General features: G+C 75.8%; 53 protein-coding genes, 3 pseudogenes and 1 riboswitch (1 of these 57 cut by a window edge). Of the genes and pseudogenes, 30 read left to right on the top strand and 26 right to left on the bottom strand.

The window, feature by feature from the left end:
• Positions 1 to 143 precede the first annotated feature (143 nt).
• Both ACU616_RS09055 and ACU616_RS09050 read left to right on the top strand, forming a co-directional pair.
• Positions 144 to 1,286, top strand: coding sequence for a sensor histidine kinase (locus tag ACU616_RS09055; RefSeq protein ID WP_446758142.1), 1,143 nt, complete (start codon positions 144 to 146; stop codon positions 1,284 to 1,286).
• Positions 1,283 to 1,942: a response regulator transcription factor gene (locus tag ACU616_RS09050; protein ID WP_446758141.1), complete on the top strand. Its 660-nt coding sequence runs from the start codon at positions 1,283 to 1,285 to the stop codon at positions 1,940 to 1,942. Before ACU616_RS09055 ends, ACU616_RS09050 begins: the two co-directional genes overlap by 4 nt.
• Positions 1,943 to 1,949: 7 nt before the next feature.
• On the opposite strand, the gene ACU616_RS09045 is transcribed toward ACU616_RS09050, so the two are convergent.
• The 6 genes and pseudogenes from ACU616_RS09045 to ACU616_RS09020 form a co-directional block, all read right to left on the bottom strand.
• Positions 1,950 to 2,882 carry an oxidoreductase gene (locus ACU616_RS09045; RefSeq protein ID WP_446758140.1) on the bottom strand — a complete coding sequence of 311 codons (933 nt, stop codon included), beginning with the start codon at positions 2,880 to 2,882 and terminating at the stop codon, positions 1,950 to 1,952.
• A 13-nt stretch (positions 2,883 to 2,895) separates the two neighbouring features.
• Positions 2,896 to 3,282 carry a type II toxin-antitoxin system VapC family toxin gene (locus tag ACU616_RS09040; RefSeq protein ID WP_446758139.1) on the bottom strand — a complete coding sequence of 129 codons (387 nt, stop codon included), beginning with the start codon at positions 3,280 to 3,282 and terminating at the stop codon, positions 2,896 to 2,898.
• Complete coding sequence (locus tag ACU616_RS09035) at positions 3,275 to 3,502, bottom strand: type II toxin-antitoxin system CcdA family antitoxin (RefSeq protein ID WP_446758138.1); 228 nt, start codon at positions 3,500 to 3,502, stop codon at positions 3,275 to 3,277. The genes ACU616_RS09040 and ACU616_RS09035 overlap by 8 nt, the downstream gene beginning before the upstream one ends.
• 35 nt (positions 3,503 to 3,537) lie before the next feature.
• A pseudogene (locus ACU616_RS09030) lies at positions 3,538 to 4,104 on the bottom strand (peroxiredoxin family protein); the annotation flags it as partial.
• 146 nt (positions 4,105 to 4,250) lie between these two features.
• On the bottom strand, positions 4,251 to 4,811 hold the full coding sequence (locus ACU616_RS09025) for a hypothetical protein (protein ID WP_446758137.1): 561 nt from the start codon (positions 4,809 to 4,811) through the stop codon (positions 4,251 to 4,253).
• A 41-nt stretch (positions 4,812 to 4,852) separates the two neighbouring features.
• Complete coding sequence (locus ACU616_RS09020) at positions 4,853 to 5,986, bottom strand: serine hydrolase domain-containing protein (protein WP_446758136.1); 1,134 nt, start codon at positions 5,984 to 5,986, stop codon at positions 4,853 to 4,855.
• Positions 5,987 to 6,133: 147 nt separating this feature from the next.
• Here ACU616_RS09020 and ACU616_RS09015 point away from each other — a divergent pair, with 147 nt between their 5' ends.
• From ACU616_RS09015 to ACU616_RS09005, 3 genes are all read left to right on the top strand, one after another.
• Entirely contained in the window at positions 6,134 to 6,964 is an 831-nt protein-coding gene (locus ACU616_RS09015; protein ID WP_446758135.1) for an SDR family oxidoreductase, read from the top strand.
• Between the two features lie 293 nt (positions 6,965 to 7,257).
• Positions 7,258 to 7,383 (top strand): hypothetical protein, encoded by a 126-nt coding sequence (locus tag ACU616_RS09010; RefSeq protein ID WP_446758134.1) that lies wholly within the window; start codon positions 7,258 to 7,260, stop codon positions 7,381 to 7,383.
• Between the two features lie 177 nt (positions 7,384 to 7,560).
• Positions 7,561 to 8,769 (top strand): EAL domain-containing protein, encoded by a 1,209-nt coding sequence (locus ACU616_RS09005; protein ID WP_446758133.1) that lies wholly within the window; start codon positions 7,561 to 7,563, stop codon positions 8,767 to 8,769.
• Positions 8,770 to 8,879: 110 nt separating this feature from the next.
• Here ACU616_RS09005 and ACU616_RS09000 read toward each other — a convergent pair whose 3' ends face one another.
• From ACU616_RS09000 to ACU616_RS08990, 3 genes are all read right to left on the bottom strand, one after another.
• Positions 8,880 to 9,956: an alkene reductase gene (locus ACU616_RS09000; protein ID WP_446758132.1), complete on the bottom strand. Its 1,077-nt coding sequence runs from the start codon at positions 9,954 to 9,956 to the stop codon at positions 8,880 to 8,882.
• 402 nt (positions 9,957 to 10,358) lie between these two features.
• A complete protein-coding gene (locus ACU616_RS08995) occupies positions 10,359 to 11,009 on the bottom strand; it encodes a LuxR C-terminal-related transcriptional regulator (RefSeq protein WP_446758131.1) in 651 nt (216 codons plus the stop codon).
• Positions 11,010 to 11,472: 463 nt separating this feature from the next.
• Positions 11,473 to 12,153 carry a LuxR C-terminal-related transcriptional regulator gene (locus ACU616_RS08990; protein ID WP_446758130.1) on the bottom strand — a complete coding sequence of 227 codons (681 nt, stop codon included), beginning with the start codon at positions 12,151 to 12,153 and terminating at the stop codon, positions 11,473 to 11,475.
• Positions 12,154 to 12,576: 423 nt separating this feature from the next.
• Here ACU616_RS08990 and ACU616_RS08985 point away from each other — a divergent pair, with 423 nt between their 5' ends.
• From ACU616_RS08985 to ACU616_RS08925, 13 genes are all read left to right on the top strand, one after another.
• Positions 12,577 to 12,903, top strand: coding sequence for a TcmI family type II polyketide cyclase (locus ACU616_RS08985; RefSeq protein WP_446758129.1), 327 nt, complete (start codon positions 12,577 to 12,579; stop codon positions 12,901 to 12,903).
• A 62-nt stretch (positions 12,904 to 12,965) separates the two neighbouring features.
• Positions 12,966 to 14,717 carry an acetyl-CoA carboxylase carboxyltransferase subunit alpha gene (locus ACU616_RS08980; protein ID WP_446758128.1) on the top strand — a complete coding sequence of 584 codons (1,752 nt, stop codon included), beginning with the start codon at positions 12,966 to 12,968 and terminating at the stop codon, positions 14,715 to 14,717.
• Positions 14,718 to 14,719: 2 nt separating this feature from the next.
• Positions 14,720 to 15,250, top strand: a complete 531-nt coding sequence (gene accB / locus ACU616_RS08975; RefSeq protein ID WP_446758127.1) for an acetyl-CoA carboxylase biotin carboxyl carrier protein — start codon at positions 14,720 to 14,722, stop codon at positions 15,248 to 15,250.
• Positions 15,247 to 16,764: an acetyl-CoA carboxylase biotin carboxylase subunit gene (locus ACU616_RS08970; RefSeq protein ID WP_446758126.1), complete on the top strand. Its 1,518-nt coding sequence runs from the start codon at positions 15,247 to 15,249 to the stop codon at positions 16,762 to 16,764. Before accB ends, ACU616_RS08970 begins: the two co-directional genes overlap by 4 nt.
• The gene (locus ACU616_RS08965) at positions 16,731 to 16,994 is read left to right on the top strand and encodes an acyl carrier protein (protein ID WP_446758125.1); all 264 of its coding nucleotides are present in this window, start codon (positions 16,731 to 16,733) and stop codon (positions 16,992 to 16,994) included. Before ACU616_RS08970 ends, ACU616_RS08965 begins: the two co-directional genes overlap by 34 nt.
• Before the next feature lie 107 nt (positions 16,995 to 17,101).
• Positions 17,102 to 17,599, top strand: coding sequence for an SRPBCC family protein (locus tag ACU616_RS08960; RefSeq protein ID WP_446758124.1), 498 nt, complete (start codon positions 17,102 to 17,104; stop codon positions 17,597 to 17,599).
• Complete coding sequence (locus tag ACU616_RS08955; RefSeq protein WP_446758123.1) at positions 17,596 to 18,564, top strand: ACP S-malonyltransferase; 969 nt, start codon at positions 17,596 to 17,598, stop codon at positions 18,562 to 18,564. The genes ACU616_RS08960 and ACU616_RS08955 overlap by 4 nt, the downstream gene beginning before the upstream one ends.
• On the top strand, positions 18,561 to 18,983 hold the full coding sequence (locus ACU616_RS08950; protein ID WP_446758122.1) for a cupin domain-containing protein: 423 nt from the start codon (positions 18,561 to 18,563) through the stop codon (positions 18,981 to 18,983). The genes ACU616_RS08955 and ACU616_RS08950 overlap by 4 nt, the downstream gene beginning before the upstream one ends.
• On the top strand, positions 18,980 to 20,275 hold the full coding sequence (locus ACU616_RS08945; protein ID WP_446758121.1) for a beta-ketoacyl-[acyl-carrier-protein] synthase family protein: 1,296 nt from the start codon (positions 18,980 to 18,982) through the stop codon (positions 20,273 to 20,275). Before ACU616_RS08950 ends, ACU616_RS08945 begins: the two co-directional genes overlap by 4 nt.
• A complete protein-coding gene (locus ACU616_RS08940) occupies positions 20,272 to 21,624 on the top strand; it encodes a beta-ketoacyl synthase N-terminal-like domain-containing protein (protein WP_446758120.1) in 1,353 nt (450 codons plus the stop codon). Before ACU616_RS08945 ends, ACU616_RS08940 begins: the two co-directional genes overlap by 4 nt.
• On the top strand, positions 21,621 to 21,959 hold the full coding sequence (locus tag ACU616_RS08935) for an antibiotic biosynthesis monooxygenase family protein (protein WP_446758119.1): 339 nt from the start codon (positions 21,621 to 21,623) through the stop codon (positions 21,957 to 21,959). The genes ACU616_RS08940 and ACU616_RS08935 overlap by 4 nt, the downstream gene beginning before the upstream one ends.
• A complete protein-coding gene (locus ACU616_RS08930) occupies positions 21,956 to 24,820 on the top strand; it encodes an FAD-dependent monooxygenase (protein WP_446758118.1) in 2,865 nt (954 codons plus the stop codon). Before ACU616_RS08935 ends, ACU616_RS08930 begins: the two co-directional genes overlap by 4 nt.
• 36 nt (positions 24,821 to 24,856) lie before the next feature.
• On the top strand, positions 24,857 to 26,137 hold the full coding sequence (locus tag ACU616_RS08925; protein ID WP_446758117.1) for a cytochrome P450 family protein: 1,281 nt from the start codon (positions 24,857 to 24,859) through the stop codon (positions 26,135 to 26,137).
• Here ACU616_RS08925 and ACU616_RS08920 read toward each other — a convergent pair.
• Complete coding sequence (locus tag ACU616_RS08920; protein WP_446758116.1) at positions 26,103 to 26,324, bottom strand: hypothetical protein; 222 nt, start codon at positions 26,322 to 26,324, stop codon at positions 26,103 to 26,105. The two genes, ACU616_RS08925 and ACU616_RS08920, sit on opposite strands and share 35 nt — an antisense overlap.
• Before the next feature lie 10 nt (positions 26,325 to 26,334).
• Between ACU616_RS08920 and ACU616_RS08915 the strand changes: the two genes are divergently transcribed.
• The 4 genes from ACU616_RS08915 to ACU616_RS08900 all read left to right on the top strand — a co-directional run bounded on the left by ACU616_RS08915 (position 26,335) and on the right by ACU616_RS08900 (position 30,117).
• Positions 26,335 to 26,988, top strand: coding sequence for a TcmI family type II polyketide cyclase (locus ACU616_RS08915; protein ID WP_446758115.1), 654 nt, complete (start codon positions 26,335 to 26,337; stop codon positions 26,986 to 26,988).
• A 31-nt stretch (positions 26,989 to 27,019) separates the two neighbouring features.
• Entirely contained in the window at positions 27,020 to 27,445 is a 426-nt protein-coding gene (locus tag ACU616_RS08910) for a VOC family protein (protein WP_446758114.1), read from the top strand.
• Between the two features lie 232 nt (positions 27,446 to 27,677).
• Positions 27,678 to 27,835, top strand: a riboswitch (cyclic di-AMP (ydaO/yuaA leader).
• A 248-nt stretch (positions 27,836 to 28,083) separates the two neighbouring features.
• A complete protein-coding gene (locus tag ACU616_RS08905) occupies positions 28,084 to 28,692 on the top strand; it encodes an aggregation-promoting factor C-terminal-like domain-containing protein (protein ID WP_446758113.1) in 609 nt (202 codons plus the stop codon).
• 186 nt (positions 28,693 to 28,878) lie between these two features.
• Complete coding sequence (locus ACU616_RS08900) at positions 28,879 to 30,117, top strand: EAL domain-containing protein (protein ID WP_446758112.1); 1,239 nt, start codon at positions 28,879 to 28,881, stop codon at positions 30,115 to 30,117.
• Positions 30,118 to 30,368: 251 nt separating this feature from the next.
• On the opposite strand, the gene ACU616_RS08895 is transcribed toward ACU616_RS08900, so the two are convergent.
• Positions 30,369 to 30,935 carry a GNAT family N-acetyltransferase gene (locus ACU616_RS08895; RefSeq protein WP_446758111.1) on the bottom strand — a complete coding sequence of 189 codons (567 nt, stop codon included), beginning with the start codon at positions 30,933 to 30,935 and terminating at the stop codon, positions 30,369 to 30,371.
• A gap of 50 nt (positions 30,936 to 30,985) precedes the next feature.
• Between ACU616_RS08895 and ACU616_RS08890 the strand changes: the two genes are divergently transcribed.
• Positions 30,986 to 32,074, top strand: coding sequence for a winged helix DNA-binding domain-containing protein (locus ACU616_RS08890; protein ID WP_446758110.1), 1,089 nt, complete (start codon positions 30,986 to 30,988; stop codon positions 32,072 to 32,074).
• 92 nt (positions 32,075 to 32,166) lie between these two features.
• Positions 32,167 to 32,595, top strand: coding sequence for a DUF1707 SHOCT-like domain-containing protein (locus ACU616_RS08885; RefSeq protein WP_446758109.1), 429 nt, complete (start codon positions 32,167 to 32,169; stop codon positions 32,593 to 32,595).
• Positions 32,596 to 32,703: 108 nt separating this feature from the next.
• Here the strand turns inward: ACU616_RS08885 and ACU616_RS08880 are convergent.
• Positions 32,704 to 33,417 (bottom strand): annotated as a pseudogene (locus ACU616_RS08880) (GGDEF domain-containing protein); the annotation flags it as partial.
• Between the two features lie 422 nt (positions 33,418 to 33,839).
• On the opposite strand from ACU616_RS08880, the gene ACU616_RS08875 reads away from it, so the two are divergent.
• The 3 genes from ACU616_RS08875 to ACU616_RS08865 all read left to right on the top strand — a co-directional run bounded on the left by ACU616_RS08875 (position 33,840) and on the right by ACU616_RS08865 (position 38,050).
• A complete protein-coding gene (locus ACU616_RS08875) occupies positions 33,840 to 34,034 on the top strand; it encodes a hypothetical protein (protein ID WP_446758108.1) in 195 nt (64 codons plus the stop codon).
• A gap of 78 nt (positions 34,035 to 34,112) precedes the next feature.
• On the top strand, positions 34,113 to 36,185 hold the full coding sequence (locus tag ACU616_RS08870; protein WP_446758107.1) for a hydantoinase/oxoprolinase family protein: 2,073 nt from the start codon (positions 34,113 to 34,115) through the stop codon (positions 36,183 to 36,185).
• Positions 36,182 to 38,050 carry a hydantoinase B/oxoprolinase family protein gene (locus ACU616_RS08865; RefSeq protein ID WP_446758106.1) on the top strand — a complete coding sequence of 623 codons (1,869 nt, stop codon included), beginning with the start codon at positions 36,182 to 36,184 and terminating at the stop codon, positions 38,048 to 38,050. Before ACU616_RS08870 ends, ACU616_RS08865 begins: the two co-directional genes overlap by 4 nt.
• A gap of 103 nt (positions 38,051 to 38,153) precedes the next feature.
• Here the strand turns inward: ACU616_RS08865 and ACU616_RS08860 are convergent, their stop codons facing one another.
• The 3 genes from ACU616_RS08860 to ACU616_RS08850 form a co-directional block, all read right to left on the bottom strand.
• A complete protein-coding gene (locus ACU616_RS08860; RefSeq protein ID WP_446758105.1) occupies positions 38,154 to 38,921 on the bottom strand; it encodes a GOLPH3/VPS74 family protein in 768 nt (255 codons plus the stop codon).
• Positions 38,922 to 38,932: 11 nt separating this feature from the next.
• A complete protein-coding gene (locus ACU616_RS08855; protein ID WP_446758104.1) occupies positions 38,933 to 39,127 on the bottom strand; it encodes a hypothetical protein in 195 nt (64 codons plus the stop codon).
• A 153-nt stretch (positions 39,128 to 39,280) separates the two neighbouring features.
• The gene (locus tag ACU616_RS08850; protein WP_446758103.1) at positions 39,281 to 39,763 is read right to left on the bottom strand and encodes a DnaJ family domain-containing protein; all 483 of its coding nucleotides are present in this window, start codon (positions 39,761 to 39,763) and stop codon (positions 39,281 to 39,283) included.
• 34 nt (positions 39,764 to 39,797) lie between these two features.
• On the opposite strand from ACU616_RS08850, the gene ACU616_RS08845 reads away from it, so the two are divergent.
• Positions 39,798 to 40,337 (top strand): NUDIX domain-containing protein, encoded by a 540-nt coding sequence (locus ACU616_RS08845; protein WP_446758102.1) that lies wholly within the window; start codon positions 39,798 to 39,800, stop codon positions 40,335 to 40,337.
• A 28-nt stretch (positions 40,338 to 40,365) separates the two neighbouring features.
• Here ACU616_RS08845 and ACU616_RS08840 read toward each other — a convergent pair whose 3' ends face one another.
• The gene (locus ACU616_RS08840; RefSeq protein ID WP_446758101.1) at positions 40,366 to 40,938 is read right to left on the bottom strand and encodes an NADPH-dependent FMN reductase; all 573 of its coding nucleotides are present in this window, start codon (positions 40,936 to 40,938) and stop codon (positions 40,366 to 40,368) included.
• 233 nt (positions 40,939 to 41,171) lie between these two features.
• Here ACU616_RS08840 and ACU616_RS08835 point away from each other — a divergent pair, with 233 nt between their 5' ends.
• Positions 41,172 to 42,185 (top strand): ATP-dependent DNA ligase, encoded by a 1,014-nt coding sequence (locus tag ACU616_RS08835; protein WP_446758100.1) that lies wholly within the window; start codon positions 41,172 to 41,174, stop codon positions 42,183 to 42,185.
• On the opposite strand, the gene ACU616_RS08830 is transcribed toward ACU616_RS08835, so the two are convergent.
• The 5 genes from ACU616_RS08830 to ACU616_RS08810 form a co-directional block, all read right to left on the bottom strand.
• Entirely contained in the window at positions 42,182 to 42,685 is a 504-nt protein-coding gene (locus ACU616_RS08830) for a MarR family winged helix-turn-helix transcriptional regulator (protein ID WP_446758099.1), read from the bottom strand. The two genes, ACU616_RS08835 and ACU616_RS08830, sit on opposite strands and share 4 nt — an antisense overlap.
• 33 nt (positions 42,686 to 42,718) lie before the next feature.
• Complete coding sequence (locus ACU616_RS08825; protein ID WP_446758098.1) at positions 42,719 to 43,726, bottom strand: anti-sigma factor RsbA family regulatory protein; 1,008 nt, start codon at positions 43,724 to 43,726, stop codon at positions 42,719 to 42,721.
• 192 nt (positions 43,727 to 43,918) lie between these two features.
• Positions 43,919 to 44,833 carry an IS982 family transposase gene (locus tag ACU616_RS08820; RefSeq protein ID WP_446758097.1) on the bottom strand — a complete coding sequence of 305 codons (915 nt, stop codon included), beginning with the start codon at positions 44,831 to 44,833 and terminating at the stop codon, positions 43,919 to 43,921.
• A 99-nt stretch (positions 44,834 to 44,932) separates the two neighbouring features.
• Entirely contained in the window at positions 44,933 to 50,032 is a 5,100-nt protein-coding gene (locus ACU616_RS08815; protein WP_446758096.1) for a SpoIIE family protein phosphatase, read from the bottom strand.
• 65 nt (positions 50,033 to 50,097) lie between these two features.
• Positions 50,098 to 51,057 carry an alpha/beta fold hydrolase gene (locus ACU616_RS08810; protein ID WP_446758095.1) on the bottom strand — a complete coding sequence of 320 codons (960 nt, stop codon included), beginning with the start codon at positions 51,055 to 51,057 and terminating at the stop codon, positions 50,098 to 50,100.
• Here ACU616_RS08810 and ACU616_RS08805 point away from each other — a divergent pair.
• A pseudogene (locus ACU616_RS08805) lies at positions 50,965 to 51,387 on the top strand (hydroxyisourate hydrolase); the annotation flags it as partial. The gene ACU616_RS08810 and the pseudogene ACU616_RS08805 overlap by 93 nt on opposite strands.
• A 136-nt stretch (positions 51,388 to 51,523) precedes the next feature.
• Here ACU616_RS08805 and ACU616_RS08800 read toward each other — a convergent pair.
• The 5 genes from ACU616_RS08800 to msrA all read right to left on the bottom strand — a co-directional run.
• Positions 51,524 to 52,003: a hypothetical protein gene (locus ACU616_RS08800; protein ID WP_446758094.1), complete on the bottom strand. Its 480-nt coding sequence runs from the start codon at positions 52,001 to 52,003 to the stop codon at positions 51,524 to 51,526.
• A 249-nt stretch (positions 52,004 to 52,252) separates the two neighbouring features.
• A complete protein-coding gene (locus ACU616_RS08795; protein ID WP_446758093.1) occupies positions 52,253 to 53,845 on the bottom strand; it encodes a methyl-accepting chemotaxis protein in 1,593 nt (530 codons plus the stop codon).
• A 115-nt stretch (positions 53,846 to 53,960) separates the two neighbouring features.
• Complete coding sequence (locus tag ACU616_RS08790; RefSeq protein ID WP_446758092.1) at positions 53,961 to 55,079, bottom strand: class I SAM-dependent methyltransferase; 1,119 nt, start codon at positions 55,077 to 55,079, stop codon at positions 53,961 to 53,963.
• The gene (locus tag ACU616_RS08785) at positions 55,076 to 55,993 is read right to left on the bottom strand and encodes a haloalkane dehalogenase (protein WP_446758091.1); all 918 of its coding nucleotides are present in this window, start codon (positions 55,991 to 55,993) and stop codon (positions 55,076 to 55,078) included. The genes ACU616_RS08790 and ACU616_RS08785 overlap by 4 nt, the downstream gene beginning before the upstream one ends.
• A 110-nt stretch (positions 55,994 to 56,103) precedes the next feature.
• On the bottom strand, positions 56,104 to 56,376 hold the end of the coding sequence (gene msrA / locus ACU616_RS08780) for a peptide-methionine (S)-S-oxide reductase MsrA (RefSeq protein ID WP_446758090.1). 381 nt of this gene lie beyond the right edge of the window; the window shows 273 of its 654 coding nt (coding positions 382–654); the start codon falls outside the window, past its right edge; its stop codon occupies positions 56,104 to 56,106.

Raw genomic sequence — 56,376 nt, 5'->3', positions numbered from 1 at the left:
ACCGCGGCGGGCCCCGCGTCCGCGTCAGCCGTGAGCCTCGAACCCGCAGCTCGAACGGCTACGGCTCGTCATCCGAAAGAGGACGTCGGCGGTCATCCCGCGGCCGACCCGCAGGCCGTGATCACCGACCTAGGCTGCTGCGCATGGGGCTCCGCGCGCGTCTGTGGCCGGGCCTGTCCACGCGCAGCGTCTGGCTCGAGGTGCTGATCGCCGTCCTCGGCGGGCTCAGCGTCAGGGCGGTCGAGTGGACGCCCGGTCCCGACCCTGTGCCCCTCTCCCTCGCCACCGCGGCGTCGCTCGTCGTCAGCGTGCTGCTGCTGCTCCTGCGCCGGCGCGCGCCGCTCGTCCCCTTCCTCGCAGCCGCCGCGGTGGGCGCGGTCGCCCCGGCCGTCGGCGGTGCCATCCCGCTGGGTGCCTACGCGGTGGGCCGCTACGCCGGCGGATGGCCCGCCCGGCTCGTCGCCGGCGTCGCCGGGTCGGTCGCGGTCAGCCAGTTCTGGACCGGCCCCTCGCTCGGCGAGGTCGTCGGCGGGCTGGCGGGCGTCGCGTTCGTCGTCCTGCTGCCCGGCGCGGTCGGCGCCTGGGTGCGGGCCCGCGCCGACCTGATGACGGCGCTCACCGAGCGCGCCGAGCGGGCCGAGGCCGAGCGGGAGCTGCTCGCCCGCGAGGCCATCGCCGCCGAGCGCGCCCGCATCGCCCGCGAGATGCACGACGCCGTCGGCCACCGGGTGAGCCTCATGGTGCTGCAGGCCGGCGCGATCGAGATGGCCGCCACCGACCGGGAGCGCGTCGAGCAACTCGCCTGCTCCGTGCAGCTGGCCGGGCGGCAGGCCCTCGACGAGCTGCGGCAGGCGGTCGGGGTGCTCCGCGCCGGGGAGGACGACGACGCCCCCCTCACCCCGCAGCCGGGACTCGACGACCTGGAGCGGCTGGTCCAGGAGTGCCGCGCCGCCGGGATGACCGTCGCGCTGGACCTCCCGCCGGCCGACGCCGCCCCGGTCGAGCCCGCCGTCTCCCGGGCGGCCTACCGCATCGTGCAGGAGGCGCTGACCAACGCCGGCAAACACGCGCCCGGCGCCCCTGTGCACGTGGCCGTCGTCCGCGAGCCGGCCCGGCTCGCCGTCCGCGTGGTCAACGGGACGCCGCTCGAGGCCGCCCGCCCCGGCTCCGGCGGCGGCTTCGGCCTCGTGGGGCTCAGCGAGCGCGTGCGCACGCTGGACGGCCGGCTCCGCACCGAGCGCCGGCTGGACGGCGGCTTCCTGGTCGAGGCGGTGATCCCGGCGTGACGATCTCGGTCCTGCTCGTGGACGACGAGGAGCTGGTGCGGTTCGGGCTGCGGACCGTGCTGGAGGCCGCCGGCGACTTCACCGTCGTCGGGGAGGCCGGCGACGGGTTCGCCGCGGTGCGCGCGGTGCAGGAGCTGCGGCCCGACGTCGTCCTCATGGACATCCGGATGCCGCGCAAGGACGGGCTGGCGGCGACGCGCGAGATCCTCGCGCTGCCCGACCCGCCGCAGGTCGCCGTCCTCACGACCTTCCACGCCGACGAGTACGTGTACGCGGCGCTGGCCGCCGGGGCCGCGGGCTTCCTGCTCAAGGACACCCCGCCGCGGGAGATCGCCGCCGCCGTCCGCGCGGTGGCCGACGGCACTGCGACGCTGTCGCCGAAGGTCACCGCCGCGCTGATCGAGTCCTACGTCGACCGGCGGGCGGCGCCGCGCCGGGCCCAGGCGCTGCGCCGGATCCGGGAGCTGTCCGACCGCGAGCGCGAGGTGCTGCAGCTGCTGGGCAGCGGCGGGTCCAACGCCGAGCTGGCGAAGCGGCTCTACGTGAGCGAGGCGACGGTGAAGACCTACGTCTCGCGGCTGCTGGCCAAGCTGGACCTGGCCAACCGCACGCAGGCCGCCATCCTCGCCCACGAGGCCGGCCTGCTGGAGGACTGAGCCGCGGTCACGGGACCGGCGCGACCTCCAGCGGGATGCCGGTCTCGCGCTCGCTGACCTGCCACAGGACGCCGATCTGCTCCTGCAGGCCGCGCCGGCGCAGGACCGGGCGCCGCACGGCCGGGCCGTGCGAGCCGTACCGCGGCGCGTAGAGCTCCCCGCCCCGGGCACGGGGGTCGGTCGCGGCGCGCAGCTGCGGCCGGACGCCCTCGAACGGCGACATCCCCGACCGCGCCGTCACCAGCTCGAACACCGGACCGAGCCGGCCGGCGCCGCCCTCGCGCACCGCGCGCGCCTGCAGGTCGGTGTTCGTCAGCCCCGGGTGCGCGAGGAGGCTCGCAGCGTGGGCCCCGGCCGCCGCGAACCGCTGCTGCAGCCCCAGCCCGAAGTGCAGGTTGGCCATCTTCGACCGCGCGTACGCGCTCCACGCCCCGTATCCCCGCTGGAGGTGGACGTCGGCGGGGTCCAGCCGCCGGGCCCGGTGCCGGGCCGTGCTCGTCACCGTCACCACCCGCGCGGCCGGCGACCGCAGCAGCGCGGGCAGCAGGCCCGCGGTCAGCGCCCAGTGCCCCAGGTGGTTGACGCCGAACTGCTCCTCGAAGCCGTCGGCGGTGGTCCGCCGCGGCACCGCCATCACCCCGGCGTTGTCCACCAGCAGGTCCACGCGCTCGTGCCGGTCGAGCACCGAGGCCGCGGCGGCCGCGACCGAGGAGAGGTCGCCGAGGTCCAGCGGCACCGTCTCCAGCGACGCCGCCGGGGAGCTCGCCCGGATCCGCGTCTCCGCAGCGGCCGTCTTCACCGGGTCACGGGCGGCGAGGACGACGTGCGCGCCCGCACGGGCCAGCACGAGCGCCGTCTGCAGGCCGAGCCCACCGTTCGCGCCGGTCACCACCGCCGTCCGTCCCGTCAGGTCGGGGACGTCGCGCTCGGTCCAGACCATGCCCCGGCTCCCTCTACGCCACGACGACGTCGACCATCGGCACGGCCCTCAGCCGACGATCGGTCGTCACGAGCACCGCCGTCCGGACAGCTGCCAGCTCCACGTACAGCGCGTCCACCAGACGCAGCTGGTGGCGTCGAGCCCAGGCGCCGAGGACGAGAGTCTGCACGGGATGGCGGTGGATCGGGGCCTCCACGACGCGACCGAGCAGCCGCGTCACCGTGTCGTCGTCCAGGTCCCCGGCACGGTTCAGCCGCCCGAGTGCGGACAGCACTTCCGCGTCGACGTGCCCGGGCGCGTGGAGCGACTGACCGGCGAGCCGTGAGCGGACAGCGACACCCAGGGGGTTGCCCAGGAGCAGGTCCACGAACGCTGATGCGTCGAGGACCACCTCAGCCATGTCGGGTGGCCGGCTCTTCCCGCGTTGCGTCCAGGGCGGCGAGCGCGTCGTCATGCGACACCAGCAATGGCGCAGGGTCGAGCGTCGCCAACCAGGCGTCCGTCGTCCGTGCGGCGAGGTGCTGCCTGATCGCGTCCTGCGTCAGCGACGACAGGTTGATCCCGGCCGTCCGCACCGCCGCCGCGAGGTCGTCGGGGAGATAGATGTTCACCCGGGGCATACACACAAGGTACACACTGAGTCGAGCCCCGGCCCCTACTGCCGGTCCGGTGGGTGCTCGGCGCGCCACTCGTCGAAGGCCGCGAGGAACGTCTCGGCCATGTGCTGCTCGGTGAGCAACTGGTCGCGGTCGCGCTCGTCGACCATCCGCTCGGCCGGCGCGCCGGTGTTGAACGTGATGGCGCGGAAGTAGGGGATGAACGACGACGGCTGGAACGCCCGCTTCGACGGCCGCGATCCGGTGTCCGGGGGATCCCACGGTGCGGGCGGCGGCACCCGGTCGAGCCCGAGCCCCTCGACGGCGGTGAGGATCGGTTCGTCGTCCGGACGGTCGGTGAAGTCCCGGGACAGCTCGCGGAACACCTCCCTGCCGTCCGGGGACACCACGACGACGACGGGGCGGAAGATCGACGCGTCCTCGTCCCAGGCGCCCAGCGGCTTCGCGAGGCGCGAGCCGTCCGGGTCGCTGACCCAGCGGAAGGGCAGGTGCCACGTGCGGTCCATCGCCAGCTGGACCTCCGGCGGGTCGGTGGAGGCGAGCACCACCTCCGCGCCGGCGTCGGCGAGACGGGACAGCGATCGGGCCGGACGGACCGCCTGGGCGCAGCAGTACGGCTACCAGTCGCCGCGCAGCCCGATCAGCACGAGGGCGGCGCGCTCGTCGGAGCGCAGGGCCAGCAGGTCGGCGGGGTCCATCCGCCGAGCCTAGGAGGGCCCGTCCCTGCCCGCCCGGTCGGCGAGGGGCGACCTCAGCTGCCGGCGCGCGCCTCCGCCCGCATCGCGACGGCGGTGAGCAGCTCCCAGCGGATGGCGGAGCTGCCCGGCCGGACGGCGAGCCAGTAGAGGCCGAAGCGCCGCCGGGTCCCCGGATCTGTGGCGACGATCCGCGTCTCGCAGCTCAGCCGCGTGCCGCCGAGGGTCGGCGTCAGCCGGAACTCCATGCCGACCCTCACCCAGCCCGGCTCCTTCCACTCCCGGACCCCGATCGCGTCCAGCACGGGCGGCCGCACCCCTCCGGTCAGCTTCCACGGCTGCAGCACGCCGCCGAACAGCACGTGCGAGGGCGGGTCGGAGGCCAGTTCCGGGATCGGCACCACGTCCAGGAAGGTCCGGTCGAGCCCGCCGCGCCGGCGTCCCCGGCCCGCCAGCAGCACCGGCAGGGCCCGCGCCCCGCTGAGCAGCAGCGTGACCGGCAGGGACGAGACCCGCAGCCGGTGCAGCTCCTCCCACACCACGGACGGCGGCGCGTCGATCACCCGCGACTGCCGGGTGACGTGGTCGGCCACCGGCACGACGTCGTCGAGGTCCATGCCGCACCTCCCCCGGACCCCGGACCCGGCTTCTCCGACCCTCAGCCCAGTGCCGCGTACACCGCCCGGACGTAGGCCTCGCTGCGGTCGGAGCCCAGGACGCCCGGCGCCATCCGGTTCATCAGGTAGGAGATCGTCAGCCGGCGGTCGAGGTCCATGACGATCATCGACCCGCCCCAGCCGCCCCAAAAGAAGGTCCGCCCCGGGGGCACGTACGGGACGACCGGGGACCCGAGGCAGTAGCCGATCCCGAACCGCAGCGGCACCCCGAGCACCAGGTCCACGCCGTCGGACTGCTGGTCGAAGACGAGGTCGATGGTCTCCGGTGACAGCAGCCGCACGCCGCCGGCCGTGCCGCCGAGCGACAGCACCCGCAGGACCTGCAGCAGCCCGCGCGCGTTCGTGTGCCCGTTGAGCGCCCCCAGGTCCGCCCGGCGCCACTCCGGGGTGTTCGCGGCCTCCGCCGAGGAGACCGGCCCGGTGAAGGTCTTCACCACCACCGCCTCGGGGTCCGGCGGCTGCGGGTCGTCGTCGGACCGCGGCGGCGGGACGACGGGCGCGATCCTGGGCCAGTCCGCCTCGCGCGCCCCGACCTGGTAGTCCGCACCCAGTGGCCGGGCGATCTCGGTCGCCACGAACTGCCGGAACGTCGTGTTGGTGATCCGCCGGACCACCTCGCCGACCAGGTGCCCCTGGTTGTTCGCGTGGTAGCCCGACGCCGTCCCCGGCTCCCACCACGGCGCCTGCGCGGCCAGCCGCTCGGTCGCCGACGGCCAGTCGTACATGTCCCGGATCGAGAACGGCCGCTCCCAGCCGGAGACGCCCGACGTGTGCGACAGCAGGTGCCGCACCTCGACGTCCTTCTTCCCCCTCGCCGCGAACTCCGGCCAGTAGTCGGCGACCGGCGCGTACACGTCGAGCTCGCCGCGCTCCACCAGGAGCAGCGCGGCGAGCGCCAGGACGGTCTTCGTCGTCGACCAGCCGTTGACGATCGTGTCCTCGGTCCACGGGGTGGTCCGGTCGAGGTCGCGGTACCCGCCCCACAGGTCGACGACGGTCTCCCCGTCGAGGTCGACCGCGACCGACGCGCCCAGCTCGTCCCCGTCCAGCTGCCGCTCCAGCGCCTCGCGCACCCCGGAGAACCGGTCGTCGCAGCTGCCGTGCACCTCGGCCACGGAACCTCCTCGTCCCGGCACGACCCCGGTGTCGCGCTCCAGGGGATGAGACCACGACGTGACGCCCGCACGGTGGCGGAACAGATCCCCGGACGTCGTCCTTGGTCGCGTCAGTGGACCGCTCCGTCCCGGACGAGGAGAGCACCCGTGCCCAAGACCTGGTTCATCACCGGCGCGTCGCGCGGCTTCGGCCGCGAGTGGACGATCGCCGCCCTGGAGCGCGGCGACACCGTGGCCGCCACCGCCCGGGACCCGCAGACCCTCGACGACCTGGTCGCGCGCTTCGGCGACGCGGTCCTGCCGATCCGGCTCGACGTGACCGACCGGGACGCCGTGTTCGCCGCCGTCGCCCGGGCGCACGAGCACTTCGGCGGCCTCGACGTCGTCGTCAACAACGCCGGCTACGGCCAGTTCGGCATGGTCGAGGAGGTCTCCGAGGCCGAGGCGCGGGCGCAGTTCGACACCAACGTGTTCGGCGCGCTGTTCGTCACCCAGGCCGCGCTGCCGTACCTGCGCGCGCAGGGCTCCGGCCACGTCCTGCAGGTGAGCAGCATCGGCGGGATCAGCGCGTTCCCGAACATCGGCGTCTACAACGCCTCGAAGTGGGCGCTGGAGGCCCTCAGCCAGTCCCTCGCCGCCGAGGTCGCCGGTTTCGGCGTCAAGGTGACGATCATCGAGCCGGGCGCGTACTCCACCGACTGGGGCGGCGCCTCGGCGAAGCACGCGGCCCCCGACCCGGCCTACGACACCTTCCGCGAGCAGGCCGCCGAGCAGCGGAGGGCCCGCGCGGGCAACCCGGGCGACCCCGTGGCCACCCGCGAGGCGGTCCTCCGGATCGTCGACGCCGAGGACCCGCCGCTGCGCGTCTTCTTCGGCGACGGCCCGCTCGCCATCGCCACCCGCGACTACGAGTCCCGCCTGGCCACCTGGCGGGAGTGGGAGCCGGTCTCCGTCGCCGCCCACGGCAGCCCGGCCTGACCCGCTCCCCCGGGCACCGGGCGCTCAGGCGTCGAGACCCCAGGACACGATCGTGTGCGGCAGGACGTCGTCGACCACGAACGCCGCCCGCGGGTTGGCCCGCGCGCTGCGGTACTTGCGCGTCGAGGCGAAGTCACGCCCGGTGACGTCGATCGTGCCCCGCTCGGCGTCGTCGCTCCACCATCACCGGCAGCGTCCGTCGGCTGGAGTCCGCCGGACTCGTCGTCCGCCGGCCGCCCCCCACCGACGGCCGGGTCACCATCATCGAGCTCTCCGACCGGGCACGGTCCCTGGTGCCCGCCCTCGAGGCGGCCTGGTGCGAGCTGGCCGAGCGGACGCTGGCCGCGGCGTCCACCGACGCCGACCGGCTCACCGCCCTGCTGGGCGGCCTCGCCGCGGGCCTGCAGCCGGACCGGTGACCGACGCCGGCTGCCGCCCGCGTCGCCCGTCCACCGCGCGGGAGACCGCCACTTCGCAGCGGTGAGTGACAGACAGGTCACCCCTTGTGGATGATGACGGGCGCACTCGTCGGCGGTGGTGCCTCCGGCGGCTTACGGTGCCGGTCTGACGGACAGGGACGTCCAGGGGGAGGGCGCGTGGAGCACGGGGGCTCGGAGGCGGAGCAGCAGGTCGCCCGGCTGCTGCGGACGGCACGCCGCAAGCTCGACCTCAGCGTCGCGTTCCTCAGCCGGATCGACGAGACCACCCGCACGGTGCAGGTCGTCGACTCCGTGCTCCCGGACGTCTACGCCGGCTACTCCGGCCCGCGCGACAGCGGCTTCTGCCTTGCCGTCGTCGAGGGACGCCTGCCCCAGGTCATGCCCGACGCCCGCGCCGTCCCCGAGGCCGTGCGGCTGCACCCGGCCGACCTGCCGCAGGTCCGCGGGCACGTCAGCGTCCCCGTGGTCCTCAGCGACGGCGCCGTCTACGGCACCTTCTGCGCCTTCGGCCTCACCACCGACCCCGAGGTCTCCCCGCGCGACCTGGCCCTCATGGAGGTGCTCGCCGACGCCGCGGCGCTGGTGATCGAACCCGAGGTCCGGCTCGAGCAGCGGCGGGCCGCGGTCAGCGACCGCCTCGCGCCGGTGGTGTCCGCCGGCGGCCCGGACGTCGTCCTGCAGCCCATCGTCAGCCTCCGCTCCGGCGCCCGCGTCGGCGCCGAGGCGCTCAGCCGCTTCCCCGCCGAGTGGGGCCGCACGCCCGACGTCGTCTTCGACGAGGCCCACGGCATCGGGCAGGGGCACCGCCTGGAGCTGCTCGCCCTCCGCCGCGCCGCGGCGCTGCTGGACGAGGTGTCCGGCTACGTGTCGATGAACGTCTCACCGCAGACCGTGGTGACGCCGGCGTGCGGCGACCTGCTCGCCGGCCTGCCGCTCCACCGCGTCGTCCTCGAGCTCTCCGAGCACGACCCGGTCGGCGACTACGCCGCCCTCGGGGCGGCGCTGGCTCCCCTGCGGGCCCGCGGGATGCGGCTGGCCATCGACGACGTGGGCGCCGGCTTCTCCTCGCTGCGGCACATCGTGGTCACCGCCCCCGACGTGATCAAGATGGACCGCAGCATCGTCAGCGGCGTCGACTCCGACCCGATCCTCGCCAAGCTCGCCCGGTCGCTGGTCGACTTCGCGCACAGCGTCGACGTCTCCGTCGTCGCCGAGGGCGTGGAGACGGAGGCCGAGCACGCCGTCCTGCAGACCCTCGGCGTGGACGGCGGCCAGGGGTGGTTCTTCGGCCGGCCGGCACCCGCCGACACGCTGGTCGACGAGGGCACGGTCCTGGCACCCGGGGTCACCCGCCTGTCCGCCTGAGGACGCCGCAGGGCCCGGCGGCAGTGCGCCGCCGGGCCCTGCCGGACGTGGGGAAGCCCCCTCCGGGGCACCACCCCGAGCGTGCGAGGGGCGGAGTGGAGGGGTCTCGTCTAGCTGGCGCGCAGCGTCGGGTAGTCGGTGTAGCCCTCGGCGCCCGGCGCGTAGAACAGGTGCGCCTTCGGCTCGTTCTCCGGGTGCTGCCCGGCCCAGCGCTCGATCAGGTCGGGGTTGGCGATGACCGCCCGGCCGACGGCCACGACGTCGGCGTGCGCGGAGTCGACGAGCGCCACGGCCTCCTCGCGGGTGGTCACCGAGCCGAAGCCGCTGTTGATCATCAGCGGGCCGTCGAAGCGCCGCCGCAGCTCCTGCACCAGGTCGCCGGCCGGCTCGCGGTGGAGCACCGAGAGGTAGGCCAGCCCGAGCGGGCGCAGCTGGTCAACGAGCGCGCCGTAGGTGGCGAGGACGTCGGCGCGGTCGGTCTCGTAGGCGTCCTGGATGTCGTGCTCCGGCGAGATCCGCAGGCCGACGCGGCCGGCGCCGATGGCCTCGGCCACCGCCGTCACGACCTCGACGGCGAAGCGGGCGCGGTTCTCCGGTGAGCCGCCGTACTCGTCGTCGCGGACATTCGACGCCGGCGACAGGAACTCGTGCAGCAGGTAGCCGTTCGCGCCGTGGATCTCCACGCCGTCCAGGCCGGCCTCGACGGCGCGCTCGGAGGCGCGGACGAAGTCCTGCACGGTCGCGCGCACCTCGTCGGTGGTCAGCGCGTGCGGCACCGGGTAGGGCTGCTTGCCCTTCTCGGTGTGTCCGGCGCCGTCGATGGCGATGGCGCTCGGGGCGACGACGCGGTGGCCGCCGTTGACGTCGGGGTGGGTAACCCGGCCGCCGTGCATGACCTGCACGACGATCTTGCCGCCGCGGGCGTGGACGGCGTCGGCGACGCGGCGCCAGCCCTCGACCTGCTCGTCGGTGACGATGCCGGGCTGGCCGACGAAGGCCTGGCCCTCGATGTCCGGGTAGGTGCCCTCGGTGACGATCAGGCCGAGCGAGGCCCGCTGCGCGTAGTAGTCGACGACGAGGTCACCGGGGACACCGGACGCCCCGGACCGCATGCGGGTCAGCGGCGCCATCGCGACGCGGTTCGCCAGCTCGATGTCGCCCAGGGTCACGGGTGAGAAGAGGTCCACGGGGGTTCCGACACCGCGGCGGCCCGCACCATTCCGCACTGCGACCGGCCTCACTGCCCGGCGAGGGCGCGGGCGGCGTCGACGACGAGGGACGGCGGCCGGGTGAGGGCCCACCGGGTCCGGTCCGGTGCCGCGGGCTGGACGGCAGCGACGGTCCCGCGCCGGCACCCCGGTGCGCGCGACCGGCCGGGCCGACGGCGATCGCCTCGAGCGGACCACCGCCGCGTGCGGGGCGGCCGCGTCGGTCACCGGCACGGCGACGCTGTCGTGACCCCGCTGTCGTGACCCCGCTGTCGTGACCCCGCTGTCGTGACCCCGCCGTCCTGACCCCGCCGTCCTCACCCCGCGACGCCGGCCGCAGCGGGTGCCGACCCGGGGCGTCGTCGTCGCGACCCGGCCGGCTCAGGCGGCCGGCGAGCGGTCGCGGTTGACCAGGATGGCCAGCTGCGTGCGGGTGCGGACGTCGAGGCGGCGCATCGACGCCGTGAGGTGGCTCTTCACCGTCGCCAGGCTCAGGAACAGCCGGCGGGCGATCTCCTCGTTGCTCATCCCCTGCGCCACCAGCTCGGCGACCTCGCGCTGCCGCTCGGTGAGCCGGTCCAGCACGCGTGCCGCGGGCGCCGGCCGCTCCCGCGGCGTGGTCAGGTACTGCACGAGCCGGTTCGTCGCCGTGGGGTCGAGCGCGGCCTCGTGCCGGGCCAGCGCCCGCACGCCGTCGACCAGCCGCTGCGCGTCCGACCGGCGGGGCAGGTAGCCGCGCACGCCGGCCTGCAGGATCTCCACCAGCTCGGGCTCGGACTCCGTCCCCGGCTCGGCGAGGACGAGCACCGCGGTGTCCTGCCGGCACAGGTCGCGCAACAGCGGCAGCGCGGCGCCGGCGACCAGGCCCTGCCGGACGACGACGACCACCTTCGACCGCGCGCCGTCGGCCACCTCGAGCGCCTCGGGGAGGTGGCTGGTCTCGGCGACGACGGCCATGTCCGGCTCGGCCTCCAGGACCTCGCGCATGCCGATGCGGAAGACCTCCTGGTCCTCGCACAGCAGGACGCACACCAGCGTCGTCGGCGGCCGCGCCGCGTGCAGCGCGCGGGGGGCCGGTCGGGCAGCCCCCCGGGGCGCCGGCGGCCGCATCGTGCCACTCGGGTGGGTGCGGCCCCCCGTCTCCCCGGGCCCCCGCTGGTGCGGTGGCCTGAGACCGGGCCCCGTGCCGAACACCTCGTTCCCCATGTCGCCCCCTGTTGCCGGCTCTGCGTGTGCGCGTGGTGAGCCGACGTTCCGACACCCGTCCGTCTACTCCGGACCCGACCGACTGTAGTGGTGCACCAGCGAGTTGCGCCCGGTCATGTTGTCACGTCCTGCAATCCCCGACGCCAGCGTTCTCCCAGCGGGCCCGTATCGGAACCCCTTTTCGCGCGCGGGCTGAGCGCAGGCGCAGCTCAGCGTGGGACCTCGCGCCCGACCGAGCGCCCGACCGAGCGCCTGACCCCCCTGCGCGAGCCGGGGGCGCACGGGCGGCTCAGCCCTCGACCGGCAGCACCCCGGCCCCGGGCTGGGTGGCCCGGTGGACGTGGATCGCCAGCTGTGTCCGGTCGCGGAGGTTGAGGCGGCGCAACGCCACCGTGATGTGGCCCTTGACGGTGGCCCGGCTCAGCTGCAGGCGGGCGGCGATCTCGGCGTTGCTGAGCCCCTCGGCCACGAGCTCGGCCACGGCCTGCTGCCGCGCGGTCAGCGGGTTCTGCCCGGCGCGGTGGCCGTCGCCGTCCCGTTCGCCGTCGAGCCGGGTCAGCAGCTCCCCGGTGACGCTGGGGTCGAGGACGGTCTCGCCGCGGGCCACCGCGCGCACGTACTCGATGAGGCGCTGCGAGCTGACGGCCGCGTGCACGTAGCCCCGCGCACCGGCCCGGAGCGCGTCGACGGCGTCGCTGCCGACGCAGGCCTCGCCGAGCAGGACGACCCGGATGCCCCGGCCGCTCAGCGTCCGCACGAGGTCCTGCACACCGGACCCCTGGGCGTCCAGCCCCAGCAGCACGACGTCCGGGCGGCTGCTGGCGGCCAGCGACCGCGCCTCGTCGACGTCGGCGGCCTCGGCCACGACGGCCAGGTCGGGCGCCTGGCGCAGGACGGTGCGCAGCCCGTGCCGCAGCACCTCGTGGTCGTCGCAGACCAGCACCCGGACCGGCGACCCGGTACCGGTCACGACGACACGGTCGGGCTCGTGGTCCGGTCCGCCGTCCATGTCCGTGTGCTCCGCTCCGTCCTCCGAGGCGCGAGTCGCCAGGTCAGATGGGCGAAGCTAGGGGGTGGGACCCACCGGTCGCCACCGCTGGCGGCGAGGCGGCGGCCGAACTCCCGGCGAGTTCATACCCGAGTAGGGGGCCGACCCACTACCCGAGCGGGGGGTGGGCATCCCCGAGGTCCGGGACCTCGCTCCCCGGGGAGGTGCCGCCCGGGCCCCGAGGAGGGCGTCGCGGTCCCCGCGACGGGGGTGGTCGTGCGCCCCCGTCCCCCTCCGGACCTGCCCGGAAGGCGACGGATGGCCGGTGTCCGGGGGGCTCGCGCCGACCTAGCGTCGACCGCACCCCCTCCGCCCCATCCGGGCCGTGACGATGCTGGAGACCCCGTGCACCAGACGATGATCATCGCGAAGATGGCGCCGGCCGACGCCGACGACGTCGCCGCCGTCTTCGGCCGCTACGACGCCACCTCGATGCCCCACGAGATCGGCGTCCGCAACCGGTCCCTCTACACGTTCCACGACATCTACGTGCACCTCATCGACTTCGACCGGCCGCCGCCGGAGGCGATGCGGATCGCCCAGTCGCTGCCGGCCTTCCGCGCCGTGAGCGAGGACCTCAAGCCCTACATCGAGGCCTACGACCCCAACTGGCGCTCACCGCAGGACGCGATGGCCCGCCGCTTCTACCACTGGACCTCGTCCACCGAGTGATGGTCCGCCCGGGCGGCGCGCCCGCCCGGGCGGCCGAGAGGCACGCCATGACACGTTCGTCAGTGACCCCGGCTCCGGCCGTCCCCGCCCCGTCCGGGCCGGTGGGCTGGGTCTCCTGCCCCGCCTGCGGGTGGCTGCTCTACCGCCGGCGGCTCGACCGGGACCTCAACGTCTGCCCCGAGTGCGACCACCACCTGCGGCTGAGCGCCCGCGCCCGCATCGACCTGCTGGTCGACCCGGGCAGCTTCGGCGAGACCGCCTTCCCACCGGGGGCACCCGACCCCCTGTCCTTCACCGACCTGCGCGACTACCCCGACCGGCTGGAGGAGGCCGCCCGCCGCTCCGGCGAGTCGGAGGCCGTCGTCGTCGGCACCGCCCGCATCGGCGGCGCCGAGGTCGTCGTCGCCGTCATGGACTTCGCCTTCCTCGGCGGCAGCATGGGCGTGGAGGTCGGCCGCCGGGTGAGCGGCGCGGCCGAACTGGCCCTCGAGCGCGGTGTCCCCCTGGTCAGCGTCTGCGCCAGCGGCGGCGCCCGCATGCAGGAGGGCGTCTTCTCCCTCTTCCAGATGGCTCGGGTCAGCCAGGCCTACGGCCGGCTCCGGGAGGCGGGGCTGCTGTCGGTGTGCGTGCTCACCGACCCCACCTACGGCGGCGTCTCGGCGTCCTTCGCCACGCTCGCGTCGGTCCTCGTCGGCGAGCGCGGCGCGCACGTCGGCTTCGCCGGCCCGCGCGTGGTGCAGGAGACGATCCGCGCCGAGCTGCCCCCCGACTTCCAGACCGCCGAGTTCCTCCTGGCGCACGGCCTGGTCGACCGCGTGGAGAGCCGCGCGGAGATCCGGCCGCTGCTCGTCCGGCTGCTCGCCCTGCACGGGGCCGGCACCCCTGGCGACGCCGAGCAGGCCGGTGCCACCCCGGACGACCGGGCCGAGGACGACAGCGAGGACCGGGCAGCCGAGGACGTCGACCACGACATCGACCAGGACATCGACCAGGGCGCCGACCCCTGGGACGTCGTGCAGCGGGCGCGGGTCACCGAGCGGCCGACGACGCTGGACTACCTGCACACCGCGTTCGACGACTTCGTCGAGCTGCACGGTGACCGCGCGTTCGCCGACGACCGCGCCGTCGTCGGCGGGGTGGCCTCCATCGGAGGCCGCACGGTCGTCGTCATCGGCCACGAGAAGGGCCACACCGTCCGCGAGCGGGTGGCCCGCGACTTCGGGATGCCGCACCCCGAGGGCTACCGCAAGGCGATGCGGCTGTTCGACCACGCCGAGTCCTTCGGCCTGCCGGTCGTCACCCTCGTCGACACCCCCGGTGCCCACCCCGGCCCGGAGGCCGAGGAGCGCGGCCAGTCGCACGCCATCGCCGAGACGATCATGCGCAGCAGCCGGCTGCGGGTCCCGGTCGTGGCCGTGGTCACCGGAGAGGGCGGCAGCGGCGGCGCACTCGCGCTGTGCACCTCCGACCGGCTGCTGGTGCTGGAGAACGCCTACCTGTCGGTCATCAGCCCGGAGGGGTGTGCCGCCATCCTGTGGCGGACGGCGGTGGCCGCACCGACCGCCGCCCGCGCGATGCGGCTGGGCGCGGCCCACCTGCAGGCCTCGGGGATCGCCACCGCCGTGGTCCCCGAGCCGCCGGGCGGCGCCCACACCGACCCCGCCGCCGCGGCCCGCCTGCTGCGGCAGGCCCTGGTCCGCGAGCTCGACGACGTCTGCCGCCTGGACGTGGCCACGCTGCTCGACACCCGCTTCCGGCGGCTGTCGCGCATCGGCGGGGACGACGGCCGGGCGCTGCAGACGGTGGGGAGCTGACCGTGACCGCCAGCGAGCTCACCCCCCGCAGCGGCGCCCCGGGCGCGGCACCCGAGACCGACCTGCGCGACGAGGTCGTGGCCCTCGCCCGCGCGCTCCCCGGTGAGCTGCGCCGGCTCACCGTGCGCGACGGCGACCGTGCGATCGAGGTCGAGTGGGCCGCCGAGCGCGCCGCGGCCGGCACCGCCTCCCCGGCGGGCGCCGCGCCGGTGCGCCCCGCCGCCGTCGGCGGTGCCGACCCGGGCCCGGACGACGGGGCGGCCGAGGAGGACACGGCGGGCACCACCGCCGTCCGGTCCCCCCTGGTCGGCACGTTCTACGCGGCGCCCTCGCCGGGGGCCGACCCCTTCGTCCGCGTGGGCGACGAGGTCGAGCCGGGCCAGACCGTCGGGATCGTCGAGGCGATGAAGCTGATGAACCCGATCGTCGTCGACGAGGCCGGCGTGGTGGCCGAGGTCCTCGTCGGTGACGCCGAGTCCGTCGAGTACGACCAGGTCCTGCTGCGCCTGCGACCGGCGGGGTGGGGCCGGTGATCGACCGCCTGCTCATCGCCAACCGCGGTGAGATCGCCGTCCGCATCGCGCGGGCCTGCCGGGAGCTCGGCATCGAGGTGGTCGCCGTCCACTCGACCTCCGACCGCAACTCGGCCGTGGTCGCCCTCGCCGACGAGACCGTGCACATCGGGCCGCCCGCGCCCCGGCGCAGCTACCTGCACGTGCCCAACATCGTGGAGGCGGCCCTGCGCTCCGGCGCCGACGCGATCCACCCGGGCTACGGCTTCCTCTCCGAGGACCCGGACTTCGCCGAGATCTGCGCCGCCGAGGGGCTGACCTTCGTCGGGCCGCCGCCGGCGGTCATGCAGCAGATGGGCAACAAGGCCACGGCGCGCCGGCTCATGGCCGACGCGGGCCTGCCGCTGCTGCCCGGCGTGGTCGAGCCGGTCCGCACGGCCGACGAGGGCCGGGAGATCGCTGCCCGGATCGGCTACCCGGTGATCATCAAGGCCGCGGCCGGCGGCGGTGGCCGGGGGATGACCGTGGTGTCGGCCGAGCCGGACTTCGAGTACGCCTTCACCGCCACCCGGGCCACCGCCCGCGCGGTGTTCCGCGACCCGACCGTCTACGTCGAGCGGTACCTCCCCCGCGCCCGGCACGTGGAGGTGCAGGTCCTCTGCGACAGCCACGGCAACGGCGTCTCCCTGGGCGAACGGGACTGCTCCCTGCAGCGGCGGCACCAGAAGCTGCTCGAGGAGGGCCCGGCCGGCCACCTCACGCCCGAGCAGCGGACCGAGCTGGGCAGGCTGGCGGTCCACGGCGCGCTGTCGGTCGGCTACACCGGCGCGGGCACGATGGAGTTCCTCGTCGACGGCTCCGGCAACGCGTACTTCATGGAGATGAACGCCCGGATCCAGGTCGAGCACCCGGTCACCGAGCTGCTCACCGGCATCGACCTCGTCCGCGAGCAGATCCTCGTCGCGGCCGGCCGGCGGCTGCCGTTCCGGCAGGAGGACGTCGTCCCTCGCGGCGCGGCGATCGAGTGCCGGATCAACGCCGAGGACCCCACGCGCGGCTTCGCCCCGGCCCCCGGCCGGCTCGACGTCCTGCAGGTGCCCGACGGGCCGTGGACCCGGTTCGACACCGGCTACCGCCAGGGCGACACGGTCAGCCCGGACTACGACTCGCTGCTCGGCAAGCTCGTCGTCTGGGCGCCCGACCGCGACCAGGCCATCCGCCGCATGGACCGGGCGCTGGCCGAGATGCGGGTCGAGGGCCCGGGCGTGCACACCACGATCGCCCTGCACCGGGCGCTGCTGCGCGACCCCGACGTCGTCGCCGACCGCCACGACGTCCAGTTCCTCGACCGGGCCCTGCCCGAGGTCCTCGCCCGGGCGGCGGACCTGACCGACTCCCCCGCGCCCGGTCTGCCGACCGCGCGCGGCTCGCTCTCCCTCGTCCAGACCCCGGTCGAGGAGACCCAGCCCGACGGCTCCACCCCTACGGAAGGACAGATCCCGTGTCAGACACGACCTTCACTCTCGACGACCTGATGGCCCTGCTCAGCGAGAAGACCGGCCTGCCGGCGTCCGCGCACACCACCGACCCGGACGCGCACTTCGCCGACATCGGCCTGGACTCGCTGGCCTTCCTCTCCATGCAGACCGAGCTGCAGGAGCGCTTCGGGGCCGAGATGTCCAGCGAGAACCCCGACGACCACACGCTCGGCGACATCGTCGCGACGGTCAACGCGGCCGTCTCCCGTCCGGCCGGGATGGCCTGAGGGAGGACCCCGTCCTCCTCACGCCCCGCACGCTCGGCGCGAGCCTCGGGACGGGGCCAGGGCCGGACGCCGGAGTTCCACCTCGTCGATCCCTCAGGAGGGAACCTGTGAGCAGCACCACCGAGCCGGGCACGCAGACCGCCGGGCACACCGACAACTCCATCTACATCGACGCCCCGATCGACCACGTCTGGCAGATGACCAACGACCTGCCCACGTGGCCGGACCTGTTCACCGAGTACGCCGAGGTCGAGATCCTCGAGTCGACCGACACGTACTTCAAGTTCCGGCTCACGATGCACCCGGACGAGAACGGGAAGGTCTGGAGCTGGGTGTCCGAGCGCACCCTCGACCCGGCGACCCACGAGGTGACCGCCCGCCGCGTCGAGCCCGGGCCCTTCGAGTTCATGGACATCCGCTGGACCTACGCCCCGGAGGGCAGCGGTACCCGGATGCGCTGGATCCAGGACTTCCGGATGCGCCCGCAGGCGCCGATCGACACCGAGGGCATGACGCGGCGGATCGACGGCAACTCCAAGATCCAGATGGGGATCATCAAGGAGAAGGTGGAGGCGGCCGCCGGGAACCCGGAGTCGGCGCGGTGACCGGCCGTCCCGGGGTCGCCGTCGTCATCGCGGGCGAGAGCGGCGCCCGCGCCGGCGCGGTCGACGCCTGGCTCGGCGACGAGCCGGCCCGGGAGGTCGTGACCGAGGCCTCGGCGGTCGTCGGGCGGGACGTGGCCGACTGGTGGCGCGACCCGCTGAACCTCTCCGACCCGGTGGCGGCGCACGTCGAGGTCGTGGTCAGCGGGGTCGCGGGCTTCCGCAGCCTGGCCGCCCGCGGCCTGCGGCCGGTCGTCGTCGCCGGGCACGGCGTCGCCGAGTACGCCGCCCTGGTCGCCGCCGGCGCACTGCCGCTCGACCAGGTGGTGGAGCTCGTGCACTGGCGCGCCGAGCTGCTGTCGCTGTCGCCGCGCCCGTCCTGCGCGGGCATGGCCGCCGTCGTCGGGCCGCGCGCCGGCGACGTCGCCCGGGCCGTCGTCGCCGACCTCGGGGGCACGGGGGCGCTGTCGGTCGCGTCGGTCGACGGACCCGCGCAGGTCGTGCTCTCGGGCCGGTGCGAGGAGCTGGCCCGGGCGCGGGAGGCCGTGCTCGCCGCCGGGCTGGACCTGGTCCGGCTGCCCGGGCGCGCCGCCTGCCACGGCCCGCTGATGGAGCCGGTCGCCCGGCACCTCGCCCCCGCGTTCGCCGACCTCGAGTGGTCCGAGCCCGACGTGCCGGTGGTGCCCAACGCCGACGGCCGGCCCACGCGCGACCCCGAGCACCTGGCCCGGTGCCTGCGCGACCACCTCACCTCGCCGGTGCAGTGGGAGGCGACGTCCCGCGCGCTGGTCGAGGCCGGCGCCACCACGGTCGTCGAGATCGCCCCCGCCCCCGTCCTGGGCCCCCTGGTCCGCCAGGTCGTCCCCGACCTCCCCGTACACCTCGCTGCAGGACCCGACGCGCCGCTGCCGACCGACCGACCGGAGCCCGCGACCGCGGGCCCGGCCCCCACCGGAGGAAAGACATGACCACCATCCAGCACGCCCCGTCCGCCGTGCACGTCGGACCGACGGTGTCCCGCGCCGAGGCGCCGCCCAACCGCCGGCGTGGCGGTGACATCCGCGTCCTGCTCTCCCCCACGAGCGTCGGCTCCACCGCCGGCTTCATGGGCACGCTCACCCTCGAGCCGGGAGAGGTCGTCACCGAGCACTGGCACCCGTACTCGGAGGAGTTCCTCTACTGCCAGACCGGCGACGTCCTGGTCACGCTGAACGGCGAGGAGCGGCGGCTGACCGCCGAGTCCGCCGTCCACATCCCGATCGGCGTCAAGCACCGGATCGTCAACGACACCTCGACGACGGCGTTCTTCGTGTTCCTCTGCGGCCCGCTGGCCCCGCGGCCGGAACTGGGCCACGTCGACACCGAGCTCCCCCCGGGCGTGCGGTGAGCGCGGACCGTCGCCGGGTCGTCGTCACCGGGATCGGGGTCGTCGCACCGGGTTCCGTCGGCCGCGAGGCGTTCTGGGACATGATCACGGCGGGGCGGACGGCGACCCGGCGGATCACGTTCTTCGACCCCAGCCGCTTCCGGTCGCAGGTGGCCGCCGAGGTCGACTTCGACCCGCGCAAGCTGGGCCTGAGCGCCCACGAGGTGTACCGCAACGACCGCTTCGTGCAGTTCGCGATGGTGGCCGCCGACGAGGCGGTCGCCGACAGCGGGCTGCGCCTGGGCGTGGGCGACGCGCCGGACGCGCCGGAGCCCGAGCGGGTCGGGGTCACCCTCGGCAGCGCCGTCGGCGCGACCATGCGGCTGGAGAACGAGTACGTCAACGTCAGCGACGCGGGCAGCCACTGGCTGGTCGACCCGCGCTACGCCTCGCGGTTCCTGCACCAGGCCCTCGTGCCCAGCTGCGGGGCCACCGAGCTCGCGGTGCGCTTCAAGGCGCAGGGCCCGGCGACGGTGGTCTCCACCGGCTGCACCTCGGGCATCGACGCGGTGGGGTACGGCAGCCAGCTGGTGGAGGACGGCGACGCCGACGTCGTGATCGCCGGCGCCAGCGACGCGCCCATCTCCCCGATCTCGATGGCCTGCTTCGACACCATCCGGGCGACCACGGCCAACAACGCCGACCCCGAGCACGCCTCGAAGCCCTTCGACGCCCGCCGCGACGGCTTCGTGATGGGCGAGGGCTCCGCGGTGCTGGTCCTCGAGGAGCTCGAGCACGCCCAGCGCCGCGGGGCGGAGATCTACTGCGAGGTCACCGGCTACGCCAACCGCTGCAACGCCTTCCACATGACCGGGCTGCGCCCCGACGGCGTGGAGATGGCCGAGGCGCTGGACCAGGCGCTCTCCCAGAGCCGGATCGACGGCGCGGAGGTCGGCTACGTCAACGCCCACGGCTCGGGGACCAAGCAGAACGACCGGCACGAGACGGCCGCGGTCAAGCTCAGCCTCGGCCAGGCCGCCTACAAGGTGCCGATGAGCTCGCTGAAGTCGATGGTCGGGCACTCCCTCGGCGCGATCGGCTCCATCGAGATCGCCGCCACCGCACTGGCCGTGCAGCGCCAGGTCGTGCCGCCGACGGCCAACTACGAGGTGCCCGACCCCGAGTGCGACCTCGACTACGTGCCCAGGACCGCCCGCGACCACAAGGTCGACGTCGCCGTCTCCGTCGGCAGCGGGTTCGGCGGGTTCCAGTCGGCCATCGTGCTGGCCAAGCCCGACAGGAGGGCCTCATGACAGCCGACCCCACCATCCTGAGCGAGGAGGGGGTCGTCGCCGAGGTGGCCGGCCCCGCCCGCGACACCGCACCCACGGGGCGGGCCATCATCCCCGACCGGCGCGGGCGGACGACGCGGCTGCTGGTCACCGGCATCGGCGTCGTCGCCCCCACCGGCGTCGGCGTCGAGGAGCACTGGCGCTGCGTGCTGCGCGGGGAGCTGCGGGTGCGCCCGATCGAGGGCTTCGACCCCTCGAAGTACGGCATCTCCCTGGCCGGGCAGGTGCACGACTTCGACCCCGACCAGTACGTCGCCTCCCAGCTGAAGGTGCAGACCGACCGCTGGACCTGGATGTCGCTGGCGGCGGCCACGCTGGCCGCCGAGGACGCCGGCTACGTGCCGCCCGAGGAGGCCTACGCGACCTCGGTCTTCCTGGCCGCGGGCTCGGGGGGCAACGAGTTCAGCCAGCACGAGATCCAGGGGCTGTGGGCCAAGGGGCCCAAGTCGGTGGGCGCCTACCAGTCGATCGCCTGGTTCTACGCGGCCAGCACCGGCCAGGTGTCGATCCGCGACGGCTACAAGGGGCCCTCGGGCGTCGTCGTCAGCGAGGGCGCCGGCGGCCTGGACAGCATCGGCTGGGCGCGGCGCGTGGCGCGCCGCGGCACCCCCGCCGTGCTCGTCGGCGGCACCGAGGCCGGCATGACGCCGTACGCGCTGCTGTGCCAGGCGACCAGCGGGCGGCTGTCGACCGCCACCCGCCCCGAGGACGCCTACAAGCCCTTCGACCGGCGGGCCAACGGCCACGTCGTCGGCGAGGGCGGCGCCATCCTGCTGGTCGAGGAGGCCGACGCCGCGCGGGCCCGCGGTGCGCAGCACGTGTGGGGCGAGGTCGTCGGCTACGGCGCCACGCACGACGCCCACCACCACGAGGACGCCGCCCCCGACGCCACCCAGTACGCGCGGGCCATCCGCATCTCGCTGGCCGACGCCGGCGTGCGGCCGGAGGACGTCGACCTGGTGGTGGCCGACGGCGCCGGCGTGCCGGAGCTCGACGCGCTGGAGGCGCAGGCGATCACGGGCGTGTTCGGGGAGCACGGCGTGCCGGTGACGGCGCCGTCGAGCTGGACCGGCCGGCTGATGGCCGGCGGGTCGGCGCTCAACGTGGCGACCGCCCTGCTGGCGATGCGCGACGGCGTGATCCCGGCGACCGGCAACGTCGACGAGCCGGTGGCCGAGTACGGGCTGGACCTCGTGCGGGAGAACCGCGAGCGCGAGCTCGACGTCGTCGTCGTCCTGGCCCGCGGCTTCGGGGGCTTCAACAGCAGCCTCGTGCTGCGCCGGCACCGGCCCGAGGAGGACCCGACGTGACGGCCGGGGACGCCGCCGTCCGGACGATGCTGCGGATGCGGACGCGGGAGGGCTGCGAGGCGGCGTTCGAGGCCGCCTGGCGCCGCGCCGCCGCGGAGATCAGCCAGGTGCCGGGCAACGTGCGGCAGGAGCTGGTGAGGGACGCCGACGACCCCCGCACCTTCGTCATCGTCAGCGACTGGACCGACCGGGCCGCGGTCGACGGGTTCGGCCGCAGCAGCGCCCGCGAGACGCTGACCGAGGCGCTGCGCGACCTGCGCGAGGACGCGGCCCGCAACACCTACGAGGTGCTGGCCGTGGTCCCCGGCGTGGCCCGCGCGGAGGGGGCGGCATGACGGCGGCGCCGGAGGCCGGCACCCCGGCGGCCGTGCGGACCCTGCTGCGGATGCGCGCGCAGGAGGGCTGCGAGGCCGCGTTCGAGGCCGCCTGGCGGCAGGCCGCCGCGGAGATCAGCCGGGTGCCGGGCAACCTGCGCCAGGAGCTGATGCGCGACGAGGCCGACCCGCGCTGGTTCGCCATCGTCAGCGACTGGACCGACCGGGCGTCGGTGGACGCCTTCGGCCGCAGCGCCGCCCGCGAGACGCTGACCGAGGCGCTGCGCGACCTGCGCGAGGACGCCACCCGCTCGACCTTCACCGTCCTCGCGACCGTGCCGGCCGAGCGGCCCCGGCCGGTGCGCATCGACTTCTCCACCAGCGTCAAGCCCGGCGAGCAGGTGGCCTTCGAGCGCGCGTACACCACGGTCACCGAGCGGATCGGCGACTCCCGCGGGTACGTGCGCGAGGAGCTGCTGCGCGACGCCGCCGGCCTGCGGTACCACATCTTCGCCGAGTGGGAGTCCGAGGCCGACTTCGTGGCCTGGGTCGAGGACCCGTCCCACATGGCGGCCGGCGCGCCGCTGGCGCGGTGGCACTCGGTGGAGTTCCGGCGCGAGGTGCTGGAGATCCGCCGGCGGCCCGACGCCGACGCGGACTTCCCGCCGCTGCTCTCCCCCGGCGGGGACGTCGAGGTGGAGCGGGTGCGCGTGGACAGCGCCGTCGCCGTCGAGAGCTGGGAGCAGGAGGCCTTCGAGCTCGCCTACCTCGCCGCCGCGCAGCTCGCCCGCAGCGCCCCGGGCCACGCCCGCGAGGAGCTGCTGCGCGAGGCCGACGGACGCCGCTACCACGTCGTCGCCGAGTGGGACTCCGAGCAGCACTTCACCGACTGGACGGCGGAGCCGGCGAACTGGGCCGCCGGGCCGCTGGGCCGCTGGCTGGCCCGGGGCGAGGACCGCCGGGTCTTCGCGCTGCGCGTGCGCCCCGAGCCGCCGTCGGCGACCGCCGACACCGTGCCCGACACCGTGCCGGACGCCGCGCCCGACACCGTGCCCGACGCCCTGCCCGCCGCCGTCCCCGTGACGCCCGAGCCGGACCTCGAGGTGCTGGCCGGCCCGCCGGTGAGCACGGTGCCCAGCGCCAGCGTGCAGGAGTTCGTGGAGAAGCCGGACGACGGGCACGTCGCGGCGGCGCCGCTGCCGGCCGCGGCCGACCTCGGGGACGTCGCGCGCACGGCCGGGCGAGCGGTCGAGGTGCTCGTCGTCGGCGCCGGGCCGGCCGGCCTGACCCACGCGATCGAGCTGGCCCGCCGCGGCGTCGCCGTCCGCGTCGTCGACAAGCGGCCCGAGGCCTCCACCCAGGCGGACAAGGCGATCGGCATCCACTGCCGGACGATGGAGATCTGGGAGGACCAGGGCATCGTCACCGAGGCGATGGACGCCGGGATCTGGCTGTACGGCCAGACGGTGTTCGTCAACGGCGTGCAGACCCACCAGGTCGACTGGGCCGGCCTCGACGAGCTGCCCTACGCCCACCTCGGGCTCCCGCAGTACGACACCGAACGCATCCTCGGCGCCCGGCTGGCCTCCCTGGGCGTGGTCGTCGAGCGCGGGGTGGAGCTGGTCGCCTTCGCCCAGGACGACGAGGGCGTCACCGCGCGGCTGCGGCACGTCGACGGTGGGGAGGAGACCACCCGGGCGCAGTACCTGGTCGGCTGCGACGGGGCGCACAGCGCCGTCCGGTCGGGGCTGGGGCTCTCCTTCGAGGGCGGCCTGTCGATGTTCCCGCAGCTGTTCATGCTCGGCGACGTCGACGTCGACTGGGACCTGCCGGCCGGGCACCTGGTGCGCTTCGTGCGGATCGAGGAGGACGACTTCACCGGGATGCTCGTCTGCGTCCCGCTCAAGGGCCGCAACCGCTACCGGATCGCGACCCTGGCGCCCGAGCGGTGGCAGGAGGCGGTCGGCTCCGGCGTCGTCCCACCCGGGTTCTGGCAGGAGTACGAGCCGCCGACGCTGGCCGACATGCAGGCCGCGATCGACGACCTGGGGCCGCCCGGGACGACGGCGAGCAACCTGCGCTGGTCGTCGATCTTCCGGATCAAGCACGGCATCGTCGACCGCTACCGCGAGGGGCGGGTGTTCGTCGCCGGCGACGCCGCGCACCTGCACCCGCCGGCCGGCGGGCAGGGGATGAACACCGGCATCCAGGACGCCTGGAACCTCGGCTGGAAGCTCGCCCTCGCCGTCCGGGGGGAGGCCGCGCCCGGGCTCCTGGACAGCTACGAGGCCGAGCGCCGTCCCGCCGGGAAGATGATCGTGGACCGGGCCGTGGCCATCGCGTTCACCGATGAGATGGACATGGCCGACGAGAAGGCCCAGTTCCTGCTCGAGATGCAGATGACCATGAACTACGCCGGCAGCCCGCTGGTCGGCGAGACGGCCCCCGGCGGCTTCCCCGCCGGGCCGGAACCCGGGCACCGGGCGCCGGACGTGCAGGGGCTGCGGCGCTTCGGCGTGGCCCACCCCCTGCGGCTGTTCGACCTGACCCGCGGCACCCGCTCGACGCTGCTGCTGCACGCCGACGCGGGCGTCCCGGAGGAGCAGGTGCTCGCCCTGGAGAAGCTCGCCGTCGGTGTGCGGCAGCAGACCCGCGGCGAGGTGACGGCCTACCTCCTCGCGGCCCCCGACGCCCGGGTGCCCCCGCTGGTCGACCTGCCCGTCGTCCGCGACGCCGGAGGGGCCTTCGCCGCCGCCTACGGCACTGCGGGCGCGGGGACGGCGGCCTACCTGGTCCGCCCCGACGGCCACGTCGGCTTCCGCAGCCGCCCGCTGGACGAGGACGCCCTGCGCGACCACCTGGCGGGGGTCTTCGCGCAGTGACCCGACCGCACCCCCACGCCCACCCGAGGGAGACCCATGACGCAGACCGCTGACCCCGCACCGAGCACGGCGGACGACGTCGTCCCCGGCGCGGAGATCTACACGCCCGAGTTCCGCGCCGACCCCTACCCGGTCTACGCCCGGCTGCGCGCCGAGCGCCCGGTCGTGAAGGTGCGGACGCCGCGCTTCGACTCCTTCCTCGTCACCCGCTACGACGACGCCAAGCAGGCGCTGTCGGACCCGCGGCTGTCCAAGGACCTGTACCGAGCCGGGGACACCTACCTGGCGGTGTTCGGCGAGAAGGCGCGCCAGATCAACACCAACATGCTCAACTCCGACCCGCCCGAGCACAGCCGGCTGCGCCGCCTGGTGACCCAGGCGTTCACCCCGCGGCGGATCGAGGCGATGCGGCCCCGCGTGGAGGAGATCGTCGAGGGCCTGCTGGACCGGATCGCACCGCGCGGCGCCACCGACTTCGTGGACGACTTCGCCCTCCGGCTGCCGCTGGCGGTCATCGGCGACCTGCTCGGGATCCCCGAGTCCGACCACGAGGAGATCCTGGCCGGCACCCAGGTCATCCGGACCGTCGGCACCGGCGGACGCAGCCCCCAGGAGGACCGGGCCGCCATCGGGCAGGCGCAGTCACGGCTGCACGCGTACTTCACCGGCCTGGTCGCCACCAAGCGCGAGCAGCCCGGCGAGGACCTGGTCAGCGCCCTGATCGCCGCCCGCGACGGGGACGGCCGGCTCTCGGAGGCCGAGCTGGTCTCCAGCGCCTTCCTGCTGCTGTTCGCCGGCTACCAGACGACGTCGGACTTCCTCGGCAACGCCGTCGTGGCGCTGCTGACCCACCCCGAGGAGCTGGCCGAGCTGCTGCAGGACCCCTCCCGGATCCCGGACGCCGTGGAGGAGCTGCTGCGCTTCGACGGGTCGGTGCCGGTGTCGAGCTTCCGCTTCGCCACCGAGGACCTCGAGATCGGCGGGGTCGCCGTCCCGGCGGGCTCGATCGTCACCATCGTGCTCAGCGCGGCCAACCACGACCCCGCGCTGGTCGCCGACCCGGACGAGCTCGACCTGAGCCGGGGTCCCACCTCGCACCTGGCCTTCGGCCACGGCATCCACTACTGCCTGGGCACCGCCCTGGCCCGGCTGGAGGCGACGACCGCACTGCGGCGGATCCTCGTGCGCCTCCCCGACCTGCGCCTCGACGTCCCCGTCGAGGACCTGCAGTGGCTCCCCGCGGCCTCGGCCTTCCGCGGGTTGCTGGAACTCCCCCTCCGATTCACCCCCACTCCCGTCCCTGGAGGCACGCGATGACCCAGACGACCCCGTCGACCAGCACGTCGACCAGCACGTCGGCCACGCCGTCGGCCGACCCGGCGGCCGACGCCTCGACGACGCCCACGGAACCGCCCTGGGCGAACGACACGGTCGAGTTCACGAACACGTCCACGGCGCCCGCCAGCTGGTCCTCGGCGTCGTGGCGGCCGTTCCGCAACGTCATCGTCTGCCGGATGGCACCCGGCACCGAGGACAAGGTGGGGCCGGTGTTCGCCTACTACGACCGGACGACCCGGCCGCAGGACATGGGCGTCGTCGGGCGCGTCCTGCTCTCCTACGAGGGCCTGTACCTGCACGTCATCGAGCGCAAGGAGGACCCGGAGGTCTCCGGGCAGCGCCGCGGCCTGCCGGCGTTCCAGGCGATCGCCGAGGCCATCGCCCCCTACGTGACGCCCTACCCGAGCTACTGGCAGAACCCGTCGCACTCCGTGGCCAAGCAGTTCTACTCGTGGGTGCCCGAGGGTGAGGTCTCCCCCGACCGGGAGATGACCGTCATCGTGCAGCGGATGAAGCCGGGCACCGAGGAGGCCATCGCGCGGGTGTTCGCCGAGTCCGACGCCGGCGGGCTGCCGACGGAGACCGGCGTCACCGGCCGCTGGCTGTACTCGATGGAGGACGTCTTCGTGCACCTCCTGGAGCAGGACCGCGTCAAGGCCGCGGCCGTGCGGGAGAACCACGAGTCGATGCGACCGGCCTTCGCCAAGGTGATGGCCGACCTCGCCCCCTACGTCAGCCCGTACAACCCGGAGACGTGGCAGACCCCACGCGACTCGGTTGCCCGGGTGTTCCACCGCTGGACGGCCCCGGACTGGACACCCGGGGACTGACGATGCCGACCGACCGAAAAGAGGTCTCACCATGAGCTTGCGCGGGATCGCGTCGCTCACCTACTGGGCCGACGACGTGGTCGCGGCCACGGCCTGGTACACGGAGTTCCTGGGCTCGGGGCCCACCTTCACCCGGCCCGGACCCGACGGGCGGCTGAGCTATGCCGCGTTCGACCTCGACGAGAGGACCCGCCTGGCGATCGCCGCCCGCACCGCCGCCCCGTTCAGCGCGGCGTTCGAGCCGGGCGGCGTGATCGGGAACTGGTGGGTGGACGACCTCGACGCCGTCCTCGAGCGGCTCGCCTCGATGGGCGCCAAGGAGTACATCCCCCTCACGCCGCACGGGCCGGTGGTCAGTGCGGCCGTCGTCGACCCCTTCGGCAACGTGGTCGGCCTCGTCTCCGACCAGCACCCCGCCGCCGACTTCCGGCGTGGGGCGCCGCCCTGGAACGCCTGACACCGCACGCTGCCGGCACCGTGACCGCCGGGACCGCTGGGTCCCGGCGGTCGCCGTGCGTCCGGCCCCCGGTGGTCGCGCGGCGTGACGTCCCGAGCGCGATCCCGGGCGTGGCGTCGGCCTGTCGCGCCGCGGGCCGACCCGTTTCAGGTCACGAGATTGTCACGGACCGGTCCCGTCCTTAGCGTTTCGGCGTCCGGCCGGGCGTCTCGCCCCCGTCCCGGGGGCTCCCTGCCGGATGCCGCCGAGTCGCGTCCACACCGTGGGCGCGAGCCGGGGACCCACCAGTACCACCGGGGTGAGTCCCGCTCCCGGCCGTCGCCGGGAGCGGGTAGGGCACTCCCAGCCCGAACCCGTCAGCTCACCTGGTAGGCGGCCCGGGGAGAACGGAGATCACTCGCGCCTGGGGCACCGCCCCTGCGCGTCCAGGTCCGGGACCATCGCGCTCCCGCCTGTCCACCTGCACGCACCAGCCGTCGTACGGCGCCGTCCGCCGGGCCCCGCGTCCGGCCGCTGCCGCACGCCCGGCTGTCGAGCCCTGCCCGCCCGGGCACCGCGCGCACGGCGTGGTGCCCGCAGCCCATCCCGACCGCCGCGGCACCGATCGACGGTGACCGCGTCTCCAGGAGGACGTCTCCATGCACGCACGCACCGCTGTCGAGCACACCTGTGCCCAGAACGCCCCCGCCGCCGCGCCGCCGCGCCGCCGCGCCCTGCTCCTGCTGACCGCCACGGGGGTCATGACCCTCGGCCTCGCCTTCGGCGGGCAGGCGGTCGCGCAGGCCGACGAGTGGAACCCGGGCGACCGCGGCTCCACGGGGCAGTGGGGCGGCAACCGGGACGGCGCACCCGCGGCTGCTCCCGCGCCGGCCCCCGCACCGGCGCCGGCCCCCGCGCCTGCTCCCGCCCCCGCGCCCGCCCCGGCGCCGGCCCCCGCGCCGGCACCGGCCGCCACCGGCGAGCAGGCGTACAAGGACTACGCCGCGGGCCAGGTCGGGAACAGCACCCAGTTCGGCTGCCTCGACAAGCTCTGGGAGGCCGAGAGCGGGTGGAACCCCAACGCGCAGAACCCCACCAGCACCGCCTACGGCATCGCGCAGTTCCTGGACTCCACGTGGGCCAGCACCGGCATCGCCAAGACGTCGGACCCCTACCGGCAGATCGACGCCGGCCTGATCTACATCGAGAACCGGTACGGCAGCTCCTGCGCCGCCTGGGACTTCCACCAGGCGAACAACTGGTACTGATCCCCTGACCGCCGTGGGCCCCTCTCAGCAGCGGGAGCGGGCCCCCGGCGCAGGCGTCTCCCCCGTCCCTCCCGGGAGGCGCCCGCCGGACCGTCTCACCGGTCCGGGTGAGGTCGGCTCCCGGCCGTTCCAGGTGTCCGCCCCCTGCGTCGATGCAGAGGAGGACCCTCCGGACGGGAGCACACGATGGCCAGGAAGCGCACCGACGCCGAGCAGCGGATCGCCGACCTGCTGCGCACGGCGAGGACGTCGCTGCACATGCCCGTGGCGTTCCTGACGCGCATGGACGGGACCACCCAGCACCTGGAGGTGGTCGACACCCGCGTGCCGGTCCTCGTCCAGGAGGGCGCGAAGGTCGTCCAGGAGACGTCGTTCTGCCAGAAGATCCTCGACGGGGACCTGCCCCCCGTCATCGACGACGTGAAGCGGTACCCGCTGGCGATGTCGCTGCCCTCGGCGCGCATCCCGCGGATCCGCAGCTACGTCTCGACGCCGGTCCGGCTGTCCGACGGCAGCCTCTACGGCACGTTCTGCGCCTTCGGGTTCACCTCCGACAAGGAGCTCACCCGACGCGACGAGGCCCTCATGAAGGTCCTCGCGTCGGCCGCCTCGGTGATCATCGAGCCCGAGCTCCGCGCGCAGCAGCGCCGCGACGACATCGACGGCCGGCTCGACCCGCTGGTCACCTCCGGTGGGCCGACCGTCGTCCTGCAGCCGATCGTCGACCTGGCCACCGGGGACCGCGTGGGCGCCGAGGCGCTCAGCCGCTTCCCCGCCGACTGGGGCAAGGGCCCCGACGTCGTCTTCGAGGAGGCGCACAGCATCGGCCGCGGCCACGAGGTCGAGCTGCTGGCCCTGCGGCGCGCCGCCGAGCACCTCGACCGCGTGGACGGCTACGTGGCGATGAACGTCTCGCCGCAGACCCTGCTGACGCCGGAGTTCTCCGCGCTGCTGCACACCCTGCCGCTGCACCGGGTCCTGCTCGAGCTGTCCGAGCACGACCCGGTCGCGGACTACGACGCCCTCGGCAGCGCGCTGCTGCCCTTCCGCGCCGGGGGCATGCGGCTGGCCATCGACGACGTCGGCGCCGGGTTCTCCTCGCTGCGGCACATCGTGGTCACCGCCCCCGACGTCATCAAGATGGACCGCAGCATCGTCAGCGGCCTGACCACCGACCCCGTGCTGACCAAGCTGGTCGAGTCGCTGGTCACCTTCGGCCACGGCTGCGGCGTCACCGTGGTCGCCGAGGGCATCGAGACCGCCGACGAGGCCGCGGCGCTGCTCGGGCTCGGCGTCGACCTCGGGCAGGGCTGGCACTTCGGCCGTCCCGGGCCACCGGAGGCCCTCGCCCCCGCCGGCCCGAAGCCCGCTGTTCCCGGGTCCCGGCCGCCCGGCCTCGCGCACCCCGGACTCCTCCCCGCCTGAGCGGCACCCGTCCGCCCCGCGCCGCCGGCCCTACCGGGGGCGCGCGTCCTCGGGCAGGGTGGGCCGCGGTCGCCACCGCGATCCCCTCGCCGTCGACGTTCCTGCGCCCGTCGGCCTGGGCGGCCGACGAGCAGCGTGGTGCTCCGCTTCGGGCTCTTCTACGGGCCGGGCTCGGGGCACACCGACCTGCTGCTGCGCCTGGCCCGCCGGCGTGGCCGTCCCGCGGTGAGCGGCGGCCGCGCGCCGGGGTCCTATCCGGTGGGGTCGCCGTCGCCCGGCCGGCGCAGCAGGTAGACGACGTGGTCGGGCGGGTCGACCGGGTTGTCCGGCGTCAGCGGGCCCTCGGCGACGCGGGTGAACCCGGCCTTCTCCAGCGCCCGCCAGGACGCGACGTTGCCCGCGGCCACCGGCACCAGGACGGCGTCGGCGTCGGGGTACGCCGCCCAGCAGTCGGCGACGAAGGCCCGCAGCACCGCCGCGCCCGCTCCCCCGCCCCGGACGTCGGGCTCGCCGATCAGGTAGTCGATCGACAGCGCCCGCGGCGGGACGTCGACCACCGGCGTGAGCTCGGCGAGGTACTCGGGCTCGTCGGAGAGGCGGTAGCGCTGCACCACCCCGACCGGGCGGCCGCCGGTGCACACCACCCACACCTGGGTGTTGTCGTGGCCGTCGATGCCGGGGGCGAAGTCGGCCTCGACCGCCTCGGGCGTGGTCTCGTGCGCCCACCAGCGGGCCACCTGCGGCTCCTCCAGCCAACGGGCGAGCAGCGGGAGGTCGGCGCGGGTGAGCGGACGGAAGGTGACCGGGCCGTCGAGCACCGCGCCAGGCTAGGAGGACTCCGTCCCTGCCCGCGCCTACGGTGCGCAGCGTGCCGCTCTCCGCCACCGCCCGCGACGTCCTGGCCCACCGGGTCGCCGCCCAGCAGCTCGACCGCGACGCCGGCACGGTCGCCGACACCGCCGTCCTCGACCTCGGCGTGCAGGACACCGGCCCGGACGGCGGGCTGTGGGCGCTGGCGGTCCGCGGCGTCGTCCCCGGACCCGGGGAGCTGGCCACCGTGTGGACGGTCCGCGGCGCACCGCACCTGTACCGCCGGGCCGACCTGCCCGGCGTCGCCGCCGCGACCGCGCCGTTCTCCGAGGCCGACGCCGCCACGCGCGTGTTCGACGCCGCCCGGCCCCTGCGGGCGGCCGGCATCCCGGTCCTGACCGCGCTGGACCGGATCGCGGACCGGATGCGGGACATCGTCACCACCCCGATGGTCAAGGGCGCCGTGTCGCGGGCGCTGTCCGACGCGATGGAGGAGCCCTACAACCGCTCCTGCCGGCCCTGCGGTGCGGTGCACCTCTACGAGCAGCCGTTCCGGCTCGCCGCGCTGCGGGCGGGGCTGGAGCTCGAGCCCGGCACCTCGCCGCCGGTGCTGCGGCCGATCCCGGGGTTCGCGCCGGCCGAGAGCGTGCCCGCGCGGCTCGACGTCGTCCGCGGGTACCTGCGCCTGCTCGGCCCGGCCACCCCGCAGCACGTCGCCGGCTACCTCGACGCGCCGGTGCAGGACGTCCGGGCGCACTGGCCCGACGACGTCGTGGCGGTGGAGGTCGACGGGCAGCGCCGCTGGCTGCCGGCCGCCGACGCCGACCGGCTCGGGAGCCCGCCGCCCGCCGTCACCCGGCTGCTCGGCCCGTTCGACCTGTTCCTGCAGGGCCGTGACCGCGAGACGCTGGTGGCCGACCCGGCGCGGCGGAAGGCGCTGTGGCCGACGCTGGGCCGGCCGGGCGCGGTGCTGCACCACGGCGAGCTGGTGGGCCTGTGGCGGCCGCGGAAGGCCGGGTCGTCGCTGACGGTGGCCGTCGAGCCGTGGGTGCCGTTCTCCCCCGCCGTCCGGGCCGCCGTCGAGGAGCAGGCCGAGCGCCTGGCCGGGTTCCGCGGCGTCCCGCTGAAGGACGTCGACGTCGCCTGACGGGCCTGCGCAGCGCTCGGCGGCGGATCAGCGGACCCGCCGTCCACCGGTCGGCGGACCCGCGCGGGGGGCATCGGTGCCACGATCAGGCCATGACGGAACCGGTCCGCACCCAGGAGCTGCGGGTGTCCGACGTCGAGCGGGCGGCGGCGCAGGAGCACCTGCGCCGGGCGGTCAGCCACGGCCAGCTCGACCTGCACGAGTTCGACCAGCGGGTGCAGGCGGTGTGGGCGGCGCGCACCCGCGGGGAGCTCGACCGGGTCACCCGCGACCTGCCCGAGCCGCCGCCCCCGCCGCCGCCCGCGCCGCGGCACCGGGTCTTCGCCGCCACCCCCGGCGGCACCACGATGCGCGTGCTGGCCACCGTCTGGGCCGGCGTGCTCGCCGTGAACCTCGTGGTGTGGACGCTGGTCTCGCTCGGCAGCGACGACGACGTCTACCCCTGGTTCATCTGGCTGGCGCCGTCCGGGGCCGTCCTCGCCGTCCTGTACGCCACCGGCATCGGCCGCTCCCGCCGCTGAGCCTCCGTCGCGGGGTCGTTCAGCGCTCCGCGCGCCGGCGCTGACGGGTCTTGCCCCGTACATCGCCCGGTCGGCGCGGGCGATCACCGCGTCGGGCGTCTCCCCCGGCCGCCCCAGGGCGCGGCCGACGCTCACCCCGACCACGAGCGGGCCGGCCGCGGTGGGCACCGGGGCGGCCGCCTGCTCCTCCACGCGGTCGGCCAGCCGGGCCAGCGCCTCGTCGTCGCAGCCCGGGCAGAGCACCACGAACTCGTCGCCGCCGAACCGGGCGACCACCTCGTCGGGCCCGGTCAACGCGCGCAGCCGCGCGGCGACCTCCATGAGGACGGCGTCGCCGGCCGCGTAGCCGTGGACGTCGTTGACCACCTTGAAGCCGTCGAGGTCGCAGAACAGGACGCCGCACACCTCGGTGGCCCCGGAGGCCAGGGACCGGTCGAGCTCCTCGAAGAACGCGCCGCGGTTGGGGATGCCGGTCAGCCGGTCGGTGCGCGCCCGCTCCGACAGCTGCGCCTCCCACCGCCGCTGGTCGGTGACGTCGAGGCCCACGCAGGCCACCGCGTAGGGCCGGCCGTCGTCGTCGGTGAGCACGTTGTTCCGCATCGACACCAGCCGCCGCCCGCCGTCGGCGGTCAGCCAGTCGCCCTCCTGCGGGTAGGCACGGCCGGTCGCGATGGCCCGCTCGACGGCGTCGCGCGCGAGCTCCCGGTGCTCGGGGACGACGAGGACGTCGACGAACACGCGGCCGAGCAGCTCACCCGGTGCCCGCCCGGTGAACCGCTGCAGCGCCGGGTTGGCCAGCAGGATCCGCCCGCTCCCGTCCACCACGCAGACGAGGGCGTCGGTGCCCTCGACGAACTCGCGGGCCAGCCGGCCGTCCACTCAGCCTCGCGAGTCGGGACCGCCGCCGGCCGGGCGGCGGTCCGGGCCGTCCGGCCCGGGGCCCGTGCGGTCCGTCGTGTGACCGGTCGCCATCTCGCCTCCTCCGACGGCGCACCCCCCGTGGGCGCCGGCACTGCATGACACCACGGACGTCGCGCCGGCGTCGATGCCACGCGGCAGTGGCCCCCCTTGCGCGCGGACGTCGTCGGCGAGCGCCTGGCGGCCGCGCCCGGCCGGCTCGACACTGACCCTGGCGGTCGAGCCGTGCGCCCCGGTGGGACGGGACGCGGTCACCGGAGCCGCCGGCGCCCCGGCCGCTCCGCGGGGTGCTGCCCGAGGACGTCCCCACCGACCGAGGAGGAGCCATGACCGGTCCCGACGACGCCTTCCTGGCACCGGACGACGCGCTGCGCGGCTTCGACGACAGCGACGTCGAGGCCGGCACGGGCGGTGCCGAGCGTCCCGGCGGGGACGACGTCGAACGCCCCGACCCCGCCGGGGCCGCGGTCGAGGACGCCGGCCGCTCCGCCGGCTCCACCGACGGCGGGACCGAGGGGTAGCGGCCGCCTCTGCACGGCGCCGGCCGGGCGGCGGGCGGCGCCTTCCCCACGAGGTACCTCAGCCCTAAGGTATCGGGCATGGCAGGGACCCGCCGGGTGCGGATCGGCATCGACACCGGCGGCACCTTCACCGACGTCGTCGCCGTCGACGAGGACACCGGGGCGACGACCACCACCAAGACGCCGTCCACGCCGGCCGACCCCGCGGAGGGCTTCCTCGCCGGGGTCGCCAAGGTGCTCGGGCTGCTCGGGCTCGACGGCGGGGCGGTGACCGCGGTCAGCCACGGCACGACGGTCGCCACCAACCAGCTGCTCGAGGGCCGGCTCGACCGGATCGGGTTCATCACCACCGAGGGCTACGAGTCGGTGCTGGAGATCGCCCGGCAGTCGGTGCCCGACGGCTACGGCAACAGCTACTTCTGGGTCAAGCCGCCGCGGATCGTCCCGGCCGACCTGGTGCGCACCGTGCGTGGCCGGCTCGACCCCACCGGCGCGGAGGTCCGCCCGTTGTGCCGGGACGACGCCGTCGCGGCGGCCCGCTCCCTGCGCGCCGCGGGGGTCGACACGATCGGCGTCTGCCTCCTGCACTCCTACGCGAACGACGCGCACGAGCGGGCGGTGCTCGACGCGCTCTCCGCGGAACACCCCGACGCCGTCGTCTCGATCAGCTCGCAGGTGCTGCGCGAGTACCGCGAGTACGAGCGCTCGGTGACCACGCTGGTCGACGCGGCGGTCAAGCCGCGGGTGGGCGCGTACGTCACCGCCATCCGGGAGCGGCTCGACGGCGTCGCGCCCGGGGTGCCGTTCTACGTGATGAAGAGCAACGGCGGCGTCCTGTCGGCCGAGGAGGTCGTGCACCAGCCGATCACCACGATGCTCTCCGGGCCGGCCGCCGGGGCGCTGGGCGCCGCGCTGCTCGCCGGGACCGCGGGCTTCGACCGGGTGCTCACCCTCGACGGCGGCGGCACCTCGACCGACGTCACGGTGGTGGTCGGTGGCGAGCCGGCGCTCACCACCGAGGGCTCGGTGGGCGCCTACCCGTCGAAGATCCCGATGATCGACGTCGTCACCGTCGGCGCCGGCGGCGGCTCGATCGCCTGGCTCTCACCGGAGGGGACGCTCAAGGTGGGCCCGCGCTCGGCCGGCGCCGACCCCGGGCCGATGTGCTACCCCTCGGGCGGCAGCGAGCCGACGGTCACCGACGCGCACGTCGTCCTCGGCCGCATCCCCCCGCACCTGCTGGGTGGGGAGATCCCGCTGTCGGTGGACGCCGCCCGCGCCGGGCTGGAGACGCTCGGCGAGGAGCTCGGGCTGTCACTGGAGCGGACGGCGCTGGGCATCCTGGAGATCTCGGCGTGGAACCAGGCCAACGCGCTGCGCCAGGTGACCGTGGCCCGCGGCCTCGACGTCCGCGACTTCACGCTGACCACCTTCGGCGGGTCGGGCTCACTGCTGGCCTGCCGGCTCATGGACGTCCTCGGTCTCCCCCGCACGCTCGTGCCGCCGGACCCGGGCACCGTCAGTGCCTTCGGGCTGCTGACGGTCGACGTCCGCAACGACCACGTGCAGACGGCCGTCAGCCGGCACGCCGACCTCGACCGCGACCGGGTCCGCGGCCTGTTCGCCGGCCTGGAGGAGCGGGCGCGGGAGTCGCTGGACGGCGAGGGGTTCGCGCGCGGCGAGCAGGTGGTGCGGCGGACGGCGGACCTGCGCTACGTCGGCCAGGCCTTCGAGGTGCGGGTGCCGGTGCCCGACGGTGAGCTGACGCCCGCGGCCGCCGACGGCGTCGCCACCGCCTTCCACGCCGCGCACCGCCGGCTCTACGGCTACGACCTCGCCGGCGACCCGCGCCAGGCCGTCGAGTGGGTGAACCTGCGGGTGAGCGGGATCGGGCCGATCCGCCGTCCGGACGTGGTGGAGCTGCCCGCCCGCGACGGCGACGTCTCCCGCGCCGTCACCGGTTCACGGCCGGTCTGCTTCGACGGGTGGTCGCCGACGCCCACCTACGACCGCAGGCTGCTGGCGCCCGGCGACGTGGTGACCGGCCCAGCGGTGGTGGAGGAGTTCGGCTCGACGGTGCCGCTGCACCCCGGCTTCACCGCGACCGTCGACCGCCACGGCAACCTGCTGGTCGAGAGGGCCGCCCGATGAGCCGCACCGACGGAACGCCCGCCGACCCGGTGCTCGTGGAGATCGTCGCCGGCACGCTGGCGGCGATCGAGAAGGAGGTCGAGACCTCCATCGGGCGCACCTCGCGCTCGCCGATGATCCGCGACGCGCACGACTTCCGCGCCGGCATCCACGACCGGCGGCTGCGCAAGCTCACCGGGCGCTCGTACTCGGCGCTGGTGCACCCGGTCGTCCGCGACCACCCCATCGCGACGATGCGGCCCGGCGACGTCTTCTTCCACAACGACGTCTACCTCTCCGAGGGGGGCATCGGGCACCTGCCCGACCTGTGCGTCACGGTGCCGGTGTTCGCCGACGTCGACGGGACGCCGACCGTGGTGGCGTTCGTGCAGGCGTTCGGGCACCACGACGACATCGGCGGGTCCGTCCCCGGGTCGATGCCCAGCGCGGCGACCAGCGTGTTCGAGGAGGGGCTGATGGTCCCGCCGATCAAGCTGTGGGACCGCGGCGTCCGCAACGAGGCGGCGCTGACGATCATGACCCGCAACTCGCGGATGCCCGACTCGTTGGCCGCCGACCTCGACGCCGAGTGCTCGGCCTGCCTGGCCGGGGCGCGGCGGCTCGGGGAGCTGTTCGACCGCTACGGCGTGGCCGCCGTCGAGGCGTGCTTCGACGCGGTCCTCGCCAGCTCCACCGAGGTCTACCGGCGCGAGGTCCTCTCGCAGATCCCCGACGGCACCTACGTCTGGGAGGACTACGCCGAGCACGACGGCGTCGACCCGCCGAAGCTGCACCGGCAGCGCATCACGCTGACCATGGACGGCTCCGCCGACGTCCCGCTGGTCATCGACTTCACCGGCACCGGCCCGCAGGCCAAGGGCCCGATCAACCACTGCGGCGACCACGCCGACGGCAACTTCCTCAAGAAGTGGCTGGCGCCGGTCCTGCGCAACCTGGCCGAGACGCCCGAGCGGATGGCCGAGCTCGACGTCAACGAGGGCGTCGTCCCGCTCATCGAGATGCGCTTCCCGGAGAAGGGCACCCTGCTCACCCCGGTCTTCCCGGCGCCGACCAACGCGCGCACCTTCGTCATCCTGCGGCTGCTCGGGGTGCTCGCCGGGGTGCTGGCCAAGGCGACCGGCGGCCGGATGCCCGCCGACCAGGAGACGATCCGCTACACCGGCTTCTACGGCACCGACTCCGACGGGCAGCCCTACCTCATGCGCGAGGTGCTCGGCGGGGGCTCGGGCGGGCGCTGGTACGCCGACGGCGAGGACACCATCCACGTCGTCCCCGACTCGCGGAACCTGCCCACCGAGTTCACCGAGTCCCGCTTCCCGCTGCGGGTGGAGCGGCTGGGCCTGGCCGTGGACTCCGGCGGGCCGGGGCGCCACCGCGGCGGCTGCGGGTACGAGAAGCACGTCCGGGTGCTGCGCGACGCGCACTTCATGTCGATCGCCGACCGCTCGATCCTGTCCTGCTGGGGCGTGGCCGGCGGGCGGGCCGGGCGGCCGTTCCAGGTGACCGTCGACCCCGGCGGCCCGGACGAGCACGACGTCGACGCGCTGGCCGACGCCGAGCCGCTGCCGGCCGGCACCGTCGTCCGCATCCGGACGACCGGCGGCGGCGGGTGGGGCGACCCGCTCGAGCGGCCGGTGGAGGAGGTCGTGCGCGACGTCGCCTGGCGCAAGGTGTCGGTCGACGGCGCCCGCGCCGACTACGGCGTCGTGCTGCGCGAGGACGGATCGGCCGACGAGGCCGCCACCGGCGCGCTGCGTGCGGAGCTGCGGGCGGCCCGCACCGGCGAGGAGCCGTTCTTCGACCGCGGCCCCGGCTACGCGCGGCTGTCCGGCGGGGCGGCGTTCAACGAGTTCGACGTCCTGTAGGGGTCTCCGGCGTCCTCGTGCTCTGCCCACAGGTGTGGGCAGAGCACGACGACGCCGGCGGACGGGTCGCGCTGCGGCCTCGGTGCCGGTGGAGCGGGGTCCGTCACGAGCCGTGGGTGCCGCCGGTGGACGCCGCGATCGCCGCGGCCCGGGCCCGCCTCCTCGCGGCCGCCCGCACCTCCGCCCCGACGTCCGCGACGGCCCTGGCGACCGCGGCGGCGCCCGGCACCTCGAGGGTCAGCCGGTCGACCCGCTGGCGCGCGGCCGCCCGCTGCGACCGGTCGACGAGCAGGTGGAGCAGTCCCGCGGCCCCGGTGAGCACGAGCAGCTCCCGCACGCGCGGCGGCGGGGGCGCGGTGCCGGTCAGCGCCTCGCGGCACCCGGCGAGCAGCTCCTCCCGTGCCGCGCTGTCCAGCACGTGGTGGCGCCGGGCGGGGACCAGCCCGAACCGCAGTCCCCACCCGGTGCGCAGCACGCCGCGCTGCGTCAGGCCGGCCTTGACGTGCTGCCCGAGCCGGAACCGCGGTGCGGCGAGGTCGCGCACCCACCGGCGGACGTCCGACGAGCCGCCGGCGGGGACCGCGGCGACGGCGGCCTCCTGCAGCGGGCCGGGCAACGGAGTGGCGGCGGCCGGGTGGCGGACCCGGACCGCGCCGTCCTGCACGACCGCGACCCCGCCGTCCAGCAGGTCGAGCACCACACCGCCGGCCACGGCGACGTGGACGACCGGCGCCCCGCGGAGGCGGCCGCGGTCGGGGTCGACGGCCAGCAGCACCAGCTGCTCGGGCAGCGACAGGGCCGGCACCCCCGGGACGCCGCCCGCACCGGGGCCGCCCCGCGTCGGGTCCGGCCGCTCGTGGTCCTCGGGCACGGGAGTCGCGCTCAGGGAACGGGGTCGGTGCTCCCCGGCGCCGGCTTGGCCTGGTCGCCGGTCTGGCCCTCGTCGCCGGTGTGGTCCTGCTGACCGCCGCTGCGCGGGTCGTCGGCGGCGCCCTCGACGTCCTCGGGGACGAGCGGGGTCTCGCGCAGCACCTGCTCCCTGGCCTGCTCGCGGTCGGTGCCCGGTACCTCGGTCATGGTGGCCTCCTCTGCCTCGGCGGATCGCGTACCCGGTCCGCACGCCGGCCCAATCGCGACCGCGCCGCTTCCGCTGACGGCGGAACCGGGGTGGCCGCCTCGCGGGCTGGAGGCTCAGGCCCCGGGGGTCCTGGCCGCCTCCTCCCGCGCGGCTCAGCCGCGCCGTCGCTGCCACCAGCGGCGGCGCGGCGCCGGGGCGGGCGGGGCCTCGACGGCGGGTGGGGGCGGTGGGCGGTCCCGGTACCAGCCCTCGACCAGCGCCTCGACGTCGGCCAGCCCCGGCACCGGCGACCAGCGGCTCTCCTGCGGACGGCGCCAGAAGGCCTCGACCCGGGCGTTGTAGTCCTCGGCGACGGCGCGGACGGCGCCCTCCGACGGCAGGCCCGCTACCCGCTGCGGCAGCTCGTCGCGCTCGCGGCGCAGCGCCAGCCCCGGGGGCAGCATGTCGGCGGGCCGGATGCCCTCGCGGCGGGCCTTGGCGATCGCCCAGTCGTAGACGGTCTCGTCGGGGTCGAACGCCGGCAGCGGCTTCCCGGCGCCGCGCAGTCCGGTGAGCTCCCCCCGCTCCTGCGCCTGGCTGATCTGCCGCTCGACCCAGGTCTCGAAGGACACGCCGGGTGGCTTGCGGTCGGTCACCGCTCCATGCTCCGCCTCTGCCAGGCTCGGCTGCATGCGGACGACGGGCAGCCGGGAGGTCTACCGCAACCCGTGGATCCGGGTGCGCGAGGACACCGTCGAGCGGGCCGACGGCTCGACCGGCGTGTACGGCGTCGTCGAGAAGCCGCACTTCGCCGTGGTACTGGCCGCCGAGCGCGACGGGTTCTGGCTGGTCGAGCAGTTCCGCCACCCGGTCGCCCGCCGCGCGTGGGAGTTCCCGCAGGGCACGTGGTCCGCCGAGGCGCTGACGGCGTGCGGCGCCGGGGAGCCGGAGGAGCTGGCCCGTGCCGAGCTCGCCGAGGAGACCGGGCTGCGGGCCGGCCGGGTCGAGCACCTCGGCCACCTGGACCTGGCGCCGGGCCTGTCCACGCAGGAGTTCGACGTCTGGCTGGCCACCGACCTCACGCCCGGCCCGACCGCCCGGGAGGCCACCGAGGCCGACATGGTGACGGCGTTCGTGACCGAGGCGGAGCTCCGCGGGATGGTCGCTGACGGCCGCTTCACCGACGGCCCCTCGCTGGCCGCCTACGCGCTGCTCCTGCTCCGCCGCTGACCGCCGGCCCCGCCGCAGGGGCCTCCGCTCAGGCGGCCCGGAGGGTGCGCAGCGCGGTGGTGAGCCGGAGCAGCTCGTCGAGCATCGCCTTGCCGCCGGCCTCGAGCTCGGTGTTCGGCACGAAGCGCTCCTCGTCGTCGAGGAACTGGGCGAAGAAGGGCACCGACACCGCCTCGACCACGGGCACCACGCGCAGCGCGGCCAGCACCGGCTTGAGCGCCGCGGACGCCCGCAGCCCGGCCGAGACACCGCCGTAGGTCACCAGGCCGGCGGCCTTGTCGGCCCACTCGACCGACAGGTAGTCCAGGGCGTTCTTCAGCCCGGCGGGGAAGGAGTGGTTGTACTCCGGCGTCACGAAGACGAACGCGTCGCCGCGGGCGACCGTGGCGCTCCAGTCCTTCGTGTGCTGGTGCACGTAGCGCTGCTGCCGCGGGTGGTGGGGCTCGTCGAAGACCGGCAGGCCGACCTCGGCGAGGTCCACCAGCTCGACGTCGAAGCCGCCGTGCTCCTCGGCCAGGCGCCGGACCCACTCGGCGACGGCGAGACCCCGGCGACCGGGACGGGTGCTGGCGGCGACCACCTGCAGGACGGGACGGGACACCGGGACTCCTCGGGACGACGGGCTGTTCATCCCGTTCTCAACGACCCTGCGCGCCCGTCCTTCCCGGACCGCGAGTGACCTCCCCCGCACCGTCGCCGACCCGCCGGCCCCGCTGCAGCGCCCCGCCGCGGGCTCGCGAGCCGCGGGGCGGCGGGGTCCTCCGGGTGCCCTGAACGGGGGAGTCCGCGGCCCAGGGGCCTGCGCGACGGCCCGGCGACCCCGACGCTGACCGCGTGCCGCTCTCCGTCCCCGGTCTGCCGGGCCTGCCGCCGGACCTGGCCGGACCGGTCGCGGTGGAGCTGGCCAAGCCGGTGCGGGACCTCCCGGCCGCCGGCGCGCTGCCCGGCGGCTGCCGGTACGAGCCCAAGTGGGACGGCTACCGGCTGGTCGTCGTCCGCGACCGGTCGGGCACGCGGCTGTGGTCCAAGCAGGGCCGCGACCTCACCGACCGCTTCCCCGACGTCGCCGCGGCCGCGCTCGCCCAGGTGCCGGCCGGCACGGTCCTCGACGGCGAGGTCGTCGTGTGGAACGGCGAGCGCCTCGACTTCGGGCTGCTGCAGCGCCGCATGGTCACCGCACCCGGCCGGATGGCCGCCCAGGCCGCCGCGCACCCTGCCTCCTACGTCGCCTTCGACCTGCTGGCCACCGCCGGCGAGGACCTCCGCGGCCGACCGTTCCGCACCCGCCGCACCCGGCTCGAGGAGCTCGCCCGGCCGTGGGCGCCGCCGCTGCAGCTCTCCCCGGTGACCGCCGACCGCGAGGAGGCCCGCGGCTGGGCCGCCGACCTGCGGCCGCTCGGCGTCGAGGGCCTGGTCGCCAAGGGTGCGGCCACCCGCTACGCCGGGGGACGGCGGGAGTGGCTCAAGGTCAAGTCCTGGGAGACGACGGAGGTGCTCGCCGGCGGCGTCATCGGGACCCTCGAGCGCCCGAGCCAGCTCGTCGCCGGGCGGTACCGGGACGGCGAGCTGGTCGTCGTCGGCCGCACCGGCCCGCTGTCCCCCGCGGCCGCCGCCGAGCTGGCCGCCGTCCTCGCCCCCGCCGGTCCCGACCACCCCTGGCCCGAGCGCATCGGCACCGGCCGCTTCGGCGGCGGGCGGCTGTCGGTCGCGCTCACCCGCGTGGTGCCCGACGTCGTGGTCGAGGTCAGCGCGGACGCCGCGCTGCAGGCCGGCGTCTTCCGGCACCCGCTGCGCTTCCTCCGCGTGCGCGCCGACCTGCACCCTGGGGACGTCCCGCCCGTCGGCTAGGGCCGCTGCGGCACCCGGCCCAGCGTGACGAGGAAGCGGCGCAGCAGACAGGCCAGCTGCGCGAGCTCGTCCTCGGACAGCCCGGCCAGCAGGCCGCGCTCGGTCTCCAGGTGGTCGGGCAGGGCGGCGTCCAGCGCCGCCCGCCCGGCCGCGGTGAGGGTGACGACGACGGCCCGCCCGTCGGACGCGCTGCGGGTGCGCGTGATCAGGCCCTTCTCCTCCAGCCGGTCCAGCCGCTGGGTGATCGCCCCGGAGGTCACCAGCGCCGTGCGCATGAGCGCGGTCGGCGTCAGCTGATAGGGGTCGCCGGCCCGGCGCAGGGCGGCGAGGACGTCGAAGGACGGCGCGTCCAGCCCGTGCCGGGCGAAGGTCTCGCGCTGGGCGAGGTGGACCTCCCGCTGCAGCTGGCTGATCCGGCCGATGACGCCCATCGGCGAGCAGTCGAGGTCGGGACGCTCCCGGGCCCACTGCTCGAGGATGAGGTCGACGGCGTCCTCCACGGCAGGTAGCTCAGCAGTGAGGAAACGGCAGCGTCAAGCCGCGCCGGCGCCGGCCGCCGGGGGCACGAGGGTGGTGCTCAGCCGGACGGTGAACCCGTCGGTGCCGGCCAGCAGGTCGACGGAGTCCCACAGCTTGCGGGCCAGCCACAACCCCATGCCGCCCGCGGCGAGATCGTCGCCGTGCGCGGGCACGAAGCCGGTGAGGGGGTCGTCGAAGGACGTGCCTCCGTCGGTGATCGTGCAGACGATCGCGTCGCCGTCGGTCCAGACCCGCGCCGAGACCGGCTGCCGCCCGTGCCGGAAGGCGTTGGCGGCCACCTCGCTGACCGCCAGGTGCAGGTCGGCCCGCTGGTCGGCGTCGGGCACCCACCGGGTGAGGACCCGGCGCAGGTCGCCGCGGAGGGTGGGCAGCGTCGGCGCCGCGTCGACGGCGTACACCGGCTCGCCGGCCTCCAGCGGCTCGCGGACGGCGCCGAGCCCGCGCAGGAGGTCCGCGGGCGGGCGGAACGCGGGGCTGGGGACCCGCACGCCGTCGCGGACCAGCTCGGGATGGGTCCGCGCGGCGCTCACGAGGGCCTCGAGCGGCAACCGCTCCTGGTCGTAGACGCACATCGCCGTCACCGGGGCGCCGGCCATGAACACGTTGCTCGCCGCCTCGTAGCGCTGGACCTCGCGCCGGCGCCGGGGGTCGGTGCCCCACTGCGGCTCGGCGAGGATCCGCAGCCGGCCCGAGCCGGCGGCCTGCGCCCGCTCCAGCAGGCGGCGCAGGACGACCACGGCGTCGGGCGCCCGGGCGCCGACCAGGCAGATCCGTGCGTCGTCCTCCACCGTGCCCGCACCGGCGCCCAGGGCCCGGCGGACGGCGTCGGCGGTGTCGGGGACGCAGCCGAGCACGGGCAGGTCCCCCTGGCGCAGGCCCTCCTCGACGAACGCGGCGGCCACGGCGACGGCCTCGTCGGCGGAGCGGACCAGGGCGGCCGTGTGCCGGAAGGCCGCTCCTCCGGTCGAGGAGCCCGGCGCGCCGGACCCGGACCCCGGCACGGCTCCGCCCGGCTCCGCCTCCGTGGCGGAGGCCCCTGCGACTGGATCCACTGGCCCCTCGACCCGCCTCGGCACCGGAACGACTCCGGCCACTTCTCCCATTGTCAGGCACCGCGCACAGGCGGGCCCGTCGGGGTGGCGCTGCCCACCCTGCGGAGGGACCCGGCCGGCTAGATGACTGATTCCAAGGGGTCAGTGGTCGTAGGCGAGTAGCGATCTGCGGACGGATTGGCCGGTGTGGTCGTTGTGCCAGATGACCGCGGTCAGGGCCAGCAGGCGCTGCAGCACCCGGATCAGGACGCCGGCTGGGGTGTGGCCGCCGTGCAGTTCGAGGTCGAGCTGGCCTTTGAGGGTGTCGAAGACCGACTCGATGGTCTGGCGCAGCGGTTTGAACACCGATGCGCCGGGCCGGTCGGGTTCTCCGCGGCGGGGGCGGCGCAGCAGCCTCAGCCCGGCGTCGGCCAGCTCGGCGTCGAAGCGGCGGCCGTAGTCGTGCTTGTCGGTGATGAGGATCTGTCCGGCATGGCCGGCGAGGAGGGCGGGGTCGGCGCCGAGCAGGTCGAGCAGCACCTGGCGTTCGTCGGCTGTGGCGCCGGAGAGGGCGAAGGCGACCGGCAGTCCGTGCAGGGTGGCGATCAGGTGCAGCCGCAGCCCCCAGAAGTAGCGGGTGTGGCTGGCGCAGTAGCCGTACTCGGCCCAGCCGGCCAGCTCCGAGCGGCGGACCGCTTCCCGGGAGCGGGCGCATTCGATCGGCGTGGAGTCGATGACCCACACGTCATCGGCCCACAGGCTGGTGTCGGTCGCCAGGGCCCGGATCAGCCAGATCACGGTGCCGGCGAGGCGGCGCAGCCGCTTGTTGTAGCCGGGCTGGTGCGGCAGGTAGGGAAACAGCGGGCGCAGCTGCTGGCCGGCGAACCGCAGCCAGCGGGCCTCGCTGGTGAACCCCAGCAGCGCCTGCAACACCGCCAGGGTCACCAGCTCGGCATCGCTGAGCCGGGGAGCGATGCCCACCGCCGGGCGCCACGGGAGCCGCTGCGGCGCGGCCTTCAGCAGGTCATCGGTGCGGGCATACAGTGCCGTGGCGAGGGTGTCCAGGTCGGCGTCCACGAGGGCCTCCCGGCTCGACGTTGGGTTAGCAACGCCAAGCCTGAACACCCTCGCCCGTGATCACACCGGTTTCAGCCCGAACCCCTTGGAATCAGTCATCTAGGAGCGGTCGCCGTCGAGCTCCCCCAGCGCGAGCACCCGCGCCGGTGCCGAGCCGGGGCGCGTCCGCACCTGCAGCACCGCCCGCCGGGCGGCCGCCGCGGCCTGCAGCTCCAGGACCAGCCCCACGCCGGCGCTGGCCAGGTACGTCACCGGCGTCAGGTCGAGCACCGCCCGCGCGCCCGCGGGCAGCTCCTCCAGCGCCCGCAGCGCCTCGGCCCGCAGCGCCGGGGTGACGGCCAGGTCGACCTCGCCGGTGACCTCCAGCCGCAGGCCGTCGCCGTCCCGGTGCACTCCCAACCGGGCCGGGCCGGTGTCCGGCGGCACCCGCGCCCCGCGCACCGGCGGGTCGGCCGGCCCGGGACCGGCCGGGACGAAGCGGAAGCGCACCGTCGTCCCGGCGCCCTCGACACCGCGCGGGTCGGTGGTGCGGGCGACCTCCACGTCGGTGGCCAGCGCCGAGATCAGCTCCAGCCCGCGGCCCCGGTGCCCGGGGTCGGCCGGCACGGGCCGCCAGACGCCCTCGTCGCGGACGCAGACGTCGACGCTGCCGTCGGCGGTCCGCGCCAGCCGGTACTCGCACCGGCCCGCCCCGCCGCTCGCGGCGTAGGCGTGCTCGACGGCGTTGGCCAGCGCCTCGCCGAGGGCCAGCTGCAGGTCGTCGACGCCGTCCTCGGACAGCCCGGCCGCCCGCGCCCAGGTGGTGACCGTGCGGCGCACGCGGGCCAGCCGGGCGGGGTCGGCCGGCAGGGTCTCCTGCACCGGCGGGGGGGTCAGCCGCGCGGCGATGACCGCGACGTCATCGGGGAGGGCCGACGCGTCGAGCACCTCGGCGAGCAGCGCCCGGGTCAGCCGGGCCGGGTCGGCGCCGGCGAGCCGGGCGGCCGCGTCGGTCACCCGCTGCAGGCCCACGTCGAGGACCTCGCCGCGCCGCTCGACCAGGCCGTCGGTGTAGAGCAGCAGCGTCGTCCCGGGCGTGACGGCGGCGCTGCCCTCGGTGTAGGGCGGCCGTCCCGGCGCGCCGAGGACGGCGCCGGCGCCGTCCTCCAGCAGCTCGGCGCCGCCGTCGGTGACCAGCAGCGGCGGCAGGTGGCCGGCGCGGGCCCACCGCACCGTGCCGGCCTCCCAGTCGAGGACCAGGCAGGCCGCCGTGGAGGCCAGCGCGCCCGGCAGTCGCGCGGCGAACCGGTCGAGCAGCTCCAGCGCCTCCGCCGGTGGGCTGCCCTGGAGCAGGGCGGTGGACAGTGCGCTGCGCAGCTGCCCCATGACCGCGGCGGCGGACGGCCCCTGGCCGACGACGTCGCCGACGGCGACCGCGACCCGCCCGCCGCCCAGCTCGACGACGTCGTACCAGTCGCCGCCGGCGGAGGTGCCGGCCGCACCGGGCAGGTACTCCGCGGCCAGCGCGAGCCGCTCCAGCTGCGGCAGCCGCTGGGGCAGCAGGTCGCGCTGCAGGGTCGAGGCGATGTCCTGCTGGGCGCGGTAGAGGCGGGCCCGGTCGAGGGCCTGCGCGCACTGCTCGGCCACCGCCAGCAGCATGCCGCGCTCGACGGCGCCGAACCGGCGGGCCTCGGCGAAGCCGACGCCCACGACGCCGACCACCCGGCCGGCCACCAGCAGCGGCAGGGCGACGGTCGAGGCCAGCCCGAACGCGGCCAGCGCGCCTGCCTGGTCCGGTGCCAGGCCGCCGCGGGCACCGGGCCAGTCGGCCGGGTCCTCGATCCACTGCGCCCGCCGCTCGGCGACGGCGGCGGTCACCGCGAGCGGCGCCGACAGCGGGACCTCGGCCCACAGCCGGTGCTCGTCGGCGCCCGCGCCGGCGATGCAGAGCAGCCGCAGCCCGCGGCCGGCGTCGTCGAGCTCGAAGACGCCGACCCGGCTGCCGTGCCCGGTCAGCGCCGTGACGTGGCCGGCCGCCGCCTCGGCGACGTCCACCGGAGAGGTCGCCGCCGACAGCTCCGCGGTGGCCCGCTGCAGCAGCCCGAGCCGCCGGGCGGTGGCCCGCTCGTCGGCCAGCAGCAGCGCGTTGTCGAGGGCCAGCGCCGCGCGGGCGGCGATCTCCTCGGCGAGGGCGCGGTCGTCCTCGTGGAACGGTGGTGCGTCGTCCCGCCGGCCCAGGGCCAGCACGGCCCGGACCCGCCCGCGGACGGTGAGCGGCACGACGAGCGCGGAGCTGAGGTCCAGCCGGACGTCGCCGTCGCCCGCGCCGGCCAGGCGCGGCCGCAGGGCGGGGGCGCCGGACTTGAGGACCACCCGGCCGAGCCCGCCGTGCGGTTCGAGGGAGCGGGCCACCGCCACCACGTCGTCGTCGATGCCGGCGATGCCGGCGTAGCGCAGCCGCCCGTCGTCCCCCACGACCCGGACGGTGCAGACGTCGGCCAGCCGCCGGTCGACCACCAGGCGGGCGAGGGTGGCCAGCTGCCCCTCGACCTCGGTCTCCCGGTCCAGCGCGGTGCCGACGGCGGCGAGCAGCGTCTGCCGCTCGGTCTCGCGGTAGCGGGCGTTGATGTCGGTGCAGCTGCCGACGTACCCGCCGGTGCGCGCCGTCGCGCCGTCCGCGCCGATCGGGGCGGCGCGCTCGAGCAGCCAGTGGTGGGCGCCGTCGGCGCGGCGGAGCCGGAACTCCACCTCCCAGCCCTGTCCGCGCGCCGCGGCCGCGCGGACGGTCCCGGCGTAGCGGTCGCGGTCCTGCGGGTGCAGGCCGGCGCGCCAGCCCTCGCCGAGCTCCTCCTCGACCGCGCGGCCCGTGAACGCCGACCAGCCGGCGTTGAGGAACACCCGCCGGCCCTCGGCGTCGGCCACCCAGATCAGGGCCGGGGCGAGGTCGGCCATCGCCGTGAACCGCTCCTCGGCCTCGCGGCGGGCCCGGCCCAGGTGCAGGTGCGCGTCGACCCGGGCGAGCAGCTCCTGCGCGGAGAACGGCTTGACCAGGTAGTCGTCGGCGCCGGCGGCCAGGCCCTCGACCGCCTCGTCCTGGCCGGCGCGCGCCGACAGCAGGACCACCGGCACGCGGGAGGTGCGGGTGTCCGCGCGGAGCGCGGCCAGCAGCTGCACGCCGTCGAGGCCCGGCATCATCACGTCGCTGACGACGAGGTCGGGCGGATCGGCGAGCGCCGCCTCCAGCGCGGCCTGCCCGTCCCCGACGGCCCGGACCCGGTGCGCCGGGGCCAGCAGCCGGACGACGTAGTCGCGCATGTCGGCGTTGTCGTCGGCGACCAGCACCCGCCCGGCCCGGGCCGGGGCGCCCTCCGGGACCGTCTCGCGGACCTCCTCGGCCGTGCCGGGCAGCCAGCGCAGCGCCTCGGTGACGTACGGGGTGGCCGTCGCCGACACGGCGGGCGTCTCGGCGGGCGGCGGGACGATCCGCTCCGGCGGCAGGTGCGCGGTGCCCAGCGGCACGGTGACCGTGAACGTGGTGCCGACGTCGGGTGTGCTGTCGACGTCGATCGACCCGCCGTGCAGGCCGACCAGCTCGCGCACCATGGCCAGGCCGATGCCGCTGCCCTCGCCGGACCGGGCGCGGGCGCCCGTCACGCGGGTGAACCGCTCGAACAGCCGCGGCAGCTCGGCGGCAGGGATGCCGGTGCCGGTGTCGGCGACGGTGAGGACGGCCGCGCCGTCCCGCTCCCGCAGCCGCACGGTGACCCCGCCGGTGAAGGTGTACTTCAGGGCGTTGGAGAGCAGGTTGAGGACGACCTTCTCCCACATGTCCCGGTCGATGTGCACCGGCTGCGCCGGCGACGGGCAGTCGACGGTCAGCGCCAGGCCGGCGCGGTCGAACGCGGAGCGGAAGACGCTGGCCAGCTCGGCGGTCACCGCCCCGAGGTCGACCGGCTCGAAGCGGGCCTCGATGCGCCCGGCCTGCAGCCGGGAGAAGTCCAGCAGCGTGTTGACCAGCTTCTGCAGCCGCAGCGCGTTGCGCTCGACCACCTCGAGCTCCTCGGCCACCCGCGGGTCGGCCGCCACCACCGGGGAGGAGCGCAGCTCGCTGACCGGTCCGGTGATCAGCGTCAGCGGGGTGCGGAACTCGTGGCTGACGTTGGAGAAGAAGTCGGTCTTGGCGCGGTCGAGCTCGGCCAGCGCCTCCGCGCGGCGCCGCTCGGCCTCGTGGCTCCCGGCGTTGAGCAGGCCCGAGGCGATCTGGTTGGCCAGCAGCTCCAGGTAGCCGCGGTAGGCGTCGTCGAGGCGCCGGTGCGGGTTGAGGCCGACGACGAGGAAGCCGGCCAGCGCGGCCGCGCCGGGCGCCGCGGAGGCGACCGGCACCACGACCGCCTGCTCGGGCGGGGCGTCCCAGGCGCCGGTGGGCAGTCCGGGGAAGCGCTGTGCCAGGTCGTCGACGACGACCAGGGGCTCGCCCGCGCGCAGCCGCGCGACCGGCCACACCGGGTCGGCGGTGCCGGCGGGGATCTCGTGCGGCGCCGCCGGGGAGCCCGCGGTCAGGCCGGTCGTGGCGCCCAGGCGCGCCGTCCCGTCCTCGTCGAAGACGTAGGTGGCGCTGAAGGGCAGGTCGTGGGGGTTGCGGGCGAGCTGCTCGCCCACCGCGGCCAGCACCTCGGCCTCGGTGCGCTTGGCAGAGACCGCCGTCGCGAGGTCGCGCAGGCCGGCCATCCGCCGCTCGGCGAGCACCCGGTCGGTGTTCTCGGTGACGACGCAGAGCATCCCGGCCGTGCGGCCCTCGTCGTCGTCGACCGGGCTGTAGGAGAAGGTGTGGTAGGTCTCCTCCGGGTAGCCGCTGCGCTGCAGGAACAGCAGCAGGTCCTCGTCCCAGGTGGCGACGCCGGTCTCGAGGACCGACTCGATGCGCGGGCCGATGTCGTCCCAGATCTCCGACCACATCTCGCGGGCCGACCGGCCCAGCGCCCACGGGTGCTTGTCCCGCAGCGTGTCGTGCAGATAGGCGTCGTTGTAGAAGGCGGTCAGCTCGGGGCCGTACGCGGCCCACATCGAGAACCGCGAGGTGAGCACGATGCGCACGAGGTTGCGCAGCGCCGAGGGCCACTGCTCCGGCGGCCCCACGGGGGTGGCGGCCCAGTCCCGGGCGGCCATCTCCCGGCCCACCTCCCCGCCGTTGGCGAACGGGGAGGACGCGTCCGGGGTCACCGCGTCACCACGCAGGGCAGCCTAGGCGGGTCCTGTCACCGACGCCGACGCGGCCGCCGGACCCGTCACCCGGGAGGGGCCGGGTCGCGGGGCGCCGGCTCGGCCGCGGGGGCGGTGTCCGGGGCCGGCTGGTCGAGGAAGCCGGCGAGGACCCGGCGGAGGTGCTCGACGTTGCCGACCAGCACGTGGCCGCCGGTCGTGAGCTCGACGAGCCGTCCCCGGGGCAGTCGCCGGACGAAGGCCTCGGCGTCGTCGTGCGGGGTGAGCACCGCCTCGGCGGCGTTGACCACCAGCGTGGGCGCCGCGACCGCCTCGGGTGCGGGCTCCCCCCGGTACAGCTCGGGCGCGGCCACCGCCCGGTCGAAGACCATCCCGGGGAGACGGGGCGCCAGCGGGAACGCGGTCGCGGTGATCTCGGCCAGCTCGGCGCGCGCGGCGTCGTCCAACTCGCCGGCGGGCACACCGGCAGCGATCCGGGCCAGGGGCCCGGACCGGACCAGCGCCCACAGCAGCGGCTCCAGGGTCACCAGCAGCCGGTAGACGCCCGCAGGTGGGAGCCGGACGGGCCTGCGGGTGGGCAGCATCGGCGACTCCAGGACCAGTCGCCGCACCCGGTCGGGGTGTCGCGCGGCCAGGTGCAGCCCAGTCATCGACCCCGCGGACACCCCCGCGACGTCGGCCCGGTCGATGCCCAGGGCGTCGAGCAGCCGGGCGCAGGCGTCGGCCTGCGCCGCCGTCGTCGCGCCCCGCGGCAGCGTGGAGCCCAGGTAGCCGAACCGGGAGACCGCGACGACGTCGCGGTCCGCGCCGAGCCGGCGCCGGGCCCAGTCCACGCCCTGGTCCCAGCCCCCGCCGCTGCCGTGCAGCACGAGGACGGCCGGCCCGTGCCCGTACCGGGCGTACTCGACGACGCCCTCGGCCGACGACAGGCGGTGCACCGGGATCGGCGGCTCGGCCAGACGCCGCCGGGCCGCCGCCAGGTCGCGGCGGTAGCCCGGGATCACGGCCGCACCGATCGCACCCACGGTCCCGACGTCAACGACAGGGAGCGCGACCCGCGGCCGAGGAGGCCGGGACGGGGCCGCGGCCACCGGGCCGGCCGGCGTCGTCGTCGAGCAGCCGGCGCGGATCACCGAGCTGCGGGTCCGGGAGCCGGTCCCGTGAGCGAGCTCGCACGAGGACAGGGCAGCGCCGCGACCGTGGCCGGCGTGCGCCAGCGAGGAGGGCACGTGAGCGTGTCCACGCACGTGCTCGGCGCCGTCGCCGGGCGGCCGGCGGCGGGGATCGACGTCCGGCTGTACGCGGCGGACGAGGTGCTCGCCGAGGGGGTCGCCGACGCCGATGGCCGCTGCCGCTCTCGCCGTTCGCGTACTCGACGTACCGGGGCTCCTGACGCGCCGGTTCCACGTGCAACACGACGGCCACCGGCTCGGAGCACCGGAGCTTCCCGCGCGACCGCTGCACGACGCTCGCCGGGACCCGCGACCGCGATCAGCGCGGGGTCTCGACGCCGACGCCACCCATCACGGCCCACCCGTGCAGCCGCAGGTCGGCGCCGCGCTCGTCGTCGGTCCGCCGCACCCCGGGCCCGAGCCCGGCGCCGCCGGCGACGGCGCGCACCCCGCTCCACACCCGCCAGCCCGGCGGCACCCGCACCGCCGCACCGCCCATCACCGCGTGGACGGTGACGTCGACGCCCCCTGGCACCGGCGCCAGGCCGGTCAGGTCCACCTCGCCGCCGCCCATGACGACGTCCAGCCGGACCCGGGAGAGCTCGGGGTGGCGCGGCCTGAGCGCGACGCCGCCCATCACCCGCACCCGCCGGATCCCGGCGGTGCTGTCGTCACCCTCGTCCGCGCGCCAGGCCCACACCTGCCCGGCGGCGGCGAGGACGCCCTGCACCGCCAGGCCCCCACCGATCCACGGCAGGGCCCGGCGCAGGCGGGACGGGGTCGGGTGCGTCGTCGGCATGCCCTCCAGGGTGGCCGCAGCGGACGCCGGGGACCAGCACCCGCCCTCCCCCGGGAGCACCTGCTGCCGTGGCCGCCGTCGAGCGGGAACCGCTCACCCCCGCCGACGTCCGGGCGGTGTGCGAGCTGCGCCTGGGGCCCGGCCAGGACCACGTCGTCGCGCCTCCCGCCGTCTCGATCGCCGAGGCGTACGTGCAGCCGCAGCAGGAGGACCCTCCTGCCCCCCATGGGCCACGCGCCGCCGTCCCGGTCACCAGCGGAAGTGCGCCACCGAGGCCTGCAGTCCGGAGGCCAGCCGGGCCACCTCGTCGATCGCCGACCGCGCGTCCTGCATCGCCCGCGTGGTCGAGGTGCTGGCGCCGGCGACCGCCTGGATGTTCTCGGCGATCTGACCGGCCGAGAGCGCCGCCTCGGCGACGTTGCGGTTCATCTCCGTCGTCGTGGCCGTCTGCTCCTCCACCGCCGCGGCGATGGTGCCCTGCGAGTCGTTGATCAGCCCGATGATCGAGGAGATCTCGCCGATCGCGGTGACCGCGCCCTCGGTGTCGGTCTGGATGGCCTGCACCCGGGCGGTGATGTCCTGCGTGGCCCTGGCCGTCTCCTGGGCCAGCTCCTTGACCTCGTTGGCGACGACGGCGAAGCCCTTGCCGGCCTCCCCGGCGCGGGCGGCCTCGATGGTGGCGTTGAGCGCGAGCAGGTTGGTCTGCTCGGCGATGGTGGTGATCGCCTTGACGACGCTGGCGATCTCCAGCGACGACTCGCCGAGCCTGGCGACGGTCGAGGTGGTGGAGTCGGCGACGACGACCGCCTGGGAGGCGACCCGGGCGACCTCGCTGGCGTTCTGGGCGATCTCGCGGATCGAGACGCCCATCTCCTCCGAACCGGCGGCCACGGTCTGCACGTTCTGCGAGACCTGCTCGGCCGCGCCGGCCACGATGCCCGACTGGTCGGCGGACTCCACGGCCAGCCGGGAGAGGTCCTGCGCCGAGGCCGACAGCTCCTCGGTCGCCGAGGCCAGCGTGGTGGAGCTGTCCCCGATCGTGGCGAGCACGGTGCGCACGGCCCCCATCGAGGTCTCCAGCGCGACGGCCATCCGGCCCACCTCGTCGCGGCTGTCCACGCCGGTGGCGCCCCGCAGGTCGCCCGCGGCCATCGCGGCGACCACGGCTCCCACCCGGCGCAGCGGACCGACCACCGAGCGGGTGACGGCCCAGCCGAGCAGGCCCAGCACGAGGACGGCGGCGCCGGCGACGGTGAGCACCAGGGGGCCGGCCGAGCTCAGCTCGGCGGTCGTCTCGTCCGCCGCCCGGCGGGCGTGGGCGCCGACCGCGTCGCCGACCGAGGGGAGCTCCTGCTCGAGGTCGGTGAAGGCGGTCAGGAACTGGGGGTAGGCGTTCTGCGCCGTCCGGACGTCCTGTCCGGCCGTCGCGACGACCTGGGCGGCCGCGGCGAGGTAGTCGTCGACGGCGGGCGTGACCGCCGTGACGGCCTCCTCGACGTCGGTCCCGAGACCGGCGGCGACGACCGCGTCTAGGTGCTCCTGCAGGGCGGCCGAGTGCTCCTGCAGGTCGGCCTGCGCTGCCTGGAGGTCCTGGACCCGGCCGGCCTGTGCCGCCTGCAGCGCCTGCAGCACGTCGGCGCGGACGGCGTCGTGCATCATGTCCGCCTCGAGCCCCTCGGCGGTGGCGTGGGTGGTGTCGAGCAGGACCTGGGTGCGGTCGCCGGCCCCCGAGAACTCCTGGACGGCGATGAGGGTGACGGCGCCGAGGGCCAGTGCCCCGGCCCCGACGAGCGCGGACAGCTTGACGCCCAGGGGGCGGTGCGACCAGGTGTTGCGCGACATGGGGCTCTCCCGGAGCGCGGTGGACGGCGCCGGGAGGCGCCGCTGCCTCCTTGTTCGGCCGGCACCCGGTCGACTGCAACCGAATCCCGCGTCGCGGGGGGCCTTTGTGGTTCCGCTATCCGCGCCGGGTGGAGACGGTCACCGTGAAGCGGCGGTCGGCGGCCGCGACGCGGGTGGGACCGACCCGCCGGCGCAGCGCCGCCCGGTGCGGCAGCCGGTTGTTGTAGACCGCCCACAGCTCGCCGCCGGGCCGCAGCACCCGCGCCGCGGCGGCGAACAGCCGGTCGGCCGCGGCCGGGACGACGGCGGCGCCCACGTGGAACGGCGGGTTGCAGACGACGAGGTCCACGCTCCCGTCGGGCACCCCGGCCGCGGCGTCGTCCCGCCGCACCTGCACCCCGTCGAGCCCGGAGCGGGTGAGCGTGGCCCGCGCGGAGGCGACCGCCGCGGCCGACTGGTCGGTGGCGGTGACGGCCAGCCCCGGGCGGGAGCGGGCGAGGACGGCGGCCAGCACGCCGGTGCCGCAGCCGAGGTCGAGCGCCGCGCGGGCGTCCGGGGCGGCGCCGGGCAGCGCCGCGAGCAGCAGCCGGGTGCCGTCGTCGACCCGGGTGCCGGCGAAGGCGGCGCCGTGCGCGCAGACGTCGAGGTCCAGGGCGTCGTCGTGCCGGCAGCGGGGGAACGACGGCCGCACCTCCGGCCGCGGTCCGCGGGCCACCAGCACCCGCGACTTCTGCCGCGCCAGCGTGGCCGAGACCTCGCCGAACCCGGTGCGCAGGACGTCGTTCATGCCGAGCGTCATGTGCTTGACCCGCCCGCCGACCAGCAGGACGACGCCGGGGTCGGCCGCGGCCGCGGTCAGCTCGGTGAGCTCGCGCAGCGCGTCCAGGGCCCGGGGCGCCTTGGCCAGCACCAGCGTGGCGCCGGCGAGCAGGGCGGCGTCCAGGGGCAGGGAGCGGTGGGTGCCGGCCAGCCCGGTGCGGGCGGCGTTGCGGGCCAGCGCCTGCTCGCCGACCAGCAGGTCCTGGTGCACCCGTACGTCGGTGGCGCCGGCCGCGACCGCGCCGAGGGTGAGCGCGCCGTAGGAGTCGTCGACGACCACGACGCGGCCGGGCTCCACCGGCAGGTGCGGCGCCGCGGTGTCGAGCAGCAGCCGGTCGGTGGCGTCGACGGCGACGAGGTCGGGCGCCTCGACGTCGGGCTCGCGGCGCAGCGTCGCGAGCAGGTCCTCGGTCACGTCCGCGGGGTGGCGGCGACGAACGCGGCGACCACCCGGCCGAGCTCCGGGCCGACGTCCTCCTGCAGGAAGTGCCCGCCGCCGCGCAGCGTGGTGTGCGGCATCCCCTGCGCGCCGGGCACGAGCCGCTGGAACACCCGGTCGCCGCCGCCGGTGATGGGGTCGGAGTCGCTGAACGCGGTGAGGAACGGCTTCTCCCAGCGGGTGAGCACCTCCCACGCCGCGCGGTTGGCCGCCGACGCCGGGTCGTCCGGCGCGGTGGGCACCAGCGCGGGGAAGACCCGGGCGCCGGCCTTGGACGCCTCGTCGGGGAACGGCGCGTCGTAGGCGGCGACCACCTCCGCCGGCAGGTCGGTGACCGTGCCGTTGGCGACGACGCGGCCGACGTCGAACCGGGGCGCGGTCGTGGCGAACCGCTGCCAGGCGAGGAACGCCTCGCTCATCGGGGTGTCGCCGGTGGGCAGCCCGGTGTTGGCGACGACGACCCGCGCGAACCGGCCGGGGTGCTCGGCGACCAGCCGCAGCCCGATCAGCCCGCCCCAGTCCTGGCCGACCAGCGTGACGCCGGTCAGGTCCAATCGGTCGAACAGCGCCTCGCGCACCCACTCGACGTGCGCGGCGTAGGAGTAGGCCGCGGGGTCGGTGGGCTTGTCGGAGCGGCCGAAGCCGACCAGGTCCGGGGCGACGACGCGCAGCCCGGCGCCGGTCAGCTCCGGGACGACGTGCCGCCACAGGAACGACCACGACGGCTCGCCGTGCAGCAGGACCACGACCTCGCCGTCGGCTGGGCCGGCCTCGACGTACGCGACCCGCAGCGTCCCGCCGTCCCCGCTGCCGACCTCGACGTACCGCGGCTCGTGGGCGGAGCCGGGCAGCGCGGCGAAGCGCTCCTCCGGCGTGCGGAACAGGTCCACGCTCGCACTCTCCCGAGGGGACACGGCCCTCCTGCAGGGTCCCGCCCCGAGCTGGGGGTACCTCCCGCTTGCGGGGGACAGCGAGGGGTGGGGGGCAGGAGGGTCCTTTCTCACACGCCGGGGAGGCCCACCGGGCAGCTCACGCCGGTCGAGTGGATCGGGCAGTACCCGTTGGGCACCTTGTAGAGGTACTGCTGGTGGTAGTCCTCGGCGTAGTAGAAGTCGCCGAGCGGGGCGATCTCGGTGGTGATCTCGCCGTAACCGGCCGCCGCCAGCCGCTCCTGGAACTGGTCGCGGCTCGCGCGGGCGGCGGCCTCCTGCTCGGGCGAGGCGTAGTAGATCGCCGAGCGGTACTGCGTGCCGACGTCGTTGCCCTGCCGCAT

Source organism: Geodermatophilus sp. URMC 62 (assembly GCF_052931475.1).
The sequence above is the reverse complement of the archived record's forward strand: the minus strand, read 5'-3'. Positions and strand labels throughout refer to the sequence as shown.

What these genes read in the sequence shown, in the direction of transcription:
- ACU616_RS09055 (WP_446758142.1), top strand. Translation starts at nt 144, where the DNA reads ATGGGGCTCCGCGCGCGTCTGTGGCCGGGCCTGTCCACGCGCAGCGTC.
- ACU616_RS09045 (WP_446758140.1), bottom strand. Translation starts at nt 2,882, where the DNA reads ATGGTCTGGACCGAGCGCGACGTCCCCGACCTGACGGGACGGACGGCG.
- ACU616_RS09040 (WP_446758139.1), bottom strand. Translation starts at nt 3,282, where the DNA reads ATGGCTGAGGTGGTCCTCGACGCATCAGCGTTCGTGGACCTGCTCCTG.
- ACU616_RS09035 (WP_446758138.1), bottom strand. Translation starts at nt 3,502, where the DNA reads ATGCCCCGGGTGAACATCTATCTCCCCGACGACCTCGCGGCGGCGGTG.
- ACU616_RS09025 (WP_446758137.1), bottom strand. Translation starts at nt 4,811, where the DNA reads ATGGACCTCGACGACGTCGTGCCGGTGGCCGACCACGTCACCCGGCAG.
- ACU616_RS08950 (WP_446758122.1), top strand. Translation starts at nt 18,561, where the DNA reads ATGACCACCATCCAGCACGCCCCGTCCGCCGTGCACGTCGGACCGACG.
- ACU616_RS08940 (WP_446758120.1), top strand. Translation starts at nt 20,272, where the DNA reads ATGACAGCCGACCCCACCATCCTGAGCGAGGAGGGGGTCGTCGCCGAG.
- ACU616_RS08930 (WP_446758118.1), top strand. Translation starts at nt 21,956, where the DNA reads ATGACGGCGGCGCCGGAGGCCGGCACCCCGGCGGCCGTGCGGACCCTG.
- ACU616_RS08925 (WP_446758117.1), top strand. Translation starts at nt 24,857, where the DNA reads ATGACGCAGACCGCTGACCCCGCACCGAGCACGGCGGACGACGTCGTC.
- ACU616_RS08920 (WP_446758116.1), bottom strand. Translation starts at nt 26,324, where the DNA reads ATGACGTTGCGGAACGGCCGCCACGACGCCGAGGACCAGCTGGCGGGC.
- ACU616_RS08915 (WP_446758115.1), top strand. Translation starts at nt 26,335, where the DNA reads ATGGCACCCGGCACCGAGGACAAGGTGGGGCCGGTGTTCGCCTACTAC.
- ACU616_RS08910 (WP_446758114.1), top strand. Translation starts at nt 27,020, where the DNA reads ATGAGCTTGCGCGGGATCGCGTCGCTCACCTACTGGGCCGACGACGTG.
- ACU616_RS08905 (WP_446758113.1), top strand. Translation starts at nt 28,084, where the DNA reads ATGCACGCACGCACCGCTGTCGAGCACACCTGTGCCCAGAACGCCCCC.
- ACU616_RS08900 (WP_446758112.1), top strand. Translation starts at nt 28,879, where the DNA reads ATGGCCAGGAAGCGCACCGACGCCGAGCAGCGGATCGCCGACCTGCTG.
- ACU616_RS08885 (WP_446758109.1), top strand. Translation starts at nt 32,167, where the DNA reads ATGACGGAACCGGTCCGCACCCAGGAGCTGCGGGTGTCCGACGTCGAG.
- ACU616_RS08875 (WP_446758108.1), top strand. Translation starts at nt 33,840, where the DNA reads ATGACCGGTCCCGACGACGCCTTCCTGGCACCGGACGACGCGCTGCGC.
- ACU616_RS08870 (WP_446758107.1), top strand. Translation starts at nt 34,113, where the DNA reads ATGGCAGGGACCCGCCGGGTGCGGATCGGCATCGACACCGGCGGCACC.
- ACU616_RS08865 (WP_446758106.1), top strand. Translation starts at nt 36,182, where the DNA reads ATGAGCCGCACCGACGGAACGCCCGCCGACCCGGTGCTCGTGGAGATC.
- ACU616_RS08855 (WP_446758104.1), bottom strand. Translation starts at nt 39,127, where the DNA reads ATGACCGAGGTACCGGGCACCGACCGCGAGCAGGCCAGGGAGCAGGTG.
- ACU616_RS08845 (WP_446758102.1), top strand. Translation starts at nt 39,798, where the DNA reads ATGCGGACGACGGGCAGCCGGGAGGTCTACCGCAACCCGTGGATCCGG.
- ACU616_RS08800 (WP_446758094.1), bottom strand. Translation starts at nt 52,003, where the DNA reads ATGCCGACGACGCACCCGACCCCGTCCCGCCTGCGCCGGGCCCTGCCG.
- ACU616_RS08795 (WP_446758093.1), bottom strand. Translation starts at nt 53,845, where the DNA reads ATGTCGCGCAACACCTGGTCGCACCGCCCCCTGGGCGTCAAGCTGTCC.